The organism is Streptomyces sp. NPDC046557 (genome assembly GCF_040645975.1).
Classification (GTDB): domain Bacteria; phylum Actinomycetota; class Actinomycetes; order Streptomycetales; family Streptomycetaceae; genus Streptomyces.
The window spans coordinates 1-56,474 of the sequence record NZ_JBEYZH010000027.1; the positions used below are offsets into that span (position 1 = coordinate 1).

Sequence of the window (56,474 nt, forward strand, 5' to 3'; positions counted from 1 at the left end):
GCTGGGCGCGGTGCTCCGCGAACCGCTGCCGGTCGCCGGGATCGCACGGGTCATGGGCATCACCCGCCAGAGCGTCCAGCGCGTCGCCGACCTGCCGGCCGCGAACGGGCTCGCCGAGTACGTGCCGAACCCCGCCCACCGGCGCGCGAAGCTCCTGCGGCCCACGGATGAAGGGCGGGCGGCGATCGCCCGTATCGCGCCCGGGCACGCGGCGCTGGCCGGGCGGCTGGCCGAGGAACTCGGCGAGGACGCCCTCGCGGAGACGGTCCGCGCCTTGGAACGGCTGTCCGCCGCGCTCGACGTGCTCGACGCACTCGATGCGCGGGGCGCGCGGGGCGCGGGCGGCGCGGGCGGCGCGGGCGGCGCGGGCGGCGCGGGCGGCGGCGCGGAGTAGGTCGACGCCTATTGTGTCGAAGTCAATAAGCCTGCAGGCAAAGCTTGTTGCCTACCGTGACACCGTCGCAGACTGCCGCACATGGAGCCGTTGGACGTAGTGGCACGACTGTGGGAGCGGATCGAGGCACGCGACTGGGACGGCGTCGGCAACCTGGTCGCCGAGGACGCGGTGATCGAATGGCCGGTCAGCGGTGAGCGCATCGTGGGCCGGGCCAACTTCATCGCCGTCCTCGCCGAGGACGACGACGGGGTCGGGAACGGGGGTGGGTACGGGCACGGGGATGGGTACGGGCACGGGGATGGGTACGGGCACGGGGATGGGTACGGGCACGGGAACGGGGATGGCCCCGGGGACCGCGTGTCGGTGGAGGTCCTGCGCCTCCTCGCCGACGGGGACCTCGTCGTCACCGAGGTGGAGATACCTCAGGACCACGTGGTCTACCGGGCCGTCTCGCTGTGGACGGTGCGGGACGGGGAGGTCGTCGGGGCACGGGAGTACTGGACCAGCCCGGGCCAGGACCCGGCGCCCCGCTGGCGGGCGGGGTACGTCGAACCATTGGTAGCGGACTGAAACGCGGAGACTGCGCCACGGTCGGCGTGGCGGGCCGAGTCGAGGTGGGCTCCGCGGGGCGGCTCGCGGTCGAGGTCCGGGCCGAGTCGCGGCCGAGCCGGAGGTGCCAGACTGGGCCGCGTGTACACCCAACTCCTCACCGCTACCGGCGTCCTGGCCCTTTTGACCCTCGTTCCCGGACCCGATATGGCGATCGTGACCAAGCGGGCCGTCTCGCGCGGCCGCGCCGACGGGCTGCGCACGGTCGGCGGGATCGCCCTCGGCCTGTTGCTGTGGGGCGCCCTCACGGTCGCCGGGCTCGCGGCGCTGCTGGCCGCCTCCGCCGAGGTGTACCTGGTGGTCAAGCTCGCGGGTGCGGGCTACCTCTGCTTCCTCGGCGTCCAGTCGCTGCGCCAGGCGGGCGGCGGGCCGGCCGTACTGCCCGTACCGGACGAGGCGCCGGGCGGCGGGCGCACGGGTGGCGGGCGCGGGGGAAGCGCCTGGCGCACGGGCCTGATCAGCAACGCGCTCAACCCGAAGATCGCCGTTTTCTACACGGGCCTGCTGCCCACGCTCGCCCCGGCCGGTCTGCGCCCGGCGGCGGGCATGGCAGTGCTGGTGGGGGTCCACGTCCTACTGACCCTGCTCTGGCTGGGCACGTACGTCTACGTCCTCTCCCGCGCCCGGCACTTCTTCGCGCGCCCGCGTGTCCGCAGGACCCTGGACCGGGTGACGGGCGCGGTCCTGATCGCCTTCGGCGTCCGGGTGGCCACTGCGGCCTCCTGACCCGCCGCCGGACCGGCCGAACGGAGTCCCACGCTCCAACCGGCCGGGCCGGCCGCCGTGGCTCGTAAGTAGCCCGTCTCATACCTGAGAGCTACCTGGGAAGGCCGCTCCACAGCGGGACGCCGACGAGGGGGGTCGGTTCCTAACTTCGGTACCAGAGAAGAGCACCAGCTCTCCGGACTCCGAAGGACACCCTCATGAACACCACGGTCAGCCGCCTGCGCCGCACCCTACCGGCCGGCCTCATCGCGGCGGCCGTGGTGTTCCCCGTCTCCGCCGCCGCTTCCCCCGACGTACCGGCTCCGAAGCCCGTCCCCTTCAGCGCTACGGCCGCCCCGCACACCCGATACGCCGCGAACCTCGACAACATCGCCGAGGCGGCCCGGATGGCGCAGGACGCGGGGCGAACCGGCCGGGCCGCCAAATTACGGGCCATGGCGGCGGGTTCGGGCGGAGGCCGGTTCCTCGCCTTCGACGGTCGGGGCAAGGGCCGGGCCGTCGAGGTGCTCGGTGATCTGGAGAGCGCCGACCACGTCACGGTCCTGGTACCCGGGTCCGACACCACGCTGGACACCTACCAGAGATTCCGTGCCGGGGCGGTCGCCCTTGAGCAGCGCCTCCAGGCCGAGCACCCGAACTCCGCCGTGGTCGCCTGGCTCGGGTACGACACCCCCACGGTCAGCACCACGGTCCTGACGACCTCCCGCGCCGACGGGGCCGCCGCCGAACTGGGTCCCTTCCTGTCGGACGTGGAGGCCCTCAGCCGCCCCGACACCCGGATATCCCTGCTCTGTCACTCCTACGGTTCCGTGGTCTGCGCCCGCACGCGTACGGGTCCCAAGATCGCCGACCTGGTGCTCTACGGCAGTCCCGGTACCGGGGCCGATTCCGCCGCCGCGCTGCCCACCCGGGCCCAGGTGTGGAGCGGGCGGGGCAGCCGCGACTGGATCGGCCGTGTCCCACATGTGCGGCTCGGCGGCGTCGGGTTCGGCACCGATCCGGTCGATCGGGCCTTCGGCGCCCGTTCCTTCAACGCCGGGGACGCGGGACACAGCGACTACCTCAAGCCGGGCACCGCGTCCCTCGACAGCCTGGCCCGCATCGTCCTGGGACCGCCTCCCACGGCCACCCCGCCCCCCGCGCCCGCCTCCGTACCCGCGTCCCCGCCCACACCCACACCCGCACTCGCGTCCCCGCCCGCCACCATGCCGGAGGTCCGCCATGCGTAACGCCCACGCACGTTGGTCCCGGCTCGCGGACCGCGTTCATGCCGAGACCCCGGCTTCCCGCGACCGTTCCGTGGACGCGCTGCGCGCCCTGGCCATCCTCGGTGTGGTGCTGGGTCACTGGCTCGTCACCGCGCTGACCGCGGCCGACGGCGGCCTGAGCACCACGAGCCCGCTGACGCGCATGCCCTGGCTGGCCCCGGTCTCCTGGGTGTTCCAGACCCTCGCCGTGTTCTTCCTCGTCGGCGGCCATGTCGCCGCCCGGGGGTACGCGTCGGCCCGGGGACGTGGGATTCCGTACCGCACCTGGGCAGGGCAGCGGCTGGGCCGGCTGTTCCGGCCGGTGGCCGCGGTGCTCACACTGTGGGGCGTCGCCTCCGTCGGGATGCTGCTCGGCGGCGTGGCAGCGGACACCCTCCACACGCTGCTGAAGCTCGTCTTGTCCCCGCTGTGGTTCCTGCTGGTCTTCGCGGCGCTCACCGCCGTGACGCCGCTGGTGGCGCGGCTCAACCCGGTGTGGCCATTGGTCGTGGTCGCCGGGGTGGATGTCTGGCGGTTCGGCTTCGGGGGTCCCGAATGGATCGGCTGGGTCAATGTCGCCGCCGGCTGGCTGGTTCCCTTCACACTCGGCGCCGCCTGGTCCAGGGGCGCGTTCTCCCGCCGCGCCCCGGCCGTGGTCTTGCTCGCGGGGGGCGCCATAGCCACGGCCGCACTGATCCTGTGGGGTGGTTATCCCGCGTCGATGGTGGGGGTGCCGGGCGCCGCGATCTCCAATCTGAACCCGCCCACACTCGCCGCCGTGAGCTTCGGCCTGGCCCAGTGCGGACTGGCCCTGCTGCTCCGTGCGCCGCTCGCCCGGGCCATGCGACGGCCCCGGGCGTGGGCGAAGGTGGCGCTGCTGAACCTGTCCGCCATGACGGTCTTCCTCTGGCACCAGACCGCGATGATGACCGTCACAGCCCTCGGGCTCCTCGTCTCGGCGGACCTGCCCGGCCTGCACACCGTGCCCGGCTCTCCGGAGTGGATAGCGAACCGGCTGCTGTGGCTACCGCTGTTCGCCGCCGCGCTCGCCGTCTGCCGGCTGGCGTTCCACGGGTACGAACAGGGTGCGTGCCGGCGCCGCGCCCCCGTCGTCGGAGCCCCGCCGGTTTCCCTCGGTCTCCGAGAGGGTCCGATCAAGGAAGTCAGCCATGCCTAGGCTGGCCGGTGTGAATGCGCAGAGCGAATCTCCGGACCCGGCCCCCGCGACGGCCGGCCGCGTGCCGGACGGTCTGGCACGGGAGTTGTTCACCTTGCGGAAGGACCCGCTTCCACCGATGGCGCGGCCCCGTTGGCTGGCCCGGTTGCCCCACGTCCTCGTCGTGTACGTGGCGGTGCTCTTCGGCGCCCTCACCTCGGTACAGCTCCAGGACCACTACGACGTCCACGACCCGAGCATCGTCCTGCTGTCGCTGTTCACGGGCTTCGCCATCGTGATCGCCATGTTCCGACCCATCGCCGCCTGGTGGCTGGGCCTGATCAGCGCCGGCTTCATCGCCTGGACGATCCGCGACCACGTCGGACAGGGCCAGACCTGGCCCTGGACGGGCATCGGCCCGTTCGCCTCGGCACCGCTGATCCTGCTGGTGGCCCTGCGCGTACCGCCCCGCGTGACCATCGCGGTCACCGGTGTCTCCGTCGCCTACACCATCGTGGCCGAAGCCCTCTTCAAGCCGGAACACAGCCGGAGCAGCATCGTCATGGCGCTCCTCGTCTTCGGTTTCGCCGCGCTCCTCGGTTACGCGCTCCGGGCGACACGGCTGGCCCGTCGCCAACTCGTCGCACAGGAGAGCCTGACCGAGGAGGAGCGGGCGCGGCGCACCCTGCTGGAGGAGCGCAGCCGCATCGCCCGTGAGCTGCACGACGTGGTCGCCCATCACATGTCGGTGATCTCCATCCAGGCACAGGTCGCCCCGCACCTGGTGGAGAACCCGTCACAGGAGCTGAAGGAGAACCTGGCGGGCATCCGGCAGAACGCGCTGGAGGCCCTCACCGAACTGCGCCGCGTGCTCGGTGTGCTGCGCTCGGAGCACCCCGACGACCCGGCGAACCCTCACCATCCGCAACCCACTCTCGCCGAACTCGACGCCCTCGTGGACAACGTGCGCGCCGCCGGGCTGGAAATCACCACGGAGATAGCGGGCATACGCCGGCCGCTGACCCCGGGCGCCGAGCTCACCGCGTACCGGATCGTGCAGGAGGCGTTGAGCAACTGCCTGCGTCACGCCCAGGGTTCCCGGGTCGAAGTGGGGATCGCGTACGGCCCCCGCGAGTTGCACCTGTGCGTCGCCAACAGCGCACCGACGCGCGCGGCCGCGCCGTCCCCCGGGGCCGGGCACGGGCTGCTGGGAATGCGCGAGCGGGCGGGCATGCTGGGCGGTGAACTGGCCGCCGGCCCGCGTCCCGGCGGCGGGTACGAGGTGAGCGCCGTATTGCCCATGGATCTGCCCGGGAGCGCCGCGTCCGGGACCGACGAGACGGAGAGGGCCTCATGACCGCCCCGATCAAGGTGATGATCGCCGACGACCAGATGATGGTGCGTCAGGGTTTCACCGTGCTGTTGAACGCCCAGCCCGACATTGAGGTCGTCGGCCAGGCCGTGGACGGCGCCGAAGCGGTGGCGAAAGTCGCCGAGCTTCGCCCCGACGTGGTGCTGATGGACATCCGCATGCCCGGCATGGGCGGCATCGAGGCGACGTCCGTGATCACCGCCGACTCCGCGTCCGCCGTGAAAGTGCTCGTCCTGACCACCTTCGACCTGGACGAATACGTCTACGAGGCCCTGCGCGCCGGGGCCTCGGGATTTCTCCTCAAGGACGCCTCCGCGGACCAGCTCGCGGAGGCGGTGCGGGTGGTGGCGGCCGGTGAGGCACTGCTGTCGCCGAACATCACCAAGCGGCTAATCACCGAGTTCTCCCGACTGGGGGCACCCCGAGCGCCGTCCCGGGCGCGGATCGACGAGCTGACGGAGCGCGAGACGGAGGTGCTGTCCTTGATCGCGCAGGGCCTGTCCAACGCGGAGATCGCGCGGCACCTCGTCCTGGCCGAGCAGACCGTCAAGACGCATGTGAGCCGCGTCCTGGTGAAGCTGGGCCTGCGCGACCGGACACAGGCCGCGGTGTTCGCGTACGAGACGGGCCTGGTCCGTCCCGCGGGCTACCGATAGACCGCCGTAGTACTTGAGGGGGAGCTCCGGATATCCCCATCAGCGGCGACGCGGATGACGGGGGCGCGGACCTACGGTTCGTACATGACCGAGACGACCGCCGGGGGGACAGCCCGGACACCGGAACTGACAATGGCTTCGGGACTCCTGAAGATCCTGCGCCAAGACCTGATCAGTGGCGCGTTCGCCTACCGTCCCCTGCCGTCCATGCGCACGGACGGGCCGCTGCTGCGGCTGCTGCCGGCGGGCATGCGCGCGAAGGCCGGGTACCTTCCGCACGCCCTGGTCGGGCTCGCGGTGGCGGTCGTGCTGCTGACGAGCAGCGTCAATTCCTACGGTGTGCCACACGCCCTGCTCCTGTTCGTGGGCCTGATAGCGGCGGTGCCGGTCGTGATGACGCTGGTGCGACCCATGGGGGCGTTCTGGGTGGCCTTGGGCACGACGGCGGTTCTTTCGATCGTCCAGGACCGCAACGTCACCTGGCCGTGGTCGCCGGCGAGCTTCGCCGCCTACCTCGCGGTGGTGACGGTCGTGGCCATGCGGAGCCGGCCCCGGGTGGCCTGCTGGTTGTGGGTGATCACCGTCCTGTTCGGGACGGCGATGCCGGTGCTCACGAGCACCGACGAGTCGGTCAACGTGGGCCCCATGGCGTTCATATCCGCCCTCAGCCTGCTCACGGTCACCGTCCGCAACACCCGCCGCCAGGCGCAGCGGGAGGTCACCGCGCAGCAGCAGGTGACGGCCGTCGAGCGAGACCGGCGCACCCTGTTGGAGGAGCGGACGACCATCGCGCGCGAGCTGCACGACGTGGTCGCGCACCACATGTCGGTGGTGGCGATCCAGGCGGAGGCCGCGCCGTACCGGGTGAAGAATCCGCCGGCCGAGCTGGAGGCGGCGTTCGTGACCATCCGGGAGAACGCGGTGGCGGCGCTGACGGAACTGCGGCGGGTGCTGGGGGTCGTGCGTTCCTCGGATTACGAGGCGCCGGACGCGCCGCAGCCGACGCTGGCCTCGCTGGACGGGTTGCTGGCCAATGTGCGGGAGGCCGGGCTGAGCGTGGAGAAGACGGTCGCCGGAGCGGTACGGGAACTGCCGCAGGGGGTGGAACTGTCGGCGTACCGGATCATCCAGGAGGCGCTGAGCAACTCGTTGCGGCACGCTCCGGGCGCGGCGGCCGGGGTGGAGGTGTCGTACGTGCTCGGCGGCTTGGGGATACGGGTCGTCAACGGTCCGCCGACGGAGAAGGTCCTGCCGTCGCCGGGCGCGGGGCACGGGATCACGGGGATGCGAGAGCGGGTGGCCATGCTGGAAGGGGAGATGACGGCCGGGGAGACGGAGGCCGGCGGGTACGAGGTGGCGGTGTTCATACCGGTGCCCCGGACTCAGGAGCGGTCGGAATGACGATCAAGGTGCTGATCGTCGACGACCAGATGATGGTCCGCGAGGGTTTCTCCGTCCTGCTGAACGCGATGGAGGGCATCGAGGTGGTCGGCGAGGCGGTCGACGGCCTCCAGGCCGTCGCGCGGGTGGGCGCGCTGCGGCCGGACGTGGTGCTGATGGACATCCGGATGCCGGAGATGAACGGACTGGAGGCGACGCGCCGGATCGTGGCCGCCGATACGGGCGCGAAGGTACTGGTCCTGACGACCTTCGACCTCGACGAGTACGTGTACCAGGCCCTGCGGGCGGGGGCGTCGGGGTTCCTGCTGAAGGACGCGTCCGCGCGGCAGCTGGCCGAGGGGGTGCGGGTGGTGGCGGGCGGTGAGGCGTTGCTGGCGCCGTCGGTGACCAAGCGGCTGATCTCCGAGTTCTCGAAGCTCGCGGAATCACCGAAGCTCGCGGACCCGGCGGGGGTCGCCCAGCTGACGGAACGGGAGACGGAGGTACTGATCCTGATCGCCCAGGGGCTGGCGAACGCGGAGATAGCGGACCGGTTGGTCGTGGCGGAGTCGACGATCAAAACCCATGTCAGCCGGATCCTGGTCAAGTTGGGTCTGCGGGACCGTACTCAGGCGGCGGTGTTCGCGTACGAGACCCGGCTGGTGACACCGGGCTGAGCGGAGATCAGGCGGAAGGGAAGGGGGACCGGCGGATCACGGCGGACGGGGTGCGGGAAGGTGATCTCGATCTAGGCTGCGGGGATGCGCTTTGATCCGTGGGATGCCGCGTTCGTAGCCGACCCGTACCCCGCCTACCGGGAGTTGCGGGAGTCGGGACGTGCGGTGTGGTCGGAGGCGACCGGCCAGTGGTTGGTGCCGCACTACGACGATGTGAACGCGTTGCTGCGGGACCGCCGGCTGGGGCGCACGTACCTGCACCGTTTCACGCACGAGGAGTTCGGGCAGCAGGCTCCGCCGCCGGAGCACGAGCCGTTCCACGTCCTCAACGGCAACGGGCTGTTGGACTTGGAGGACCCGGCGCACGCGCGGGTGCGGCGGCTCGTGGCGAAGGCCTTCACGCCGCGAACCGTGGAGCGTCTCGCGCCCGCCGTCGAGCGGCTGGCCGGGGAACTGGCGGGCGCCCTGCTGGCCGACGGGGGCGGTGATCTGCTGACCGCCGTCGCGGAGCCGTTGCCGGTCGCGGTGATCGCGGAGCTGCTCGGGATCCCGGAGTCCGACCGCGCGCTGTTGCGGCCCTGGTCGGCGGACATCTGCGGGATGTTCGAGCTCCGGCCCGACGCGGAGACGGCGCGGCGGGCCGTCCGGGCGAGCGTCGAGTTCAGCGACTACCTGCGCGCCCTGATCACCGAGCGGCGAGGGCGTCCCGGGACCGATCTGATCTCCGGCCTGATCGCCGCGCATGACGAGGAGGGCCGGCTCAGCGAGCAGGAGATGATCTCCACCTGCGTCCTGCTGCTCAACGCGGGCCACGAGGCGACGGTCAACACCACCGCCAACGGCTGGTGGGCATTGTTCCGCAATCCGGGGCAATTCGACGACCTTCGGCGTCATCCCGAAAAGTTGTCCACAGCTGTGGATGAACTGATGCGATACGACACACCCCTACAAATGTTCGAACGCTGGGTACTTGATGAGATCCGGATCGGGGACTCCGTGATCCCACGCGGCGCGGAGGTGGCGTTGCTCTTCGGGTCAGCCAACCGGGACCCGGCGCGCTTCGAGGACCCGGACGCGCTGGACCTCGCACGCGTCGACAATCCGCACCTGACCTTCGGCGCGGGAATCCACTACTGCCTGGGGGCGCCGCTGGCCCGGCTGGAGCTCCGGGCTTCCTTCGGCGCCCTGCTGGCGCCCGGAGCCCCGCCGCTGAGGCTCGTGGAGGAGCCCCAGTGGCGGGACGGCTACGTCATCAGGGGCCTGCGGGAGCTGCTGGTCACCTTCTAGCGCCGGCCGACGGGCCGCCCCCGCCCGAGGTCAGCGCGGCACGGTGAGGGACCAGGCAGCCGGCCGCAGCGTCCAGGTGCGGCGGCGCAGCGGCCCCGTCACCGTCGCGTGATCGGCGCGGTAACGGAAGTCCGCGCCCGACACCGTGACCGTCACGGCCCGCCGGGTCAGCGCCGCGCATCCCGCCAGCCGGACCACCACCTCCGCCGGGCCGCCCGGCTCCCGGGTGACCAGCGCGACGTCCTGCACCGGGTGGTCCACATCCGCCAGTACCACCCCGTCCGCCTCCACCCTCAGCCGGTGCACCGGGCCCACGCCCGGCTGCCCGACCGCCGGTGCGCTCGGCAGCAGCATCCGGAGCAACGAGCGGTAGCTCCGTACGGGTGGAACGTACTTCCGCACGGGCGGCGGAATCCGCAGACCGCCCAGCACCACCCCGTCACTGTCGTCCACCAGCAGGTCACGCACCTGCACCACCCCGTCCAGCGCCGCCCGCGCCGCCATCACCGCCGACAGCGGCACGCCCAGCGAGCCCGCCAGCGCGAGCGAACCCACGGGCCCCACCGGGATCAGCGACAAGGGCTCCCCCGACAGGTCACGCGAGCGGTGCAGCAGGGTCACCGTCCGTAGCAGCGCCCGGTCGTCGCCCACGATCACCGGGCGTCGATGACCCCGGCGGGCGAGCGCCCGCGCAAACTCCTCCGGGGAGTCGGGAAAAGAAACTTTCGCCGTCGCGCCGGCGCACAACACATCTTTCGCGATCCGCACGGACTCGCCGTCAAGACGGCGGGCGACCGGGTCGACGAGCACGAGCAGAGCGCCTACCGGCGCGCCCGCATGGCTCATGGTGGGCTCTGGAGCCGACACCTCGGTCCTTCCTCGGGTAGCATCTTTGTGCAAGAGGCCCTTGCGCTATTGCGCCAGGGCCTTCGTCTATTCCGGGGTACCGGTCCGACGGCTCAGCCTGCGGTGTACATCGTCGTACGCCCCCTGACCTTGGACATGCCCCATCCGGAAGAGGTGTACGCCTGTGCCCGCTCTTGTGCTGCTCGGAGCTCAGTGGGGTGACGAGGGCAAGGGAAAGGCCACCGACCTGCTCGGTGGATCCGTTGACTATGTGGTGCGCTACCAGGGCGGCAACAACGCCGGCCACACGGTCGTCGTAGGCGACCAGAAGTACGCGCTGCACCTTCTCCCTTCCGGCATCCTCTCCCCCGGATGCACCCCGGTCATCGGCAACGGCGTCGTCGTCGACCCGGCCGTACTCCTCTCCGAGCTGCGCGGGCTCAACGAGCGCGGCATCGACACCTCGAAGCTGCTGATCAGCGGTAACGCGCACCTGATCACCCCGTACAACGTCACCCTCGACAAGGTGGGCGAGCGCTTCCTCGGCAAGCGCAAGATCGGCACGACCGGCCGCGGCATCGGCCCGACGTACGCCGACAAGATCAACCGCATCGGCATCCGCGTCCAGGACCTCTACGACGAGTCGATCCTCCAGCAGAAGGTCGAAGCGGCGCTGGAGGGCAAGAACCAGCTCCTCGCGAAGCTCTACAACCGCCGCGCGATCGACGCCGCCGCGATCGTGGAGGAGATGCTCCAGTACGCGGAGCAGATCAAGCCCTACGTCGCCGACACCACCCTGATCCTCAACAACGCGCTGGACGAGGACAAGGTCGTACTGTTCGAAGGCGGCCAGGGCACCCTGCTCGACGTCGACCACGGCACGTACCCCTTCGTGACCTCGTCGAACCCGACCGCGGGCGGCGCCTGCACCGGTACCGGTGTCGGCCCCACGAAGATCAGCCGCGTCATCGGCATCCTCAAGGCGTACACCACGCGCGTCGGCGCGGGCCCGTTCCCGACCGAGCTCTTCGACCAGGACGGCGAGGACCTGCGCCGCATCGGCGGCGAGCGCGGTGTGACCACCGGCCGTGACCGCCGCTGTGGCTGGTTCGACGCCCCGATCGCACGCTACGCCACGCGGGTGAACGGCCTGACGGACTTCTTCCTCACCAAGCTGGACGTGCTGACCGGCTGGGAGCAGATCCCGGTCTGCGTCGCGTACGAGATCGACGGCAAGCGCGTCGAGGAGCTCCCGTACTCGCAGTCGGACTTCCACCACGCGAAGCCGATCTACGAAAACCTCCCCGGCTGGTCCGAGGACATCACCAAGGCGAAGACCTTCGCGGACCTCCCGAAGAACGCCCAGGCGTACGTCAAGGCGCTGGAGGAGATGTCGGGCGCCCCGATCTCGGCGATCGGCGTCGGCCCGGGCCGGACCGAGACGATCGAGATCAACTCGTTCCTGTAGGTCCTGGTTCCTGTAGGTCCTGGTTCCCTTAGGCCCTACCGCAGGAGATCCGCCCGTCGGATGGGGCCGGGTGCCACCGCGCACCCGGCCCCTTCGCCGTATCAGGTGGAACGGTGGATCAGGAGGAGGGTGTAGGTGCCGGTGACCGTGTCGTGGACCGCGGTCAGCGCCGGGGTGTTGCGGCTGTCGTGCTCGTCGAGGTCGGTGCCCTCGTCCCAGGCCCTGCCGTCGAACACCGCGTGGCGCAGCCGGTCCTCGCGGGAGGACGGGTACACCGCGTGCAGCCTGCCGTCGTACGAGGCCACGGTCGCCCCGCGCCGGCTCGTGTGGCCCTCGCCCAGCGGGGCGGGCTTGTGCCAGGTGTCGCCGTCGTAGACCGCGTGCATCAGACGGGCGTCGTCCGTGCCGAAGCGGTAGACGAGGTGGATGCTGCCGTCGTGGACGGTGGCGGACAGGTTCGCCGGGTAGGGGCCGTTCTTGTTCCAGACGCGCAGCATGCCGTACGCGCTGTCACCCTCGGTCGGTTTCTCCCACGGTCCGCGTGCCGTCCGCGCGGTCCTGTGGATGATCTTGCCGTGTTGCGGTGCGACGGCGAACAGGTGCAGCGCGTCCCGGTACGAGACCAGCGCCGGGGCGATCCCGTCCTCCAGGGCGACGGCGGGCGCCTCCGACACCTCTCCGGCGAGCGGGGTGACGGCGATACATCGGCGGCCCGAGGGTTGGGCGAGGGTGTGTGCGAGATGGAGTCCGCCCCCGTGGGCGGTCAGGGCCGGCGTCTCGACCGCCTCGCCGAGCAGCCGTTCCTCCGTGATCTCGCCCCGCAGGACGTCCAGCAGTTCCGGCGCGTACGTGGTCACCCGCAGCGGCCGGTACCCCCCGTCCTGCCGGCGCGCGCCCCGGTGTGCGCAGTACAGCTTGCCCTCGTTGACCGCGATCGTGGGCGCGGCCGCGCACGTCCGGTCGGCGAAGACCTGGTCGGCCTGCCAGCCGCCCGCCGTGCTGTAGACGGAAAGCCAGAGCTTCCGCTCGTCCTCGGCCATGCATGCTCCTCTTCGCTCGACCGGACGGGAACCCGGGACCGTCCAGAGGGCAACGGCGGGATGTCCCACGCCACGATCGACCGTAGCCAGGCGGGCATCTCCAGCCAACCCACCTGCCGGATACCGGACACGCCGAAAGATCAACAAGGCCAGAACCAGCCCCTTGGGCCACTTTTGTCCCGCCGGGCACCGCTCCCGGCGCCCCTCCCGGCGCCCCTCCCCGCCTCGCTACCAGGCGAGTTGTGAGATCTCCTCGGCGACCACCGCGCAGGCGTCGGCGGCCGGGTCGATGAGCGGGAAGTGACCGACGCCGTCCAGGAGGGTCAGGCCGACCAACTCGCCCGCCTTGGCCGCCGCGGCGACGTACGCCTCCGCCACCTCCTCCGGGACCACGATGTCGTCCCGGCCCTGCACCACGGCCGTCGCGATGCCCGTCGGCAGCAGGGCGGCCGGGTCCGCGTACGGCAGCCGCTCGTCCCAGTACCGCCGGCCGCCCAGCAGTTGCGCCGAAGCGCCCCCACAGACGCCCAGCCGCTCCGCCACCGCGAAGTCCGCGATCGGCGCCAACGCCACCACACCGCGCAGCGGCGGTGGGGCCGGCAGCCGCCAAGGGCTGCCCTCCGGCAGGACGTGCCGGGCCGCGACCCACAGGGCGAGGTGACCACCGGCGGAGTGACCCGTCACCACGATCCGACGCACATCGGCCTGCGGGAGCGCCTCGGTCGCGAGCCCCGGCAGTGCGTCCATGGCGGCGGCGACATCGTCGAAGGTCTCCGGCCAGCGTCCGGCGAGCGGACCCTCGCCGCCCTGGTGCGGCAGCGAACTCCCGCGCCGGTACTCGACATTGGCGACGGCGAAGCCCCGTCGGGCCAGGAAGTCCGCCAGCGGGGTGACGTGCTGCCGGTCGTACGGAGCACGCCAGGCGCCACCGTGCAGGAGCACGACCAGGGGGGCCGCACCCCGACCATCACCGGTCGCGGTGTCACCGCGCGGGGCGTAGAAGTCGACCACCTGGTCGGGGTGGTCCCCGTAGGCGGCGCTCGCGTCGGGCTCGATCGGCGGATGGGAGAAGGCCGAAGCGGACTCGGCGGCGTCCCGTTCGACTGCGGGGTCCGTCATCGGCTCAACCTCTCGGTAACGCATGGGGCAAGGGTGATCAGGAGCAGCGGGAGTTACGTCGGGGACACGTGTTCCGGTGTTCCGGCAGAGCGGGACCGTATCAGGCTTGAACACGCCGTTACGTGGCACCCCGAGGCAATGGGGACGCGGGCGGAGCCGAAGCTCCGCCCGCGCCGTGTCATGCCCCGCGATGTGACGTTTCTCCGCTAGATCACCCGAAGATGTGACCCAGCGTCCGGGACGCGCGCTCCGCGTCGGTGAACGAGACGTAGAGCGGCGTGAAGCCGAAACGCAGGACGTCGGGTGCCCGGAAGTCCCCGATCACGCCCCGCACGATGAGTTCCGCCATGACCGCGCGGGCGTTCTCCGTCCGCAGCGAGACCTGGCTGCCGCGCCGGGCGTGCTCGTCGGGCGTCACCGACTCCACGGTGCCCGTCGGGACGTAGGCGGCCACGCACTCCAGGAAGAAGTCCGTCAGGGCGAGGGACTTGGCGCGCACCGCCTCGACGGACACCCCGTCCCAGGCGTCGAGGGCCGACTCCAGCGCCAGCATCGACAGGATGTCCGGGGTGCCCACCCGCGCCCGCGCCGCGCCCGCCGCCGGGAGGTACTCCGGCGTCATAGCGAACGGGTCCGCGTGCCCGTTCCAACCGGGGAGCGGGGAGTCGAAGGCGGCTTGGTGCCGTTCGGCGATGTATAGGTACGCGGGCGAACCGGGGCCGCCGTTGAGGTACTTGTACGTACAGCCCACCGCGAGGTCGACCGCGTTCTCGTCCAGACCCACGGGCAGCGCCCCGGCGGAGTGGCACAGGTCCCAGACGATGACCGCGCCGGCGGCGCGGGCCGCCGCGGTGAGGGCCGGCAGGTCGTGCAGCCGCCCCGTGCGGTAGTCGACGTGGTTGAGCAGGACCACGGCGGTGTCCGTCCCGATCTCCGCGGCGGCCCGCGCCGGCTCGACCGGAACGACCGTAAGGCCGGTCATCCGGGCGGCCGACGCGGCGATGTAGCCGTCGGTGGGGAAGGTGGAGGCGTCGACCAGCAGCCGGGTGCGTGCGGGGTCCGTGCCCGCCAGGCGGGCCGCGCCGACCAGAACCTTGAACAGGTTGACGCTGGTGGAGTCGCCGACGGTCACCTGGCCGGGCGCCGCCCCGATCAGGGGGGCGATCTTGTCCCCGATGCGCTCGGGGGCGGTCCACCACCCGGACTCGTCCCACGAGCGGATGAGCAGTTCACCCCACTGACGGTTGACCACGTCGGCCGTGGCGGCGGCGACACCGGCCGGGAGCGCGCCCAGGGAGTTGCCGTCGAGGTAGACGACGCCCTCGGGCAGGATGAAGCGCTCACGGAGCTTGCCGAGCTCGTCGGCGGCGTCCAGCGCCGCGGCACGGGCGGCGAGCTCCCCGGGGCCGCGCCGGCTCAAAGTCGGCATCGGCTGGGACGGCATCGGCCCGGACGGAATCGGCTCAGACATGGCTGCGCGCCGTCCACAGCTCGGGGAACACGTTCTTCTGCGCGCGCTTCTCCAGCCAGGTCACGCCCGCGGAGCCACCGGTACCGGTCTTCGCGCCCATCGCACGGCGCGTGGCCACCAGGTGGTCGTTGCGCCAGCGCCACACCAGTTCCGCCACGTCCGTCAGCACCTCACCGAGCCGGTGCAGGTCGACCTGCCCGTCCGGGTCGGCGTACAGCTCCGTCCACACGGCCTCGACCTGCGGCGACGGTTGGTAGCGCTGCGACAGGTCCCGGTCCAGCACCGACCCGGGCACCGGCAGGCCGCGGCGGGCGAGCAGCCGCAGCACCTCGTCGTAGAGGCTGGGCTCGTGGAGCGCCTTCTCCAGCTCCGCGTGGACGCGCGGGGCGCCCCGGTGCGGCACGAGCATCGACGCGGACTTGTCGCCCAGCAGGAACTCCATACGGCGGTACATCGCCGACTGGAAGCCGGAGCCCTCGCCGAGCGCGGAGCGGTACGAGTTGAACTGCGCGGGGGTCAGCTGCGCCAGCGGGCGCCAAGAGGCGTTCAGGGCCTCCAGCTCACGGAGGGAACGTTTCAGCGCATCCATCGCGGCCGGGATCCGGTCCTCGCGGAGGGCCTTCGCGGCCGTCTCCCACTCGTGGACGATCACCGTGAACCACAGCTCCATGACCTGGGTCGTCACCAGGAAGACCATCTCGCCGGGGTCGTCCGAGCGGAGGTGCTGGAGGTGGGTGAGGACGTCCGCCTGGACATAGTCCTCATAAGGGGTGGTGCCGGCGAAGTCGAGGTTCGGGGTGTCCGAACCGGCTCCGGAGGCATCAAGGGCGTGCGACATCTCTGTCTCCTCGACACGTGCTTCCGGGTAGCGGTCCGCTCCTTCCGGTGAGGTAAGTGGAGCCCCGGTCCCCTGCTCGCATCATAAACAGGAGTTCCGGGGCCCCTCTAGGCCGGCAGGCCAGGGCGTTACGCGAGCGTGTCCGCCGCCGTCTCGGAGGAGTCGCGCAGGAAGGTCGAGCAGCGCTCGTACTCCTCCTTCTCGCCGATGGCCCCCGCGGCGCGGGCCAAGGCGTGCAGGGCGCGCAGGAAACCGCGGTTCGGCTCGTGCTCCCACGGCACCGGGCCGTGGCCCTTCCAGCCGGCGCGGCGCAGGGCGTCCAGACCGCGGTGGTAGCCCGTCCGGGCGTACGCGTACGACTCGACGGTGCGGCCGGCCGCGAAGGCCTCGTCGGCCAGGGTGGCCCAGGCCAGCGAGGACGTCGGGTGGGCCGCGGCCACCTCGGCGGCCGGGGTGCCGGCGGCGAGGGCCTCGCGCGGGGCGGGCTCGTCGGGCAGATGGGTGGGGGCGGGGCCCCCGAGCAGGTTCTGGTGAATCGACATGCGCCCAGTCTGGGGTATGGGGCCCGGTCCGTGCCGCCCGGTGGTGGGCGCCCCACCGCGGCGGGCGGCAGGGGTGTGCCCGGCGCACCTCCCCGCGGGGCGGCCCGGGGACGGACCGTGGGAAGGTCGTCGACGGAGGGGGTAGCGCGTGAACACCGGCACCGGCATGGGGATCGGCCGGCCCGACCGCATGGAGGAGGTCGTCGAGGAGTTGTGCGCCTCGGTGTTCGCGCCGCTGCGCCGCCGGGACCAGCGCGACCGGGGACGCCAGTACGTACGGGGGCTGCTGGCCGCCGAGGGGCGCAAGTCGATCCGCAACATGGCGTTGCAGACGGGCTCCGGCGGGGCGGCCGAGGAGCAGGCGCTGCACCACTTCATCGCCGGTTCGACCTGGGACTGGGAGCCGATCCGTGCCGCGCTGGCGCGGTACCTGGCCCGGTCGGCGCCGCTCGGCGCGTGGGTGGTGCGGCCGATGGCGATCCCTCGCGGCGGGGAACACTCGGTGGGCGTCGGCAACCGCTTCGACCCGTACCAGGGGCAGATGTTCCGTGGCCAGCAGGCATTCGCCACGTGGTTCACCTCGGGCGGCGGGGCGACGCCGGTGGCGTGGCGGCTGTTCCTGGGCGGCGAGGGGCCGGTGGAGTTCCCGGACTCCTACGAGGCGTGCGCGGTCACGGGGGTGCCGGAGCTGGCGCGGCGGTCCGAGGCTGGTGTACGGCCGGTCGTGCTCGATGTCCCCGACATCGCGACCCGGGCCACGCTGAGCCGTTTCGCGGAGGCCAGGGTGCCGGTGGTGGCACGGATCGGCCCCGGCGCGCGGCTGGGGGTGGCGGACCAACGGATGCCCGGTTACGGGGCGTTGCCGATGGCGGCGCGGGACATCCTGCAGAACGTGCGGGGGATGCGGATGCCGGTGGAGTGGGCGGACCCGGACCGGCCCGGGGTGCGGCGCAGCTCGCTGGTCGCGGCGGTACGGGTATTGCTCGCGGGGCGGGAGATGCTGCTGTTCGGGGAGTGGTCCGATGCGCGGCGGCTGCCGGGGGCGATCTGGGTCACGGACCTGACCCGGGTGGCGCCGGGGGCGTTGGTGCGGCTGACGAAGGAGGCCGGGAAGGTGGCCCGGGCGGCCGGGGCGAGCATGGACCGGGTGGGGCTACGGGACTTCGCGGGGCGGTCCCTGTCCGGGTGGCACCGACACGTGACGCTGGCCTCGGTGGCGCACGCCGGGCTGTGGCTGGGCGGCGGGCTGCCGCCGGAGTCCCCGCACCCCGACCCGGGCGTACGGGTGCACCGGCCCCTCGGCGTCCTGGCGAACCGCTGACGCGGCGGGGCGGGACGGGACGGGCGGGTGTGGGCGGGGACGGGCGGGGACGCCGCCGGGTCCGCGGAGGGGCCGGGGGCGGGGCGACGCGTGCGACCGTGCGACGCGTCCGGCCGTGCGACCGGCGCGGTGTGGTGCCGCGAGAGGCGGGGGCGGCCTCAGTGCCTGTTCGGGTCGCGGGGGTCCGTCGAGCGGCGGGCGTGGAGGACCGCGCGGGTCTTGCGCAGCCGGAGCGCCATCTGGATCTCCAGGGCCCGTCCCGGCTTCTGCCAGCCCTCGCCCAGCAGTTCCGTGATCCGCTCCAGCCTCCGCGACACCGTGTTCGGGTGGACGTGCAATGCCTCCGCCGCGTGCGTGGGGCTGCCGCCCGAGGCGAAGTACGCGTCCAATGTCCGCGTCAGGTCCGTCACGCGGTCCGCGTCGTATTCCAGCACCGGGCCGATCGTGGACGCGATGTACGCCTCCACGTCGTGATCCGCCGACAACAGCAGCCCCACGAAACCCAGCTCGCGCAGCGACGCCGTGCCCCCCGCCCCATCGAGCGCGGTCAGCGCGTCCAGGCAGCGCACCGCCTCCGCGTACACCCGGGCCACCTCCCCCGGCCCCTCCGCCGGCCCGGCGGCGCCCGTCGACACCGCGTGGCCCAGCAGCGGCGACAGTTCCGCGGAGACCCGGTGCGCGGCGGCGGAGGCGTCCGTTCCGGGCAGCAGCAGCACGATGCAGCCCCGGCGGACGCCCTTGAGGCCGCCCATCCGGTACGCGTACGAGGACGCCCAGGCCACCGCGCGGCCCAGTTCGCCGCCCTCCGGCCGGGCCACGACCACCACGTGCGGCCGGTCGAGGTCGACGCCGAGCCGCCGGGTGCGTTCCGAGAGTCGCAGGTCGAACGAGTGGGGCCGCTCCAGCAGATCGGCCAGCAGTTCGTCGTGCACGGGTCCTTCCGCCGCCGCCGTACCCCGCTGGATCAGCATCAACGAGGCCACCGACTGCGCCGCCAGTCCGAGCAGCCGTACGTCCTCCTCCGCGAGCGGCGCGGACGCGCTCAGCAGCAGCACCCCGAGGTCTTCGGCGCCCGCCAGCACCGGCGCCAGCCACACCTCCCCGGCCAGTCGGACGGGTCTGCGCCCGGTCAGCGCCTGGAGGGACGCCTTGGTCACCGACTCCTCGTCCGGCTCGGGGAGTTCACCGGTAACGGCCAACACCCGGCCGCCGGGGTCGCGGACTTGGAGCACGCCGTCCAACGCGTCGGCGGTGGCGTGGGCCAAGGTCCCCAGCCCGGCGCCGTCCAGGACCAGACCGGCCAGCCGGGCGTGGCACTCCCACAGGTGACGGACGCGGGTGAGGGCGGTGTTGGTCCGTGTGCCGAAGGCCGCCAGCTCGGTGACCTCGTCGCGGGTCTGCTCCAGCAGGCGCGCCTTCTCCAGGGCGACGGCGGCCAGGTCGGCGAGGGAGAGCAGCAGGCCGATCTCATCGGGGGTGAACCGGCGCACGCGGCGGTCGGCCCCGTAGAGCGCGCCGAGCGTGGAGTCCCCACGCCGCAGCGGTACCGCGATGATCGCGTGCAGGCTCTCGGCCCGGACCACGGCGTCGATGCCGGGCGCGTGCGCGATCGTGTCGTCGTTCAGGTAGTCGGCGGTCCAGACGGGGGAGCGGCGTTCCTGGGCGATGCTGCCGAGCCCGCTTCCGGCGCGCAGTTCGAGCCCGATGTTGAGGGCGGTGGTCTCGCCCTCGGAGGTGCGTACGTACGCGGACCCGTCCGGGCGGCTCAGGGACAGCCACGCCATGTCGAAGTCGAGCAGGCGCCGGGCCCGGCGGGTGATCAGGCGCAGCAGGCCGTCGATGTCGTAGGGGGAGGTCAGGTCGTGCGCGGTGTCGACGAGCGCGGTCAGCGCGGCCTCGCGCTGCTCGCGGCGGCTCGCACTCGCGCGGACGGAACGGGCCAGCGCCACCGCGCGGGTGAGCCCGGCGATCCGGGCGGGGCCCGCCTGCGCGCGGCCGGCGTCCTCCAACAGGGCGTCGTAGGCGTTCTGCGGTGCCTCGTTCGCTAGCAGTTCCAGTACGGCGAGCGCAGCGTCATCGGCGTCCCCGTCCCGCGTCCCGATCTCCCCCATACGTCGCTCCCCCCGTCCGACCTGCCGTTTTCAGCCCGGATCGTGAACCTAGGTTCCGCGCGGCGGAGGGTCAAGCGCCGCAGGCCACGGGCGAACCGGACAGGAAGCGGGTGACGCAGTGTGCCTCGACGCGTTCCTCGGCGCGGCGCACACCGTCCAGGAAGGCGCCACCGAGCCGTTCCCCGCCGCCGGCGCCGCGCAAGCCGGCCAGTTCCAGCCGCAGCTCGCGGCCCCGGCCCAGCGCCAGTTCGGCCTCGACCCACTGTTCCAGCACCGAGCGCCGGTCGGCGTCGAGCAGCGTGACGCGGGCGCCGAGCCAGGGGCCGACCTTGATGCCGTCGAGGGCGGGTCCGGTCCACAGGGCGAGGGCGCGGCGCAACCGGCGGGCGGCCTGCTCGAAGTCGCCGCGGCTCATCGCGCGGTAGCCGGCGCCCGCCTCGCGCTCGAATTCCCGCACGTCGGACCGGCCGCCGCCGGTGTCGAGAACATACCCGCCGGACCTCGCGGACAGCACGCTCTCGGGAGTCCGTACCGAACGGGCCCCCAGCACCTCCGCCAGCCGTTCGCGCAGGCGGCGTACGGCGGTGTGCAGGACGGCGTGGTGGTAGGGGGAGGACGTTCGGTACGCCAGTTCGTCCGCGAGGACGGTCTCCGGCACGACGCGGTCGGGGGAGGCGGCGAGCGCCGCCAGGAGATGCCTGGCCTCGGCTGTGGGCGCTGTGATGAGAACGCCGTTCTCGGTGACGCGCGGCTCTCCGAGCAGCTGAATCTCCACAGTCTTCTCCCCCTGGCCCGGGGCTGCGCCCCCGAAAAATAATACCCGGAAGCACTTTTTTGGGAAGGGCAGAAGGCGAGGCGAAGTGGTCCGTGGGACGGGAGGGACCGTCAGGTGCCCAGCGCCGCCGCCGGGTTGACACCCGGTCCGGTCACCGCGCCGCCTGCGCCCGGGGCCGCGCCCACCGTGTCGTCCTCGCGCGGCGCCACGCCGGTGGCGCAGCCCTCCCGGCACTCGTGGGTGCCCCGGCCGCCGAACAGCGCCCGCGCGCCCCGCCCCGGGGCGGTGTCCAACCGGATCGCCACGGCGGGGACGACCACGCTGGGCATGACGTGCGCGTACAGCTCGGCGACCTGCCGGTCCATGTCCAGACCGAGCGTCTGGGACATCGCGTTGAGACCGGCGTACGCGCCCACGATCAGCTGCGAGGGAACCACGGGATCGACCCCCGGCAGCAGTTCACCGCGCCGCTTGGCCTCCGCGAGCACCTCGGTGTGCAGGGCGATCCACGCCTCGTAGGGGGCCGCCTTGTCGAGGGCCTGGCCGGCGCGGTCGAGGGTGAGCCGGGCGCTGGCGCGCATGAGCACGTCGTGCCGCAACTGGTGGCAGAAGACCATGCCCATGTCCAGGAACTCCTGCGCCTTGTACTCCTGCGGCAGGGCCCGGGGCTGCCCCTGGTTCTGGGCGTCGATGACGGCCTGCGCCAGGGCTTCCTTCGAGCCGAAGTGGAAGTACAGGGCGCCCTTGGTGACCTTGGCGATGTTGACGATGTCGGAGAGCTTGGCGGTGTCGTACCCGTACTCCTCGAACACCGTCGCGGCCGCCCGCAGTATGGCCTGCCGGGTGCGTACCGCCCGGTCCTGTTTCACCGGCGGGCGCTCTGTTCTCATGGGGGACCTCTCCTGACCCCCGGATTTACATCCCCGGGAGTACGTTCTTGTGAGGTGATTCCACACCATCGTGGAGCAGCAGTCCACCGCCGTATGTCACCTCCGGCCATCCCGCCAGGAAACGGACATGCGGCAGGGGCCCGCCCGTCCCTGGAGGGCGGACGGGCCCCTGTCGTGGACCCGGTCACGGACGCCGCCGTGACGGAGGGGCTACTTCAGCCGGGTGCCCGTGGAGCGCAGGTTCGCACACGCCTCGGTGACACGCGCGGCCATGCCCGCCTCGGCGGCCTTGCCCCAGGTGCGGGGGTCGTACTTGGACTTCGTGCCGACCTCGCCGTCGACCTTCAGGACGCCGTCGTAGTTGCGGAACATGTGGTCCACGACCGGGCGGGTGAAGGCGTACTGGGTGTCGGTGTCGAGGTTCATCTTCACGACGCCGTTCTCCAGCGCGGTGGCGATCTCCTCGGCCGTGGAGCCCGAGCCGCCGTGGAAGACGAAGTCGAACGGGGACGCCTTGCCGTACTTCTCACCGACACCGGCCTGGAGGTCCTTGAGGAGCTCCGGACGCAGGACGACGTTGCCCGGCTTGTAGACGCCGTGCACATTGCCGAAGGAGGCGGCCAGCAGGTAGCGGCCCTTCTCCCCGAGGCCGAGGGCCTCGGCGGTGCGGATCGCGTCCTCGACGGTGGTGTAGAGCTCGTCGTTGATCTCGTGGCTGACGCCGTCCTCCTCGCCGCCGGTCGGGGTGATCTCGACCTCAAGGATGATCTTGGCGGCGGCAGCCTTGGCGAGCAGCTCCTGGCCGATGGCCAGGTTGTCGGCCAGGGTCTCGGCGGAGCCGTCCCACATGTGCGACTGGAAGAGCGGGTCCAGGCCACGGCCCACACGCTCGGCCGAGATGTCCAGGAGCGGACGTACGTAGCCGTCCAGCTTGTCCTTCGGGCAGTGGTCCGTGTGCAGCGCGACCGTGATGTCGTACTTGGCGGCAACGATGTGCGCGAACTCCGCCAGGGCGACGGCGCCGGTGACCATGTCCTTGTTGTACTGGCCACCCAGGAACTCGGCACCACCGGTGGAGATCTGGATGATGCCGTCGCTCTCGGCCTCCGCGAAGCCGCGAAGCGCAGCGTGCAGGGTCTGGGACGAGGTCACGTTGATGGCCGGGTAGGCGAACTTGCCTGCCTTCGCCCGGTCCAGCATCTCGTTGTAGACCTCGGGGGTTGCGATGGGCATCTGTCCGCTCCTTGGATGTGCGGGGAGTGTGCGATTGCTGGCCCTGACCTGGGGGCGACGTTGCCGTCGCGCCTATCTTTCCAGACTCGGTACCCGCCTCTACCCGGGCCCGGTGGACGTTTCACGTGAAACATCCGGCCGAGCCCGGCGACGGACGGAAAACAGCAGGTCAACGGCCGCAGCCCCGGAAGGCCGGGTTCCGCCGGGCGTCTCGCCCCGTGGACGCCCGGCCTCCGCCTGCGCGTGACGACAGGGCCGGAGAGGGTCGGACAGGGTCGGACAGGACCTAGGACAGGCCCAGGTCCGAGAGCCGGTAGCCGGTCAGGTAGGGCAGGCCCGCCTCGGCGATCGCGTCGGCCGCGCCGCGGTCCACGATCGTCGCCACGGCCACGACCTCGCCGCCGGCCTCGCGGACCGCCTCGACGGCGGTCAACGGGGATCCACCGGTGGTCGAGGTGTCCTCGACGACCAGGCAGCGCTTGCCCTTCACGTCGGTGCCCTCGATCCGGCGCTGCATGCCGTGCGCCTTCTGCGCCTTGCGGACGACGAAGGCGTCCAGGCGCCCGCCGCGCGCGGCGGAGGCGTGCAGCATCGAGGTCGCCACCGGGTCGGCGCCCAGGGTCAGACCGCCGACACAGTCGTAGTCGAGGTCGGCGGTCAGGTCGAGCATGACCTGACCGACCAGCGGGGCGGCCTGACCGTCCAGGGTGATCCGGCGGAGGTCGATGTAGTAGTCGGCCTCCCGCCCGGAGGACAGGGTCACCTTGCCGTGCACGACGGCCTTGTCCTTGATCTGCTGCAGAAGCTCATCGCGTACGTCACTCATGGCTCTGAGCTTAAAGGGAGGCCGGCCCCCGCCTCGACGACGGCGCCTCGGGCACGCCCCCTACGCCAGGCGGCGCCAGGTCCAGGTGGTGGCGACCTCCAGCGGGTCCACGGGGGTGACCAGCCGCGGCAGGCTGTTCAAGCCGTTCGGTGGGCCCGTCTGGGGTTCGACGCAGATCGCCTCCGGCTCCTCGTCGTAGACGACCACCCACTCGGCCCGACTGGTGATCCTCAGTTCCAGCGCGCCGGGCCACGTCAGGGTGACGTCCACCCCGTCGGGCATCCCGAAGCAGTCGTCCCACGGCCCCGGCTTCGGGTCGATCCGCCGGCCGGTGGGGATGTGGTCGGGGCCGCGCTCCTCCTGCCAGGCCGGGGCGAAGTCGAGCTTCGCCTCCGCGCCGTCGGGCGTGAGGCTGCGGTGGAACCAGGGGTGCCAGCCGGCCTGGGCCGGGAAGGAGTCGCCGTACGTCTCCACGCCCATCGTGAGCGTCACCGCGTCCTCGTCCAGCCGGAAGACCTGGGTCACCCGGCCCGGGTACGGCCACGGGTCGGCGAGGTCGTACGTGAACACGGCCTCGGTGCCGGTGTTGTGGGCCGGGCGCCAGGCGGCCTCGCGGCCGAAGCCGTGGATGGCGTGCGGGGGATGGTTGAGCGGCAGCCGGTGGACGGCCGCCCCGTCGCGGAACCGCCCGTTCGCGGTGCGCCCGCACCACGGGACCATGGGGAACGCCCCGTACTTGGGGCCCTGCCGCAGCAGCTCGGTCCCGTCGACGCGCAGACTGCTGATCCGGCAGCCGTTCTCCTGGTCGATCGTCAGCTCGGCGCCGCCGGCGCTCAGTCGCGTACTCATACGGCCGACCCTAAACGGCCGGGGCCGTCCCCGTGGTCAAGGTCGTACCCGAGAAGTGGCGCCGACCAGCGGAGCCTTCAGCGCCGGCGGCGCAGGACGCGGCCGACCACGACGGCGGAGGCGACGGCCAGGGCGGCGGCCGGGGCGATCCAGCGCAGGCCGACTCCGGCGGCGGCCGAGGAGGGGGCCGGAACGGGGGCGTAGCGGCCGCGCGGGGGCGCGTGGTCGACCTCCTCTGCGCTGCGGCCGATCATCGTGCGGCGGGCGTGGGCGGCTTCGGCGGGGGGCCGCGCGGATCCGCCGAGCGCACCGGTTTCGTCGAGGCCCTCGAAGCCGCCTTCGAGGAAGGGGTCGAGGGACGGGGGCGGGACCTCGGCGTCGAACACCGACTCGGTGACCTCGGTGATGCCGTCCCCCTCACCGTCCCCGGCGGAGGCGGCCTCATCGACCCCGTCGGAGTCGGCACCGGCGGAGGTGGAGGCGGCGCCGAGTTCCGCCTCCTCGGCGTCCGCGACGGGATCGGCGACGGGCTCGGCGACGGGCTCGGCGACGGGCTCGGCGACGGGCTCGGCGACGGGCTCGGCCGGCGGCTCCGATCCGGATCCCGGCTCCGCCGGCGGCTCCGGGTCGGGCTCCGCCGTCCTGGCCGCCGCAGCGGCGAGGTTCGCGGCGGTGCGGTCCAGCAGCCGCTGCGCGGCCGCGGCGGTGGCTTCCGGCGCGAAGGCCGCGGCGCGCCCGTCGGCGGAGCCCTGGCCGGAGATCTCCAACCGGGTGCCGCCCTCGTGCGGGATGAGCCGCAGCATCAGCGCGAGCTTGACGGTCCCGCTGCCCCGCACCTCGGCGCCCGCACCCTCCACGGCGAAGCGCCCCGGGTCCCGCTCCGTGACGGCCAGCGCACCCCGGTAGGTCACGGTGTGTCCGCCCACCCGCACCTTGAGCCGGCCCGCCAGGGGCCCGGACGCCGTGTCGGCGTCCTGCTGGAGCCCGGGTACGCAACGGGCCACCCGGGCGGGGTCGCGCAGCACGGCGCGGAGGTCGTCTGCGGGTACCGGAACGAACACCTGATGCTCCATGCGGACGAGCCTACCGACGAGACCGGTTCCTGTACCCGGTCCTGCGCCGACCCGGGCCCTACGTGTACCTCGGGTGCGGGAGCGTCGACGGCGGCAGGCCCGGCACCCGGGTGCGTTCCGCCTCCCGGGCCGCGTCCTGGAGGGCCGGGGTGGACACCGAGCGCAGCCCCGGCGTGTCGCGGTCGACCCGCAGCCGCGGCGCGGCGTCCCGCGCGGCGAGCACGAAGCCCCAGTCCTGCGGTCGGGCGCCGGTGCCGCCCTGCGCGCGGTCGGGGCCGGCGGTGAAGCCGGAGAGACGGCCGCCCGCGCTGTACGGCGTGGTCCGCAGACCGGCCGCGCGCAAGGTGGCGTCGACCGTCCAGTAGGTGCGCGGCCGGGTGGCCAACGGCCCCGCGTGCACCGCGATCCGGCCGCCGGGGCGCAGGGCGCGGGCGGCCAGCCCGTAGAACTCCTGCGAGTACAGCTTCGTGCTGGGCGTGATGCCCGGATCGGGCAGGTCGGAGACGATGACGTCGAAGCGGTCCCGGGCGGCCGGGCCCCGCAGCCAGTTGAAGGCGTCCTGCGTGACGACGCCGAGGCGGGGGTCCTCGTACGCCGCGCCGTTCAGCTCGGACAGCATCGGGTCGGTACGGGCGAGCCGGACCACTCCCGGGTCGAGCTCGACGACGGTCACGGAGGCGACGTCGGGGTAGCGCAGCACCTCACGGGCGGCGAGCCCGTCCCCGCCGCCCAGGACCAGGACCCGGGCATGCGGGCCGGCCATGGCGGGGTGGACGAGGGCTTCGTGGTAGCGGTACTCGTCGTAGCCGCTGACCCGCAGCCGCCCGTCGAGGTACAGGTCGAGCGAGCGCGGTGACCCGGTGGCCGGTCCGGTCAGCACCAGCTCCTGCACGTCGGTCTGTACGGCGACCCGCACGTTGCCGCCGTAGACGGCGGCACGCGCGATCCGCTCGAAGTCGTCGGACAGGAGGGCCGCGGAGGCGAGGACGGCGAGGACGGTCACGTTCGTGGCGATCAGCAGCCACCGGCAGCGGCGGCTGAGGTCGCGGCGGAACAGCCACAGGACGAGCCCGCCGCCGACGGCGGCGTTGACGCTGCCGGTGAGCACCGCGCCGCTGAGCTGGCCGAGCACCGGCAGGAGCAGGAAGGGGAACGCGAGCCCGCCGACGAGGGCGCCCACGTAGTCGGCGGCGAACAGGTCCGCGACGGCGCCGCCCGCGTCCTGCCGGTGGATGCGCTGGATCAGCACCATCAGGAGCGGGATCTCGGCGCCGATGAGCACGCCGATGGAGAACGAGAAGGCGACGAGCGCGGGCCTCGACTCCCCCAGCCAGGCGAAACTCGCGTACAGGGCCATCGCCGAGAGCCCGCCGAGCAGGGCGAGGGCCGCTTCGACGGCGGCGAAGCCGAAGGCGGGCCGGCTGCGGAGCCGTTTGGCGAGCAGGGAGCCGACGCCCATGGCGAAGACCATGACGGACAGCACCACCGACGCCTGGGTGACGGAGTCCCCGATGAGGTAGGAGCCCAGCGCGAGCAGCTCCAGTTCGTAGACGAGACCGCAGGCGGCGCAGACGAAGACGGTGGCCAGCACGAGGAGTCGCCCGGTCCGGGGCCGTACGGGCAGGGCGGCCGGGACGGTCGCCACGCCCCGCGGCCCCGGAGCCGGCAGCACCCGGCGCGGTACGGAACGGTCGATCATGAGGCGAACCGTACGTCACCGACCGCTCGCAACCCGTCACTCACATGGGTGCAAGTGGAGCGCCGATCCAGCCGATCGGAGTAATCGCGAGCCGGCCCCGCACCCCCTCACAGCGACGCCACGGCCACCGCCTCGGGGGGCCCCGAGCCCGCGCCCATCCGTACCCCCACCCGTGTGCGGGTGGCGACCAACTGGCCCTCCTGCGGGTACGCGTGCCAGGTCCGCCACCGCACCTGACCCTCGTGGCGCTGCGCCAGCAGGGCGGTGAAGGCGTGCGGGCTGCCGGGAAAGGTTCCGGCGAGTCCGTTCGGGTGATCCGCGACCAGCGCGAGCAGTTCCTGGGCGCGCCCGGCGAACGAGCCGCGCGAGAGCGTCTCGACGCGCGCGGCGAATTCGTACTCCCAGTCGCCCACCCGCTCGGCCACTCCCAGCGGCAGCGGGGTGCTGCTGCCGGGCATGCAGGCGACCGTCTCCGAGCAGAGCACGTCGCCTTCCTCCATGAGCACCTGGTGGGAGGCGCCGAGCAGGCGCAACTCCACTTTCGCGCCCGCGAGCTGGAGGTTCAGTACGGCGAGGGCGGGCAGCCGGTCCCGTCCCAGGGCCCAGGCGAGATCGGCGGCACGCGTGTCGGTATAGGTGGTCTGGAGGGTCGTGAGCATGAGTCGGCTCCGCAAACGCGCGAGGGAGGTGGGCCGGGGACCGCCAGCGGTTGGTCAACGGGTGGGGGGACACCGGCACGGGTCCACAGGAAGTCCAGGGAGGTCCGAGGACTGGTCTACTCAACCGAGGGAATCATGAAAGGCACGGCACTCACAGCGTTTTTACCCAACTTGACGGGGTTTACATCCCCCCGGGGGCTACCCGGTTCACGTGTTCAACCACATGCCGCCCGTACGTCGTAACGCGAAGGCGGATGCGGTACCGGCAGGGTGTTGACGTGGCGCTGTCGAGGAGTTGACGAGGTGCTAACAAGGGGACGCCCAAAGGAAGTTGTCCCCGCTGGGCGTCCCGTTTACGCGGTACCGGCCGTACCGATCCTCAACTGGATCCGCATCCGCCGCCACCGCAGGAGGAACCGCCCGAGGAACCGCACGACGACGAGGACCCGCAGGACGAGCCGCCGGAGCACCCGCCCGAAGACCCGTCGGAGCCGCTCGCGGCCCACCAACTGCTGCCACTTCCACCGCCGCTGCCGCCGCTCCCCCCGCCCGCGGCCTTGACGGCCACCGCGACGACGATCCCGACGAAGACGACACCCAAGAGCACTACGGCAAGAACCATGTCCCGCCCCTCTCCGAACCCCCGGACACCCGGGGTACGGGACCCCCGTGTCCCGTGTGCGGGGGAGATGCCCGCGGGCCACTCGCGCCAAAGCACACTTGAGCAACTCCAGAGGTTCCCCGCAGGATGGCCGCCATGAGCGCACCCGCGGGCGGCAGCCGCCCCTTCCTGAACCGCCGGCTGGCGGACTTCGGCACGACGATCTTCGCGGAGATGTCGGCCCTGGCCACCGCCACCGGGTCGATCAACCTCGGCCAGGGTTTCCCCGACACCGACGGTCCGGCGGAGATCGCCGAGGCGGCCGTACGCGCGATCCGGGACGGCAGGGGCAACCAGTACCCGCCGGGCCCCGGCGTCCCGGAACTGCGGCTCGCGATCACCGAGCACCAGCGGCGCTTCTACGGGCTGACGTACGACCCCGATACGGAGGTCCTGGTCACGGCGGGCGCCACGGAGGCCATCGCGGCCGCCCTGCTGGCCCTGCTCGAACCGGGTGACGAGGTCATCGCCCTGGAGCCCTACTACGACTCCTACGCCGCCTGCATCGCCATGGCCGGCGCCGTCCGCGTCCCGCTGACACTGCGCGCCCCCGACTTCCGCCTGGACGCGGACGCCCTGCGCGCCGCCGTCACCCCCCGCACCCGGCTGCTCCTGCTGAACACCCCGCACAACCCCACGGGCACGGTCCTGACCCCGGCGGAGCTGGCGGCCGTCGCCGAACTGGCGATCGAGCGGGACCTGCTGGTCGTCACCGACGAGGTCTACGAGCACCTCGTCTTCGAGGGATCGCACACCCCGCTCGCCTCCCTGCCCGGCATGCGCGAGCGCACGGTCACCATCTCCTCGGCCGGCAAGACGTTCTCCTTCACCGGCTGGAAGGTCGGCTGGGTCACCGCACCGCCCGCGCTGGTCGCCGCCGTCCGCTCGACGAAGCAGTTCCTGACGTATGTCTCCTCGGGCCCCTTCCAGCATGCGATCGCCGAGGCCCTGGCCCTGCCGGACACGTTCTACGAGAACCTCCGCGCGGACCACCTCGCCAAGCGCGACCTCCTCGCCGACGGGCTCGCGGCGGCGGGCTTCGAGGTGTTCCGCCCCCAAGGCACGTACTTCATCACCACCGACATCACCCCCCTCGGCGAGAAGGACGGCCTCGCCTTCTGCCGCGCCCTGCCGACGCGCTGCGGCGTGGTCGCCATCCCCAACCAGGTCTTCTACGACGACCGGTCCGCCGGCGCCACCCAGGTCCGCTGGGCCTTCTGCAAGCGGGAGGGTGTGTTGGAAGAGGCGGTGACCCGCCTCAAGCGGTTGGTGGTCTGACGGGGCGCACGGAGGAACTGCCGCCGAACTGCGGGATCGGGGCTCCGGGAAGCCGTCGCCCGGCTCGGCCGGCTGTAGGGCGCCGGCGGGGGAGGCACCCGAACGGGCGCGGCGGGGTCCCCCGAAAGACTTCCGCGCGGGAGCCCCGCTCGGGGGCTTCACCTGGGGAAACGGCGGTTTCGGCGGGTGTCGGCCGGGAATCGGCGCGGGGGCCTGCCTCGTAGGGTTGGCCCGTCGTGGGGAGGCCGGCCGGGAGCCCCTTCCACCGCGGGCTCCGGGGTCATCGGCGCCGGAGCGAGGCTGACGCACGCGAACGCGCCGGAAGCGCCGGCGGGAAGACCGGGAGACATGGCTGCGGTTTCGACGGGTCCGACGCTGTCCCCGCACGCGCCCCGGACACGCACCGACGGCCCGTCGCCCGCCCTCCTCGCGCTCGGCGTGTTCGCCGCCGTGCGCGGGGCCGGGGTGCTGATCATCACCGCCGGCGCCTGGTGGGCCGGGCGGGACCCCGCCCGGGTCCTCGGCGGATCCTGGGACTCCGTCTGGTACCTCGGCATCGCCGCCCACGGGTACGGCCGGACCCAGATGTGGGCGGACGGCTCCATCCAGAGCGACTACGCGTTCTTCCCGCTCTACCCGGCCCTGGTGCGCCTCGCGGGCGGCGGCGCCCTGGCCGCGCTGGCGGTGGCGTGGACCGCCGCGGCCGGAGCCGCCCTCGGGGTGTACCGGGTCGGGGAGCGGCTGCTGGGGGCCCGGGGCGGGGTGCTGCTGGTCGCCCTGTGGGCCGTGCTGCCGCACGCCGTGGTGCTGAGCGCCGGCTACACCGAGGCACTGCTGGCCGCGCTGGCCGCCTGGGCCCTGTACGCGGTGTTGCGGGAGCGCTGGCTCTGGGCGACCGCGCTGGCGGTCCTCGCCGGGCTGACCCGGCCCACCGGGATCGCCGTCGCCGCCGCGGTGTCCCTCACGGCCCTGCACGCGCTGGCGGTACGCGGCCGGCGGGCGCCCGAGGTGTGGACGGCCGCGCTGCTGGCCCCGGCGGGCTGGGCGGCGTACGTCCTGGCGGTGGGGGCCCGCACGGGGCATCCCCTCGACGGGTACTTCACCGTCCAGCGGCGCTGGGGGTCCCGCTTCGACTTCGGCGTGGGCACACTGCGCGACGCCGAGAAGGTGCTGACCGGCGGCCCCGTACCGTTCGCGACCACCTTCACCGTGGCGGTGCTGGTCGTGGCGGCTCTGCTGGCGGTGCCGCTGCTGCTGGACCGGGCCCCGATGGCGCTGCTCGCGTACACCGGCGTGCTGATGCTGATCACCTACGGCGGGGGCGGCTTCTTCGAGTCGAAGCCGCGCTTCCTGCTGCCCGCGTTCCCGCTGCTGCTGGCGCCCGCGGCCGTGATGGCCAAAGCCCGGCCCCGCACCGCGGTCGTGGTGATCGCGGGGCTGGCCGGGCTCTCGTACGGCTATGGGGTGTACCTGCTCCTGGTGGCGCGGGTACCACTGTGACGGGTCAGTTCTCCTCGTCGCCCTTGTCGTCCCCGCCGTCGGCGGAGTCGGCGTCCTGCTCCAGGCCGAGCTGCTCGACGAGCCACTTGTCGAACTCGATCGAGGCCCGGACCCAGCTGACGGTGGAGGACACGAAGTGCTCCAGGTTGACGCCGGTACCCACCAGCATCTGCGCTTCGCCGATCAGGCGGACGGAGCCGTCGTCGTGCGTGTGGCTGTAGACCTTCGGCCACAGGGTGCGGCGGTTCCAGTCGTCGATCGTCTCCAGCAGCTGCGGCTTGTCTTCGATGCCGTGCGGACGGTCGTAGAAGGTCCGCACCGAGAAGACCTGCTGCTCGCCGTCGCCGCGGAACATGAAGTACGTGCGGAACTCCTCCCACGGCGCCGCGAGGTCACCCTCGTCGTCGACGACGTACTTGAGCTCCATCTGCTCCAGCAGCTGCTTGACCAGATCCTGGTCGGGGACGACGGGGCCCGCCGGTCCTGTGGCCTGCGGATCGGGCTGCTGCCCTCCGAAGTTCGGAATCGAGGCCGGGTCGATGCTCACCGTGTACTTCCCTTCGTGCGGATAGTGTCATCCTCCCCCATCGGTCCCACCCCGTGTCCAGCCCCGCACGCCCGATCCGCTCCGGGCGGACACGAGTAGGGCTCCGGTAAGGACGGGCAGGGACCGGGGCCCCTAGCCCGGGGCCCGTCCGGTGTCACAGCGCCTTGCCGACCAGCAGGTCCTCGCCCGCCACGTCCACGCGTACGGTGTCGCCCTCGCGGACCTCGCCCGCCAGGATCTCCTTGGCGAGGCGGTCGCCGACGGCCGTCTGGATCAGACGGCGCAGCGGTCGGGCGCCGTACGCCGGGTCGTTGCCCTTGTCCGCCAGCCAGGCCAGGGCCTCCGGGGTGACGTCCAGGGTCAGCCGGCGGTCCGCCAGCCGCTTGGCGAGGCGGCCGATCTGGAGCTCGGCGATGTGGGCCAGCTCGTCGCGGCTCAGCGCCGAGAAGACCACCAGGTCGTCCAGGCGGTTGAGGAACTCCGGCTTGAAGGAGGCCCGCACCATTTCGAGGACCTTGGCCTTCTTGTCCTCCGGCGAGGCCAGCGGGTCCATCAGGAATTGGGACCCCAGGTTCGAGGTCAGGATCAGGATGGTGTTGCGGAAGTCCACCGTGCGCCCCTGGCCGTCGGTGAGGCGGCCGTCGTCCAGGACCTGGAGCAGGATGTCGAAGACCTCGGGGTGGGCCTTCTCCACCTCGTCCAGCAGGACGACCGAGTAGGGGCGCCGGCGCACGGCCTCGGTGAGCTGGCCGCCCTCCTCGTAGCCGACGTAGCCGGGCGGCGCCCCGACCAGCCGGGCCACGGAGTGCTTCTCGCCGTACTCGGACATGTCGATGCGGACCATCGCCCGCTCGTCGTCGAACAGGAAGTCCGCGAGCGCCTTGGCCAGCTCCGTCTTGCCCACGCCCGTCGGCCCCAGGAAGAGGAACGAGCCCGTCGGTCGGTCCGGGTCGGCGATGCCCGCCCGGGTGCGCCGCACGGCGTCGGAGACGGCCCGTACGGCCTCCTCCTGGCCGATCAGCCGACGGCCCAGCCCGGCCTCCATGCGCAGCAGCTTCTGCGTCTCGCCTTCGAGCAGACGGCCCGAGGGGATGCCCGTCCAGGCGCCCACCACGTCCGCGATGTCGTCCGGGCCGACCTCGTCCTTGACCATGGCGTCCTTGGAGGGCCCGGCCTGGGACGCCTCGGCCTCGGCCTCCGTGGCCTCGGCCAGCTCGCGCTCCAGGGCGGGGATCTCCCCGTAGAGCAGCTTGGACGCCGCGTCGAAGTCGCCGTCGCGCTGGGCGCGCTCGGCCTGGCCGCGCAGGTCGTCCAGGCGTTCCTTCAGTTCGCCGACCCGGTTGAGGGACTGCTTCTCCTTCTCCCAGCGCGCGGTCAGGCCGCGCAGCTCCTCCTCCCGGTCCGCGAGGTCCTTGCGGATCTTCTCCAGGCGCTCGACGGAGGCGGGGTCGGACTCGTTCTTGAGCGCCAGCTCCTCCATGCGCAACCGGTCGACGGAGCGCTGGAGCTCGTCGATCTCGACGGGCGAGGAGTCGATCTCCATGCGGAGCCGGGATGCGGCCTCGTCCACCAGGTCGATGGCCTTGTCCGGGAGGAACCGGGAGGTGATGTAGCGGTCCGAGAGGGTGGCCGCGGCGACGAGGGCGCTGTCGTTGATGGCGACCTTGTGGTGGGCCTCGTAGCGGCCCTTGAGGCCGCGCAGGATGGCGATGGTGTCCTCGACGGTCGGCTCCGCCACCAGCACCTGCTGGAAGCGGCGCTCCAGCGCCGGGTCCTTCTCGATCCGCTCGCGGTACTCGTCGAGCGTGGTCGCGCCGACCATGCGCAGCTCGCCGCGGGCGAGCATGGGCTTGAGCATGTTGCCCGCGTCCATGGCCGAATCGCCGCCCGCGCCCGCGCCCACGACCGTGTGCAGCTCGTCGATGAAGGTGATGATCTGACCGTCACTGGACTTGATCTCGGCGAGGACGGTCTTGAGCCGTTCCTCGAACTCGCCGCGGTACTTCGCGCCCGCGACCATCGCGCCGAGGTCGAGGGCGACGAGCCGCTTGTTCTTCAGGGACTCGGGTACGTCGCCCTTGACGATGCGCTGGGCGAGGCCTTCGACCACGGCCGTCTTGCCGACGCCGGGTTCGCCGATGAGCACCGGGTTGTTCTTCGTGCGGCGGGAGAGCACCTGGACGACGCGGCGGATCTCCTGGTCGCGGCCGATGACGGGGTCGAGCTTGCCCTCGCGGGCGGCCGCCGTGAAATCGGTGCCGAACTTCTCCAGGGCCTTGTACTGGCCCTCGGGGTCGGGAGTGGTCACCCGGCGCCCCCCTCGTGCGTTCTCGAAGGCGTCCAGCAGCTTGCGCGCCGTCGCACCCTGGGCGGTCAGGACCTCGCCGGCCGCGCCGCCCCTGGCGGCGAGGGCGATGAGGAGGTGTTCGGTGGAGAGGTACTCGTCGCCGAGCTTGCCCGCCTCGGCGTCGGCCTCGGCGAGTACGGCGAGCAGCTCACGCGTGGGCTGCGGGGGCGCGACGGTGGAGCCCGTGACGCTGGGCAGGGCGGCCAGCAGCCGTTCGACTCCGGTGCGCACGGCGGCCTGGTCGGCCCCGGTCGCGGCGAGCAGGTCGATGAGGTTCTCGTTGTCCTCGCCTGCGAGCAGAGCCAGCAGCAGGTGCGCGGGGGTCAGGTCCGGGTGCCCGTCCTTCACGGCCCTGCTGGTGGCCGCGTTCAGCGCGTCCCGGCTCTTGTTCGTCAGCTCGGCGTCCACCGCCGCTCTCCTCTCCGTGGCAGGTTCGGATCGTCATGTCCCGCATGACGTCCGGCGTGACAGGTACAGCGTGCACAAAGTTGAGTCTATTCCACTCAAGATGGTTTTCAAGAGCCGACCGGCCGAGGTGCGGCCCGGCCCCGAACGTACGCTTCGCCCATGGCCCACGACGTACTCCACCCGACGCCCGAATACCTCGCCTTCTGGCAGGAACGGCACGTCTGCACGCTCACCACGCACCGCCCGGACGGCACCCCGCACGTGGTGCCGGTGGGCGTGACGTACGACCCCGAGGCAGGACTGGCCAGGGTGATCAGCAACAAGCACAGCAAGAAGGTCCGCAACGTCCTGGCGGCGCCCGACGGCGTCGCGCGGGTCGCGGTGTGCCAGATGGAGGGCCGACGCTGGGCCACCCTGGAGGGGCGCGCGACGATCCGCACGGACGAGGCGTCGGTGGCGGACGCGGTGGAGCGCTACGCGCGGCGGTACGGGCGGACGCCCTCGCCCAACCCGGACCGGGTCGTCCTGGAGATCACCCTGGACCGGGCGATGGGCCGCGCCTGACGCGCCACGGCGCACACGGGCCGGCGACGGCCGGGCCGGCGACGGCGGGGCCGCGCGCGCCCGGACATCACAACGGCGCCATCGTGGTCAGGTCCACGATGGCGCCGTTGTGTGGGGGTAGCACCTGAGCGATGTGCAACGAGGGGGAATCGCTTCAGGCACTTCGGGGGGTGGCGGCGGTGATCTCAGGCTCGAACAGCTGGTGGTCCCGCTGGTCGAGGTTGACGAAGACCATTCCGTACCGCACCTCACAGCGGACGGGCTGCGGTGCGCCCCGGGGGCGGCGCAGACAGCGGTAGGCCCGGACGTCTTCGTCCTCTTCTCGTACGACGACGATCGGCTGGCCGAACAGGGTGACCATCAGCGAATCGCCGGCGTGGGGGATGGCCGTGGCGAGATCGATGAACTGCCACCCCGACCGGTACGCCGAAGCCATCTCGCGTCGGAAGTCCCGGTCGTCGGGGGTCACTGGGAGACCTGCGCAGGCGCGCTGTTCCAGCCTAGGTCCAAGGGAGCCGTGTTCCAGCCCAGGTCCTGCGGAGCCGTGTTCCAGCCGAGATCGTGCTTGCCTACCGACTCGACGCGCGTACCGGCACTGGCCTGAACGCTTCCCGCGTCCCCGTTGACGGCGACGACTGCCCCGAAGACCGCAACGGCGGAGAAAACAACGGCAAGCGCCGAGCGAAGCATTCTCTTATACATGGTCGGCTTCGTCCTCACTTGATGGAATCCTCTCCCCCGCAGTGACAGACGATGGCTTATTCAGGCACGTCAGTGCCACAGGGACGATGCATCATGTTCTTACATGTTCAGGACCCTGGGGGGTGGAGATTTGGTAAGAAGCGAGACAAACCCGACACATCCCCACTCCGTCACGGAGATGTGCGCCGAAGGAGCACGGCTGTACGCGGCTGCCCTGAGCACCGGCCGCGTCGCCCGCGGCGAGGTGCGGAACGCCCCCTGCCTGCTCGAATTCGCTCTGCTGCGACCCGACCCGGATGACGCGAACCAGCTCCGCGCGGTTCCCCCGTCCGTCGCGCTCGCCCAACGACTGCACCCCATCGAACGCGAGATCCAGGACCGCAGACGCACTGCTGTAGATCTCACCGATGCATTCGAGCCGTTCCTCGCCATCAGCGCCCAAAGCCCCGCCAACACCCACGCCATCACCGTGTTGGAGGGAATCGACCAGATCAACGCCGCCCTCGACCTCGCCACCGCCGAGTGCCACACCGAGGCCCTGACCGTCCAGCCGGGCGGCGCCCGGCCCACCTTCATCCTCAGCGAGGCTTTGGAGCGCGCCGCGCCGCTCATCGACCGCGGGGTGAGCATCCGTACGCTCTACCAGCACACCGTGCGGCACAGCCAGGGCACGCTCGCCTACGTGGACCGCGTCTCCACGGGCAAGGTGGAGATCCGCACGCTGGAGGAACTCATCGAGCGGCTCATGATCTTCGACCGCACGGTGGCGTTCATCCCCGCGAGCGACGACCGCCGGGTGGCGCTGGAGCTGCGGCACCCCGGGCTCGTCGACTACCTCATCAAGGTCTTCGAACAGCTCTGGCGCCGGGCCGTCCCCTTGGGCGACGAGGTGCCCTACACGCACACGCCGGACGGCATCTCCGGCGTGCAGCGCTCCATCGCCCAACTGCTCATCGAGGGGCACGTGGACGAGGCGATCGCGCGCCGGCTGGGGATGAACGTACGCACCTGCCGCGCGCACATCGCGAAGCTGGCGACCGTGCTGGGCAGCGGCAGCCGGGCGCAACTCGGCTTCCTGATCGCGCAGTCGGGCATCCTGCACAGCGCGGCACCGCCGCTGCCGCCCGCGCGTCCGACGCCGTAACGCGCGGGACCCCGCCCGGTCTCCCCGGGCGGGGTCCACACGTCCTGCCGCGATCGGTTTCCCGGTCAGTCCTTCGCGCGCTTGGGGCGCCACACGACCAGCGCGTTGCCCGGCTGCGGCGGCTGGTACGGGACCAGGTCCCGCCGGTACGAGGCGTGCACCTGCGCCTCCCTCGCCCGCAGGGTGGCGGCGGCCCCGTCCACAGCCGTGGACAGTTCGGCCACGCGCTGCTGCAAGGCCGCGACCTGGTTCTCCAGCTCGATGATCCGCTTGATCCCCGCGAGGTTGATGCCCTCGTCCTGGGACAGCGCCTGCACCGTGCGGAGCAACTCGATGTCTCTGGCCGAATATCGACGCCCGCGCCCGGCCGTCCGGTCAGGTGAGACCAGGCCGAGACGGTCGTACTGGCGCAGGGTCTGCGGATGCAGACCCGAGAGCTGGGCGGCCACCGAGATCACGTAGACCGGTGTCTCATCGGTCAGTTGGTACGGGTTCTTGCGGCGGCCGTCCATCTCATGCTCCCTTCGCGGACTCGAACAGGGCGGCGCGCGGGTCCTCGGACCCGGTCGCGTCGCGGTACATCTCCAACGCCTCACGGGCCTTGTCGGACAGCTCCGCAGGGACGGCCACCTCGACCGTCACCAGCAGGTCGCCGCGGGTGCCGTCCTTGCGGACCGCGCCCTTGCCCCGGGCGCGCATCGTACGGCCGCCCGGCGTGCCCGGCGGCAGTTTCAGGGTGACCGAAGGACCGTTCAACGTCGGCACCTTGATCTCGGCGCCGAGGGCCGCCTCCGCGAACGTCACCGGGACGGTCACCGTCAGGTTGTCGTCCTTGCGACCGAACACGGGGTGGCTGCCGACGTGGACGACCACGTACAGGTCACCGGCGGGACCGCCGCGCTCGCCCGGAGCGCCCTTGCCGCGCAGCCGGATCCGCTGGCCGTCGGAGACGCCCGCCGGGATCCGGACCTGCATGGTGCGGGAACTACGGGCCCGGCCGCTGCCCTTGCAGACGTCACACGGGGTCTCGGCGATCAGGCCGCGACCTTTGCAGTCCGCACAGGGGTCGGTCAGCGAGAAGCCGCCGCCGCTGCCCCGCGAGACCTGGCCGGTACCGACGCAGGTCGGGCACACCCGGGGGGTGCCGTTCTTGTCGCCGGTGCCCGAACACGCCTTGCAGGGGGCCTGCGAGGACATCCTGAGCGGGACCGTGGCCCCGTCCACCGCCTCCGTGAAGGAGAGGGTGACCTCCGACTCGATGTCCTGGCCGCGGCGGGGCTGGGTGCGGGTGCCCGCACCGGGGCCCGCGCCGCCGCGGTTGAACAGGCCGCCGAAGACGTCCCCGAGGCCGCCGCCGAAGCCGCCGCCAGCGCCGCCGCCCGGCTGGGCGCCGCCGAAGAGGTCACCGAGGTCGAAGTTGAACGAGCCGCCGGCGCCGCCCGGACCGGGGCGGAAGCCCCCGTTGCCGAACAGGGCGCGGGCGTCGTCGTACTCCTTGCGCTTCTTGGCGTCCCCGAGGATGTCGTTCGCCTCGGAGATCTCCTTGAAGCGCTCCTCGGCCGAGGCGTCGCCCTTGTTGGCGTCCGGGTGGAACTCGCGGGCGAGCTTCCGGTACGCCTTCTTGATCTCGGCCTCGGTGGCGTCCTTGGGGACACCGAGGACCTTGTAGTAGTCCTTCTCGACGAAGTCCTTCGTGCTCATCCTCGGTGGCCCTCCTCTCGTGCACCTACATGTTCGACGTCAGCCCTTGTCCGGGGCATCCGTGTCCTTGTCAGACGGCGTGTCGCCGTCCGCGGACTCGGACTTCGCGGCGGGGGCCGCGCCCGGCTGGGGCTCGGCCACCGCGACCCGAGCGGGACGGATGGTGCGCTCGCCGATCCGGTAGCCCGGCTGCAGGATCGCGACGCAGGTCGTCTCGGTGACGTCCGGCGCGTACGAGTGCATCAGGGCCTCGTGGACCGTCGGGTCGAAGGGCTCGCCCTCCTTGCCGAACTGCTGCAACCCCATCTTGGCGGCGGCCGTCTCCAGCGATTCGGCCACCGACTTGAAGCCGCCGACCAGTTCGCCGTGCTCCCGGGCCCGGCCGATGTCGTCCAGCGTCGGGAGCAGTTCCGTCAGCAGCGACGCGACCGCGATCTCCTTGACGGCGATCCGGTCCCGCTCCACCCGACGGCGGTAGTTCTGGTACTCAGCCTGGAGCCGCTGGAGGTCCGCGGTGCGCTCGCCGAGCGCGGTACGGGCCTGGTCCAGCTGCGCCACGAGGGCCGTCTCCTTGCCGAGGGCCTCGGCTGCTGCGTCCCCGGCCGGGGCCGCCTCGTCCTCCTTGGAGGAGTCGGCGGCCTTCGGCTCGGCTGCCGCGTCGTCCGCGCCGGCGCCGGTGGGGACTTCAGGCTTCTCGTCGAAACCCGGCGTCTCCTCCGACATCAGGCAGCGCCACCCTTCGGCTTCTCGTCGTCCACGATCTCGGCGTCGACGACGTCGTCGTCGGCCTTGGCCTGGCCGGCGTCGGCCGCGCCGCCGGCGGCCTGGGCCGCCTGCGCGTCGGCGTAGATCGCCTGGCCGAGCTTCTGGCTGACCGCCGCGACCTTCTCCGTCGCCGTACGGATCTCAGCGGTGTCCTCGCCCTTGAGCTTCTCCTTCAGCTCGGCGACGGCCGCCTCGACCTCGGACTTGACGTCGCCCGGGACCTTGTCCTCGTTGTCCTTGACGAACTTCTCCGTCTGGTACACGAGCTGCTCGGCCTGGTTGCGCGTCTCCGCGGCCTCCTTGCGGCGCAGGTCCTCGTCCGCGTACTGCTCCGCCTCCTGGCGCATGCGGTCGACCTCGTCCTTGCCGAGCGAAGAGCCGCCGGTGACGGTCATCTTCTGCTCCTTGCCCGTGCCGAGGTCCTTCGCCGTGACGTGCATGATGCCGTTGGCGTCGATGTCGAAGGAGACCTCGATCTGCGGGACACCGCGCGGGGCCGGCGGCAGACCGGTCAGCTCGAACATGCCGAGCTTCTTGTTGTACGCCGCGATCTCGCGCTCGCCCTGGTAGACCTGGATCTGCACCGACGGCTGGTTGTCCTCGGCCGTCGTGAAGATCTCCGACCGCTTGGTCGGGATGGTCGTGTTGCGCTCGATGAGCTTGGTCATGATGCCGCCCTTGGTCTCGATGCCGAGGGACAGCGGGGTCACGTCGAGGAGCAGGACGTCCTTGACCTCACCCTTGAGCACACCGGCCTGGAGGGTGGCGCCGATGGCGACGACCTCGTCCGGGTTGACGCCCTTGTTGGCGTCCTGACCGCCGGTGAGCTCCTTGACGAGCTCGGCGACGGCCGGCATGCGGGTGGAGCCGCCGACCAGGACCACGTGGTCGATCTCGGACAGCTGGATGCCGGCGTCCTTGATGACGTTGTGGAACGGGGTCTTGCAGCGGTCGAGCAGGTCCGCGGTCAGCTGCTGGAACTGGGCGCGGGTGAGCTTCTCGTCCAGGTGTAGCGGGCCCTCGGCGGAAGCCGTGATGTAGGGCAGGTTGATCGAGGTCTCCGTGGAGGAGGACAGCTCGATCTTCGCCTTCTCGGCCGCCTCGCGCAGACGCTGGAGCGCCATCTTGTCCTTGGACAGGTCGACGCCGTGGCCGTTCTGGAACTGCTTCACGAGGTAGTCGACGACGCGCTGGTCCCAGTCGTCACCACCGAGGTGGTTGTCACCGTTGGTGGCCTTGACCTCGACGACGCCGTCGCCGATCTCAAGGAGGGACACGTCGAAGGTGCCGCCACCGAGGTCGAAGACGAGAATGGTCTGGTCGTCCTTGTCGAGGCCGTAGGCCAGGGCGGCGGCCGTCGGCTCGTTGACGATGCGCAGGACGTTGAGGCCCGCGATCTCACCGGCCTCCTTCGTCGCCTGACGCTCGGAGTCGTTGAAGTAGGCCGGGACGGTGATGACCGCGTCCGTGACCTTCTCGCCCAGGTACGCCTCGGCGTCGCGCTTCAGCTTCTGCAGGATGAAGGCGCTCATCTGCTGCGGGTTGAAGTCCTTGCCGTCCAGGTTGATCTTCCAGTCGGTGCCCATGTGGCGCTTGACCGAGCGGATCGTACGGTCCACGTTCGTGACCGCCTGGCGCTTGGCGACCTCGCCGACGAGGACCTCGCCGTTCTTGGCGAAGGCGACGACGGACGGCGTGGTCCTGGCGCCCTCGGCGTTGGTGATGACGGTGGGCTCGCCGCCTTCCAGAACGCTGACGACGGAGTTAGTGGTGCCCAGGTCGATGCCGACCGCACGTGCCATTTTGATTCCTCCAGCTGACTTGAGTGGAACAGACTCAAGGATGCAGGAACCCTCCGGCCGCGTCAACAGAGGTGAGCCGAGTCGACTCAACTCTTACGCCATCCTTACGCTCAACCAGCGGGTTCCGCCCCGCGCTGCGGGGCCGAGCGGGCGACGCCCGCCGCGCGCCGACCCGGGCCGGTGGGGGCCGTGCGGCACGGTGCCTGCATGCCGCTGCAGCCCTTCACACTCCCCGCGCTCCGGTGTCCCGCCTGGTCGCCGCCGCGGCCGGACCTCTCGGCGAAGCGGGTGCTCGACCTCCTCGGCGCGCTGCTGCTGGCCGTGGTGTTCGCCGTCCCGCTCCTGTCCGCCGTCGGACTGCTCTACGCGGCCGGGGTGGTGGCGGGGGCCGGGCGGCGCGGGACGCCGGGCGCGGGGGTCCTCGTACGGGAGCCGGCGGCCGGGCTGGGCGGGCGGCCGTTCCGGACCTGGCGGCTGCGGACGGAGAACGCCGGCCGGGCGGGCGAGTTCGTCGAACGGTGCGCGCTGGACGCGCTACCCCAGCTGCTCAACGTGCTGCGGGGCGAGATGTCGCTGGTCGGCCCGCGCCCCGAAGCGGGCGTGGACAGGGCCGATAGGCTGCACGTACGGCCCGGTATGACCGGATTGTGGCAAGTGAGCGCCCGCTCCGACCTGCCCTGGGAAGAGATGGCCCTGCTGGACCGGCACTATGTGGAGAGTCACTGGCTGGGAATGGATCTGGCGATCCTCGCGCGGACCCCCCGGGCCACCTACCGACACAGGCATGCCTGAGCGACACAGATCACCGCACGCCCACCTACATTGCGGCGCGGGAACTGGGTAACCTCAAGCCTTGACTCAATAAGTTACCGCTTAGTAAGTCCCGCCCGAGGAGCCGTCCCATGCAACTCGCCGCGATCATCGTGTCGCTGGTCCTGACCGTGATCGGCGTCGCGCTCATCGCCCGAGCCGTGGCGCAGATCTACCGCTTCGTGAAGCTGGGCCAGCCGGTTCCGGCGGGCAGCCGCACGGACGACCCGACGGCCCGCAGCCTCACGCTGGCCAAGGAGTTCGTCGGCCACACCCGGATGAACCGGTGGGGCGTCATCGGCGTCGCCCACTGGTTCGTCGCCGTCGGCTTCCTGACCCTCGGCCTGACGATCGTCACCGCCTACGGCCAACTGTTCAAGGCCGACTGGGTGCTGCCGGTCCTCGGCGGCTGGCTGCCCTACGAGCTCTACACCGAGTTCATCGCGCTGTTCACCACCCTCGGCATCCTGACCCTGATGGGCATCCGGCTGGCGAGCCTGCCCTCGCGGGCGGGCCGCAAGTCGCGCTTCGCGGGCTCGAAGGCGGGCCAGGCGTACTTCGTCGAGTACGTCATCCTCACCATCGGCCTCGCGATCATGACCCTGCGCGGCCTGGAAGGCGCGATCCACGGCGTCGGGCACTACGAGGCCGCGTACTGGGCCTCGTACCCGCTGGTGGCGGCCTTCAAGGGGCTGAGCTACGGCACCCTGCAGAACCTGGTCTACCTGACCGCCATGATCAAGCTCGGCGTCACCATGACGTGGGCCATCACGGTCGGCCTCAACACCAACATGGGTGTCGCCTGGCACCGCTTCCTCGCCTTCCCGAACATCTGGTTCAAGCGGAACGCGGACGGCGCGACCGCGCTGGGCGCGCTCCAGCCGATGACCAGCGGCGGCAAGGAGATCGACTTCGAGGAGCCCGGCGAGGACGACGTCTTCGGCGTCTCCCAGGTCGAGCAGTTCTCCTGGAAGGGCATCCTCGACTTCTCCACCTGCACCGAGTGCGGGCGTTGCCAGTCGCAGTGCCCCGCCTGGAACACGGGCAAGCCGCTCTCCCCGAAGCTCCTCATCATGTCGCTGCGCGACCACGCGCACGCCAAGGCGCCGTACCTGCTCGCGGGCGGCGGCAAGGACATGGAGGGCAACGAGAAGGCGACCGCCGAGCAGTTGAAGGACGTGCCCGCCTCCGCGCTGGCCGAGGCGGAGCGTCCGCTGATCGGCACGGTCGAGGAGAACGGTGTCATCGACCCCGACGTGCTGTGGTCCTGCACCACCTGCGGCGCGTGCGTCGAGCAGTGCCCGGTCGACATCGAGCACATCGACCACATCGTCGACATGCGGCGCTACCAGGTGATGATCGAGAGCGCGTTCCCGTCGGAGGCGGGCACGATGCTCAAGAACCTGGAGAAGAAGGGCAACCCCTGGGGCCTCGCCAAGAAGCAGCGGGTGGAGTGGACCAAGGAGGTCGACTTCGAGGTCCCGATCGTCGGCAAGGACGCGGAGGATCTCTCCGAGTTCGACTACCTCTACTGGGTCGGCTGCGCCGGCGCGCTGGAGGACCGGGCGAAGAAGACCACGAAGGCGTTCGCCGAGCTGCTGAACATCGCCGGCGTCAAGTTCGCGATCATGGGCGGGGACGAGAAGTGCACCGGTGACTCGCCGCGCCGCCTGGGCAACGAGCCGCTGTTCCAGCAGCTCGCGCAGGAGAACGTGGCCATGCTGAACATGGCCTTCGGCGAGGACGACGAGGACCCCGCGACGCGCAAGCCGAAGTCGGCGAAGCGGATCGTCTCGACCTGCCCGCACTGCTTCAACACCATCGCGAACGAGTACCCGCAGCTGGGCGGCGAGTACGAGGTCATCCACCACACGCAGCTGCTCCAGCACCTGATCGACGAGGGCCGGCTGACGCCGGTGACGCCGGTCGACGGGCTGATCACGTACCACGACCCCTGCTACCTGGGTCGGCACAACAAGGTCTACACGCCGCCGCGCGAGATCATGTCGGCCGTGCCGGGGCTGCGGCAGCAGGAGATGCACCGCCACAAGGAGCGGGGCTTCTGCTGTGGTGCGGGTGGCGCGCGGATGTGGATGGAGGAGCGGATCGGCAAGCGCATCAACAACGAGCGCGTCGACGAGGCCCTGTCCCTGAACCCGGACATCGTGTCGACGGCGTGCCCGTTCTGCCTGGTGATGCTGACCGACTCGGTGAACGGCAAGAAGAACGAGGGCCAGGCCAAGGAGTCCGTCCAGGTGGTGGACGTGGCGCAGCTGCTGCTGGAGTCGGTGAAGACCCCGGGCCCCGACGCGGAGGCGCTGGCCCTGGCCGAGGCGGAGGAAGCGGCCGCGGCTGCCGCGGCGGAGGCCGCCGAGGCTGCCGCCAAGATGAAGGCGGAGGCCGAAACGAAGGCGAAGGCGGAGGCTGCCGCGAAGGCTGAAGCCGAAGCCAAGGCTGCTGCGGAGGCGGAGGCGGAGGCCGAAGCCAAGGCGGAGGCTGCTGCGGAGGCGGAGGCTGAGGCCGCCGCCGAGCCGAAGGCCGAAGCCGGGGCTGCCGCCGAGGTGAAGGCCCAGCCGAAGGCCGGGGCGAAGGTCGAGCCGACCGACGCCGAGACCGAGGCCGGTGCCGAGCCGAAGGCGGACACCGAGGCAGCGGCGAACAAGGTGGAGCCGGCCGCCGAGCCGAAGGCGGAGGTGCCCGCCCCCAAGGCCGACGCCGACGCGGACGCCGAACCGGAATCTCCCGCTCCCGCCGCCGAGGCCAAGGCCGACGCCCCCGAGGGCGCCAAGTAGGCCCGTGTAAGCCCACGTAGACCCACGCCGCGACAACGGCATCGGAACGGCCGGTCCCCGACCAGGGGGCCGGCCGTTCCGGCTTCCGCCGGGCCCCCGTGAGGCCCCCGTGAGGCCCCGGGGCTTCCCCTAGGGGATGTCACAGCTCAGCCGCAAAGGACGCCGGTTCCGGCCGCCCGCGCACCCCCGCCCGCCGGACCAGGTACTTTCGATCACGTGGCTGGATTCAGGATCGGACGCGGCCGGGACAACAACCGCACCCCGCAACAACCCCCGCAAGCCCCGCGGCAGCAGCCGTACGGTCAGCAGCAGGCGCCTGGCGCGCCGCAGGCACCGTACGGCCGTCAGCCCTACCCTCCCGCCGGCCCCCCTCCGCAGCAGCAGTGGCCCCAGCAGGCCACCGGCGGCGCCCGGGACCACGGCGAGCCCGAGTACTTCGACCCGTACGGTCAACCGCACCCGCACGGGCAGGCGTACCCGCAGCAGCCGCCCGGGCACGGGGCCTCGTACGCCGACAACCCGGGCTACACCCAGGCGTTCTCGATCGGTGAGGACCCGTACGGCCAGGCCGCGCCCTACCAGGGCGCGACGTACCAGGCCGGTTCGGCCCCGGCCGCCCCGGCCGGTCCGCGGCTGCCCTGGAAGGAGCTCCTGCGCGGCATCGTGATGCGGCCGGGCCCGACGTTCTTCCGCATGCGCGACTACCCCGTCTGGGGTCCGGCGCTGATCGTGACCTTCCTCTACGGCATGCTCGCGGTCTTCGGCTTCGACAAGGCCCGCGAGGACGCCATCAAGGCCACCCTCTCCCAGGCCGTCCCGATCGTCCTCAGCACCGGCGTCGCCTTCGTCATCTGCGGCCTGATCCTGGGCGGCGTCACCCACACCCTGGCCCGTCAGCTGGGCGGCGACGGCGCGTGGCAGCCGACCGTGGGCCTGTCGATGCTGGTCATGTCGATCACCGACGCGCCCCGCCTGCTGTTCGCGGTCTTCCTCGGCGGCGACAACATGGTCGTCCAGGTCCTCGGCTGGGCCACCTGGCTGGCCGCCGGCGCGCTGTTCACCTCGCTGATGAGCAAGTCGCACGACCTGCCCTGGCCGAAGGCGCTGGGCGCGTCCGCGATCCAGCTGGTCGCCCTGCTGTCGATCATCAAGCTCGGCACGATCTGAGCCCTACGGACGAACCGAAGGGGACCGGCGCCACATCCGCGCCGGTCCCCTTCGGTTCGTCCGTCATCCTGGACCTCAGGCGTCGAGGACCTGACCCTCGCGCTTGACGACGGGCGGCTCGACCGACCAGGGGAAGTTGATCCACTCGTCGGTCTTCTTCCACACGTACTCGCACTTCACGAGCGAGTGCGACTTCTCGTAGACGACGGCCGAGCGGACCTCCGCCACCGTGCCCAGGCAGAAGTCGTGCACCAGCTTGAGCGTCTTGCCGGTGTCGGCGACGTCGTCGGCGATCAGCACCTTCTTGTCGGTGAAGTCGATCGCCTCGGGGACCGGCGCCAGCATGACCGGCATCTCCAGGGTCGTGCCGACACCCGTGTAGAACTCCACGTTCACGAGGTGGATGTTCTTGCAGTCCAGCGCGTACGCCAGTCCGCCGGCGACGAAGACGCCACCGCGGGCGATGCTCAGGATGATGTCGGGCTCGTAGCCGTCCTCGGCGATGGTCTGCGCCAGCTCGCGCACGGCGCGACCGAACCCGTCGTAGGTCAGGTTCTCCCGTACTTCGCTCATGCCTCGTGCCTCACCTGGGTGCGGTGGAAGTTCTGGAAGGAGCGCGACGCCGTCGGGCCGCGCTGGCCCTGGTAGCGCGATCCGTAGCGCTCGCTGCCGTACGGGAACTCGGCGGGCGAGCTGAGCCGGAACAGGCACAGTTGGCCGATCTTCATCCCCGGCCACAGCTTGATCGGGAGCGTGGCGAGGTTCGACAGCTCCAGGGTCACGTGGCCCGAGAAGCCCGGGTCGATGAAGCCGGCGGTCGAATGCGTGACCAGGCCCAAGCGGCCGAGGCTGGATTTGCCCTCCAGCCGGGAGGCGATGTCCTCGGGCAGCGAGATGACCTCGTAGGTCGAGGCGAGGACGAACTCGCCCGGGTGGAGGATGAACGCCTCGTCGCCCTCCGGCTCGACCATCCGGGTCAGATCCGGCTGCTCGGTGGCGGGGTCGATGTGGGCGTAACGGTGGTTCTCGAAGACCCGGAAGAACCGGTCGAGACGCACATCGATGCTGGAGGGCTGCACCATCGACTCGTCGAACGGGTCGATGCGAACCCGTCCGCTGTCGATCTCGGCCCGGATGTCTTTGTCAGAGAGAAGCACGTCCCGAGGATACGCAGAGCGCGCGGGCCACCCCCAATCGAGAGCGGCGCCCGCGCGCCCTGATCACTGCGCTCCGACGGCTACCGCTTCGCGCCGCCCACGGGCACGGCGTGCCTCAGCCGCGCGCACCGCGGGCACCGCAACAACCGCCCCGGACCGATCCGGGCGGCACCGAGCTGCCGCAACGGGAAGGAAGCGGTGCTGAAAACGTGCCCTTCGGCACAACGGACGACGGTGTGCTCCATCGAGTCCCTTTCCCCAACGAGCCGTACTGCGACGAATCGCCACATTAGGGGATGACCCAGGCCCACGCCGGCCGCCGCTCCGAACCATAAGCTACGCCCCAACTCCCGCCCCCAGCACCCCTCCTGCAGCCCTTCGACGACAACGACCCTGCGGCTGATTCACCGGGGGTCGATCATGAGGTAGAGTGGGCCACGATGAGGTTCCAGGCAACTGGAAACCTATGCGGATGTAGTTTAATGGTAGAACATGAGCTTCCCAAGCTCAGAGCGCGGGTTCGATTCCCGTCATCCGCTCCATAGCAAAGCCCTAGGTCAGAGACCTGGGGCTTCGTCGTTGTCTAGACCTATCCAGCCTTGCCGTGCCCTCCGCGTGCCCCAACTCGCAGAAACGCCCTGCTCGAAGGGCCTTCCTTGCACCACTTGCACCACTCGGACGCGGAGTCGTCTCGGATCACGAGACGCATTTCATGTGACCTGCGCCACGTGGGCGCCCAGATTCGCCTGTTCGCAACCCTGAAGCAAGCCCTCAACCACACCGCTTGCGCGGCCAAGTTGGCGATGACGCGACACTCTCCCCTGCACCTCCGAATGCCGCCGGAGGCGCTCCTCACCAAAGCGCAGGCAGGCCGGCCCCGGCTCAGCAGATGATCACGACTGGTGACAAGTAGGTGACGCGTTGTCAGTGGTGGGTGCTTTCATGGATCCGGTGCGCAGGGAGGCGCATCACGACTGGTGGGGGGATACAGCTGTGCCCTGGATCAATGAGTACTTCCGGGCAGACGGCACTCGGGTCAAAGGCCATGGCCGGCTCCCTGCCGGGGCCCGGCGGGAGACCGCGCTGCTCGGCCTGATCGTCGCCGGAGTGGTCGTCTTCGGGAATGGAACAACATCAGCGGGGGCCGGAGCAGGCTCAGGTCAGGAGTTACCCAGGCCGCAGTCGACGGTGGTCTACCCGATCAAGTGGCCGGCATGGGAAAACCGCCCAGCGCCCCAACCCATACCGACGGTCTCCTATCCGATCGTCTTCCCGAGCACGGGGAACAGCAGGTGAGCCCCCGCCCACCCGCCAAGAGGCGCAAGCGCACCAGCACAGCGCGGCGCCGGAAGGCCACCGGCTCGGAGGAGCTGTGGCTCATCGGCCTGGTCGGCCTCGTGGCCCTCAGCCTCATCGTGGCGGTGATGTCGTGGCTCGCCGCCCACCCCTGGGTCCTGGTGCTCGGCCTCCTCGCAGCCGGTGCCGCGGGCGCGCTGTGGATGCGCCGACGCCAGGAGGCCGCCCGATGGGACCAGGTCCGGGCCCAGGGCCTGCGCTACGCCGTCGAACACTTCGACAGCCTCCACCACAACGACTTCGAGTTCGCCGTACGGGACCTCATGCACCGCGACGGCTGCGCCGACGCCCAGAAGGTCGGCGGACGCGGCGACAACGGCGCGGACGTCAAAGCCACCGACCCCTACGGCCGCCGCTGGGTCATCCAGTGCAAGCACCGCAAGGCCGGCTGGCAGGGGTCAGCGGTCGGCACCCCCGACCTCCAGGTCCTCAACGGCACCGGCCGCCAGATACACGGCGGGGACGTCCTCGTCATGCTCACCAACGGCCGCTTCTCCCGGCCCGCCCTCGACTTCGCCAAGTCTCAGCGCCTCCACCTCGTCGACCGCCACCTCCTCGCCCAGTGGGCCAGCGGCCCGCGCCCCCTGTGGGAGCTCCTCCGCGCCGTCCCACCTCCCCGCAAACCCACCGCACTGTCCTGATCGGCTGGGGTTGCTGGACCTGGCCACTCAAACAGCCCGATTCCCGCGAGCTCTCACGCCGGAGAAGAGCAGAGCCGGCGCGATGACCACCACGCAGTCAGGTAGATGTTGGGGAAGCAGCTGACAGCGGGGTTGAAGAGAGTCCGGGTAAGGAGGGCTCCTGTTCGAGCTGGCCGATGCGGCAATCGGGAAACCGGACATGCAGACGGGGCCCCGAGCTCAGTCGGGGTTCGAGGTCACTCGGGCGGGAGCTCGGCGGTGGCGTCCATGGCCCCCGTCAGCCAGTCGTCCAGACCGTCGTCGCCGAGTGTCTTGTTCTAGCCCCGGATCACCAGGGTCGCGTGGCACCGGGGCGCGCAAGGGCCTCTTCATCGGCCGATCGGGTGTGGGCTTGGTATCGGTGCGACCTCGCCCGATCACGAGACCGGCCACTCACCCTGCGGCTACCGTTTCTACGAGTGGTGCACGGGACGACCACTGATTGAAAGCAGTGTTGCCCGGCAGCTGGTTGGCTAGGGAGGGTTCGTGGCAGGCATGTCGGGGGCAGCACGTGGGGCTGTGTGGACGGCGGCTGTTTCAGCTGGGCTCATTGCGGTAGGGCTGGCGGTGATCGTCGCGGTGGTCGATCTGGATACTGGTGATCGGACGGCCAGCATCATCGGTGCGGTCCTGGCCGCTGTGGGCCTCGTCGTTTCCGTGCTGGCGCTTGCCCGCCAGAGCCGGGGGGATTCGTCGAGTGGTCGACGGGTGCAGGCCGAACGCGGTGTCGCTGCTGGTGGGAACGTCGCCAATAACGCCATCGGAAGAAACTCGCGCGTGGACGGATCAGCATCGCCGGCGGCATCACCAGGGGCAGCCACCGGCGATTCTGGAGCGGTAGATGTGCAGGCGGGGCCTGGCGGCGTCGCGGCTGGCGGGGACATTGCTGGCAACGCCATTGGCGATGACAGCCAGGTCCGATGAGCGCCCTGTGGCCCCGCCGGTCACGCAAGTCCTCCACCTCGCCCGAACGTGGCAACCGCGGGACTGAAGAAGATCGCGTCCTCGACACCTCAGGCAGTAGGCAGGTGACGGTTCTGGCAGCCCAGGGAGCGGTCGCCGCTGGCCGGGATCTGTCCGGAAACGCCATCGGCCCGAACAGCACCGCCACCACGAACATCTACCTACCGCCGCCCCGTAAGAAGCCATCCTGGCCTATGCGAGTCGGGGCCCCGCCATTGCCTGCGTCGGCATTCCAGCCACGGCCGGTATTGCGTAGCGCGATCGATCGTGCTCGCTCGGCCAATGACACGTCGGTGTTGGCGCAGGTCCTGTCCGGTGGGGGTGGGGTGGGCAAGACCCAGCTCGCCGCCGCCTACGCTCACGAAGCCACTCTCGGAGGCACCGATCTGGTCCTATGGGTGCCAGCTGGCGAGGTCCAACAGGTCATCACCCTCTACGCCCGAGCTGCCCTCCTGGTGCAGGCACCGGGTGCCGACGGCGCTGACCCAGAACGTGATGCACAGGTGTTGTTGGACTGGCTGGCGACCACAGAGCGTTCGTGGCTCGTCGTCCTGGACGACATCACTGACCCCGCGACGATCGCCCGCTGGTGGCCGCCGGGCCGACCAAGGTCAGGCTGGGTTCTGGCCACTACCCGACTGAAGGACGCCCGCTTAACCGGGCAAGGCCGGGCCCGAGTTGACGTCGACGTCTACACCCCTGCTGAGGCCTTCTCCTATCTGCAAACTCGGCTCACCGCTGACGACGCCGCCCATCTCCTCGACGGACGCGAACACGAGCTGGCTGACGCCCTCGGAAGGCTACCCCTCGCCCTTGGCCACGCTGCTGCTTACATCCTTAATCAGCAGCTTCCCTGCGGCAGCTACCTCCAGCGACTCCAAGACAGCACGCGAAGCCTTGAAGACCTCCTCCCACTATCAGCAGACGCTGAGGGATACGGTCGGCAGGTAGCTGCCGCACTGCTGCTCTCCGTAGCCGCCGCGGAAGCAGCCACGCCGAATGGGCTCGCCCGGCCCGTCCTCCTCTTGGCCGCGCTTCTCGACCCCGCCGGCCACCCGGCGGACATTTGGGCTGCCGCCCCCCTCCTCGAAGAACTTCCCCGATACTGCTCCCCTGCCATTGGGGGAAAGGAATCCACAGGTGCCGTCACCGCGGAGGAAACATACGAGGCCCTGCTCGTTCTGCACCGCTACGGCCTGGTCACTTACGATCCCCGCAGTCAACATCAGGAAGTCCGCATCCACGCGCTTACGGCCCGGGCCGCACGTGAAACCACGCCCGGCAACCAGCAGTCGGCCCTCGCCATTAGTGCGGCCTACGCGCTGCTGAACATCTGGCCGGACCTCGACCAGATCCAACACGATCTCGGCGCCGTCCTCCGCGCTAACAGCGACACCCTCAGGCAATACGCCGGGTCGCACCTCTGGCAAAGCGAAGCCCGCTCGCTTCTCTTCCGCGCCGGGAGCAGCCTGAACGACAACGGCCTCGTCGGTCCCGCACTCACTCACTGGCAGACTGTGACGGACCAGACCGAGGGGATTCTGGGGCCTGATCACCCCCATACCCTGCTTGCCTGGTCCAATCTTGCCGTCGCTTACAGCCGCCTGAGCCGCTACGAAACCTCCGTGGAACTAGGGAAGCGGGCGCTGGCCGGCTTCGAACGGGTTCTCGGGTCTGACCATCCCAATACCCTGAGTGCCCGAGCCAACCTCGCCGCCACCTACCGAAACCTGGGCCGCTACGAGGAGGCCCTCGTCCTGAACAAGGGGGTGTTGGCCGATCGGGAACGTGTACTTGGGCCGGACCACCCCGACACCCTGAGCGCCCGAGCCAACCTCGCCGTCACCTTCGGAAATCTTGATCGTTACGAGGAGGCCCTCCTCCTGAAGAAGCGGGTGTTGGCCGATCGGGAACGTGTACTTGGGCCGGACCACCCCGACACCCTGACTACCCGATCCAACCTCGCCGTCACGTACAACGACGTCGGCCGCTACGACGACGCTCTCCGCCTGAAGAAGCAGGTGCTGGCCGACTATGAGCGTCTCCTCGGGCCCGACCACCCCGACACATTGCGCGCCAAGATCAACCTGGCAGTCACCTACAGCGATCTCGGCCGTTACGACGAGGCCCACCGCTTAGGACAGCCGGCGCTGGTCGACTGTGAACGCCTTCTAGGGTCTGACCACTCCGAGACCCTGCGCGCGCGGGCCCACCTTGCCGCCACGTACGACGCTCTTGAACGTCATTCTGACGCTCTGCAGTTGGGGGAGCAGGCACTGGCCGACCACGAGCGTGTCCTCGGGCAAGACCATCCCGAGACCCTCCGGGTGCGAGCCCAGCTTGCCCTCACTTACGGCCTCCTGGGCCACCACGACAAGGCGCTGCAGTTGAGGACGGAGGTACTGGCAGGCTTCGACCACTGTCTTGGCGCTGACCACTCCGAGACTCTGCGTGCTAAAGCCAACCTCGCAGCGACGTATTACGTCCTTGAACGTCATGATGAGGCTCTGCAGTCAGGAGAGGAGGCGCTGGCTGGCCTCGAGTCTCTTCTTGGGCCTGACCATCCCGACAACCTGCGCACAAGGGCCAACCTTGCTGCCACATGTAACGCACTGGGCGACCACCTGAAGGCTCTGCAGTCATGGGGGCCAGTCTTGGGTGGCTTTGAGCGCAATCTCGGGTCTAGCCATCCTGAAACCCTGCGGGTGCGGACCCACGTCGCCGCGACCTTGTACCTCCTTGGGCGCCATGATGAGGCTCTGCAGTCGGGGGAGGAGGCGCTCGTCGACCATGAGCGTGCCCTCGGTCCGGACCATCCCGCGACCCTGCAGGCCAGGGCCCTCCTTGCCGTCATCTGCCGCGAGCTCGGCCACCACGCCAAAGCTGCCAAGCTCGAAGGGGATCCTTCAGAGCCGAACTGAAAATACGGCGAGGCCTGGACGTCGGTCGCCGATCGGGCCGGTAAACCACTGTGTGACCTCGCAGGCGCGGGCGATATCCGGGCAGGCCATGCACTTCACCGAGCCGGGCACCATCGGGGGCGGTGCTGGACGAGCCGGTTCGGCTCTTTGCGTCATGCGGTAGGGCGACAGAGCAGGTTCCAGCGGAGCAGCGGGGGCAGCTGCTAGCTGCCCCCGCTCGACGATCGTCACGCTTCCCGTATGAGCTTCGGCTTCGCCGACGCCTTCCCACGGGCCGCGCGGACCCTGGCGTCGATGCCGCCGGCGACCTCCTGCTGACGTTCGTCGTCGGAGTGCTGGTAGATCATCGCAGCCTTCTCCGAGGACTGGCCGGCGCGGACCATCGTGTCCTTGAGGGTCGCGCCGGACTGCGTCGACAGGGTGTGGCCCGTGTGGCGCAGGTCGTAGAAGCGGAAGTCCTTGGGCAGGCCGACCTTCGTGCGGGCCTTGGCCCACTTGCGGCCGAAGGTCGTGCGCCGGAACGGCGCCCCCTTCTCCCCTACGAACAGCAGCCCGTCGGGCTCCTTCTCCGCGAACCAGTCCAGGTGCCGCTTGACCTCCATGTAGAGGAAGGCCGGGAGGTGGATGGTGCGGACGCCCGCTGCGGACTTGGCGTCGCCCTCGACGCGGCGGCCGGTGTTCAGCTCCGGGGCCGCCTCCGTGATCCGCACCGCGAGGGGGTCCAGCGTGACCGAGGTCCGGCGCAGCGCTGCCTGTTCCTCCGGGCGCATCGGGCCGTAGGCGCAGAAGTAGACCATCAGCCGCCAGCGCGGGCCCATGGCCTCGGCGAGGGCGTCGACCTGGGCGACGGTCGCGGTCGGGCGCTCCTTGGTCTGCTCGCTTCCCGCGCCCCTGATGCGGCACGGGTTGCGGCGGATCAGCTCGTCGTCGGCCGCCGTCTCCATGATGGCCTTCAGCAGCCGGTAGCACTTGGCGACCGTCGTGGCACCGGTGGCGGTCAGGCGCTCGGCCCGCCAGGTGCGTACGGCCTGCGGGGTGATGTCGTCCAGGTCGAGGTCGCCGAAGCCGGGGAGGACGTGCAGGCGCAGGAGCCGGCGGTATAGCTCGTCCGTGGTGGCGGCGAGGCCCCGCTCATCCACCCACTTGAGGGCGTACGCCTCGAAGTTGACCTTGCCCACGTCGGGGTCGGTCCAGTGATTGCGCTGGATGTCCGCCTTGGTGAGGGTGAGCCAGTCCTGCGCGTCGGTCTTCGTCGCGAAGGTCTCCGGGGCCGTGCGCCGACTGCCGTCGGGCGCCCAGTAGCGCGCCTGCCAACGGCCGGACGGGAGCTGTCGGGTGGTGCCGAATTCACGCCGCCGCTGCGGCTTCCGGGCCGCCATCAGGCCGCCTTCCCGAAGCGGGAGCGCGCTTCGGGGAGGGTGGGGACGGTACTCGCGTCGATGTACGCGGCCAGCACGCTCGCGGCGATGCGGACGTGCTTGCCGAGCTTGACGTAACGGATCCGGCGTTCTTGGATCAGCCGCCGGATGAAGCGGACGCCAGTGCCGAGGCGTTCTGCCGCTTCGTCTACCGTGAGCAGGCGATCGCCGGAATTCACCTCCTTTGCGGTGCGAGGCTTCCCTGCGATTTCCTTTCCACCCTTCTCTCCTACCCGACCGGCGGGCACGGTTTTCCGGGCAGGGGTTATCAGCGAACGGTGCAAGAGTTTCCTCTCAGGAAATGGACAGACGTGGGGCAGGGAACGGACCGGGCAGGTGCACCGGGAACACCAATGGTCTGGAGAATCCCCGGTTTGGGAAACCGGGGATCGTCGGCTATATTTCGCCCGCTCCGGCCGCCGACGGGTTCCCGAGGAGGGTCTGGGGCGGCGTTCCGAGGGCGGCGGCGATGGCGACGAGGTCATCAACATCGCAGCGGCAGACGGTGCGCTCTAGACGCGAGAGCGCGGTGAAGGTCATGGGCCGGCCCAGGGCGCGGACGCGAGCGGCGAGCTGGCGCTGGGAGTAGCCGCGGGCGACACGAGTGCGCTCTATGGCCTGGGCGGCGGCGCGGCCTGCGGGTCCGATTTCAAGAGATCGCGGTGGCATTGGTGTGTTGTAGCTTCTGCTACGGACCCTTGGGAACCTTTTCCCTGTCTGCCGTGAGCGATGCACCGACCGTAGGCGGTAATTTCGCCGACCGGGTTTCCGGGTCTACGGTCATGGGGTCGAAAAAGTTTTCAGGAGTGTTAGAGCTATCCCTGGACTTCTGGCCCTGGGGTGTGGCTGTCTTGTCCACGCACTCCGGTCTCACCGGATTTTCCGCCCCATTCTCGAGAGGTGGCCGCCAACCCGGCCGCCGGCAAAGGAGCCGCCCCCTTGATGCCGAACACGCCCGACCCTGCCGCCGCGCCCACGAAGGCGCTCTGGCCGCCGGTGGCGGTCCCCGGCCAGCCTGATGCCGACCGCACCGCACCGACGGACGCAGTAGTCGAGCCGCAGACCTCACCCTCGCAGCCCGGCTCCGCCCCGATCGGTCCCCGTTCGCAAGGCGACCAGGCGCTGGTCGACCTGGCCGCGCAGATCGAGCGGTACGTGGTGCTGCCGAGCCCCGAGGCGCTCACGGCGGTGACCTTGTGGGTGGCGGCCACGCACCTGCAGAGGGTGTGGCAGCACGCGCCTCGCCTGGCGGTGGTGGGACCTGCGAAGCGGTGCGGAAAGTCCCGCCTCCTGGACGTGATCACCGAGACGGTCCACGACCCGCTGATCACCGTGAACGCGTCAGCAGCGGCGATCTTCCGGTCGATCGGCGAATCGGATCCGCCGACCCTGCTGGTGGACGAAGTCGACACCATCTTCGGCTCGGCGAAGGTCGCGGAGAAGAACGAGGAGCTCCGGGGCCTACTCAACGCAGGCTTCCAGAAGAGCCGTTACACACTGCGCGTCGCAGGACCGAACCACGAG

At 71.0% G+C, this 56,474-nt stretch carries 49 protein-coding genes, 1 tRNA gene and 2 pseudogenes (1 of these 52 running past the window's edge); 24 read left to right on the forward strand and 28 right to left on the reverse strand.

Annotated features, from left to right (window positions below; all coding sequences use genetic code 11):
* The 10 genes from ABZ934_RS29055 to ABZ934_RS29100 all read left to right on the forward strand — a co-directional run.
* Positions 1–394 (forward strand): MarR family transcriptional regulator (locus ABZ934_RS29055; RefSeq protein WP_361318766.1); only part of this gene is annotated, 394 nt, incomplete at its 5' end.
* 81 nt (positions 395–475) lie between these two features.
* Positions 476–967 (forward strand): nuclear transport factor 2 family protein, encoded by a 492-nt coding sequence (locus ABZ934_RS29060; RefSeq protein ID WP_361318768.1) that lies wholly within the window; start codon positions 476–478, stop codon positions 965–967.
* 120 nt (positions 968–1,087) lie between these two features.
* Entirely contained in the window at positions 1,088–1,732 is a 645-nt protein-coding gene (locus ABZ934_RS29065) for a LysE family translocator (protein WP_361318770.1), read from the forward strand.
* 197 nt (positions 1,733–1,929) lie between these two features.
* Positions 1,930–2,961 carry an alpha/beta hydrolase gene (locus ABZ934_RS29070; protein WP_361318772.1) on the forward strand — a complete coding sequence of 344 codons (1,032 nt, stop codon included), beginning with the start codon at positions 1,930–1,932 and terminating at the stop codon, positions 2,959–2,961.
* Positions 2,954–4,156, forward strand: a complete 1,203-nt coding sequence (locus ABZ934_RS29075) for an acyltransferase (RefSeq protein ID WP_361318774.1) — start codon at positions 2,954–2,956, stop codon at positions 4,154–4,156. The genes ABZ934_RS29070 and ABZ934_RS29075 overlap by 8 nt, the downstream gene beginning before the upstream one ends.
* Before the next feature lie 118 nt (positions 4,157–4,274).
* Complete coding sequence (locus tag ABZ934_RS29080) at positions 4,275–5,492, forward strand: sensor histidine kinase (RefSeq protein WP_361318776.1); 1,218 nt, start codon at positions 4,275–4,277, stop codon at positions 5,490–5,492.
* Positions 5,489–6,163 (forward strand): response regulator transcription factor, encoded by a 675-nt coding sequence (locus tag ABZ934_RS29085; protein ID WP_361318778.1) that lies wholly within the window; start codon positions 5,489–5,491, stop codon positions 6,161–6,163. The genes ABZ934_RS29080 and ABZ934_RS29085 overlap by 4 nt, the downstream gene beginning before the upstream one ends.
* Before the next feature lie 84 nt (positions 6,164–6,247).
* A complete protein-coding gene (locus tag ABZ934_RS29090) occupies positions 6,248–7,564 on the forward strand; it encodes a histidine kinase (protein ID WP_361318780.1) in 1,317 nt (438 codons plus the stop codon).
* On the forward strand, positions 7,561–8,220 hold the full coding sequence (locus ABZ934_RS29095; protein ID WP_361318782.1) for a response regulator transcription factor: 660 nt from the start codon (positions 7,561–7,563) through the stop codon (positions 8,218–8,220). Before ABZ934_RS29090 ends, ABZ934_RS29095 begins: the two co-directional genes overlap by 4 nt.
* A gap of 84 nt (positions 8,221–8,304) precedes the next feature.
* Complete coding sequence (locus tag ABZ934_RS29100) at positions 8,305–9,507, forward strand: cytochrome P450 (protein WP_361318784.1); 1,203 nt, start codon at positions 8,305–8,307, stop codon at positions 9,505–9,507.
* A gap of 30 nt (positions 9,508–9,537) precedes the next feature.
* Here the strand turns inward: ABZ934_RS29100 and ABZ934_RS29105 are convergent, their stop codons facing one another.
* Positions 9,538–10,353: a diacylglycerol kinase gene (locus ABZ934_RS29105; RefSeq protein WP_361318884.1), complete on the reverse strand. Its 816-nt coding sequence runs from the start codon at positions 10,351–10,353 to the stop codon at positions 9,538–9,540.
* 184 nt (positions 10,354–10,537) lie between these two features.
* Between ABZ934_RS29105 and ABZ934_RS29110 the strand changes: the two genes are divergently transcribed.
* On the forward strand, positions 10,538–11,821 hold the full coding sequence (locus ABZ934_RS29110; protein ID WP_190186053.1) for an adenylosuccinate synthase: 1,284 nt from the start codon (positions 10,538–10,540) through the stop codon (positions 11,819–11,821).
* 101 nt (positions 11,822–11,922) lie between these two features.
* Here ABZ934_RS29110 and ABZ934_RS29115 read toward each other — a convergent pair whose 3' ends face one another.
* From ABZ934_RS29115 to ABZ934_RS29135, 5 genes are all read right to left on the reverse strand, one after another.
* Positions 11,923–12,861: a hypothetical protein gene (locus ABZ934_RS29115; protein ID WP_361318786.1), complete on the reverse strand. Its 939-nt coding sequence runs from the start codon at positions 12,859–12,861 to the stop codon at positions 11,923–11,925.
* Positions 12,862–13,089: 228 nt separating this feature from the next.
* Entirely contained in the window at positions 13,090–13,980 is an 891-nt protein-coding gene (locus tag ABZ934_RS29120; RefSeq protein ID WP_361318788.1) for an alpha/beta hydrolase, read from the reverse strand.
* A gap of 211 nt (positions 13,981–14,191) precedes the next feature.
* Positions 14,192–15,409, reverse strand: a complete 1,218-nt coding sequence (gene kynU / locus ABZ934_RS29125; protein WP_361318790.1) for a kynureninase — start codon at positions 15,407–15,409, stop codon at positions 14,192–14,194.
* A gap of 34 nt (positions 15,410–15,443) precedes the next feature.
* Positions 15,444–16,289 carry a tryptophan 2,3-dioxygenase gene (locus tag ABZ934_RS29130; protein WP_361318792.1) on the reverse strand — a complete coding sequence of 282 codons (846 nt, stop codon included), beginning with the start codon at positions 16,287–16,289 and terminating at the stop codon, positions 15,444–15,446.
* A gap of 128 nt (positions 16,290–16,417) precedes the next feature.
* On the reverse strand, positions 16,418–16,831 hold the full coding sequence (locus ABZ934_RS29135) for a DUF3151 domain-containing protein (RefSeq protein WP_361318794.1): 414 nt from the start codon (positions 16,829–16,831) through the stop codon (positions 16,418–16,420).
* Positions 16,832–16,979: 148 nt separating this feature from the next.
* Between ABZ934_RS29135 and ABZ934_RS29140 the strand changes: the two genes are divergently transcribed.
* Positions 16,980–18,152 carry a transposase gene (locus ABZ934_RS29140; RefSeq protein ID WP_361318796.1) on the forward strand — a complete coding sequence of 391 codons (1,173 nt, stop codon included), beginning with the start codon at positions 16,980–16,982 and terminating at the stop codon, positions 18,150–18,152.
* Between the two features lie 158 nt (positions 18,153–18,310).
* On the opposite strand, the gene ABZ934_RS29145 is transcribed toward ABZ934_RS29140, so the two are convergent.
* The 10 genes from ABZ934_RS29145 to ABZ934_RS29190 all read right to left on the reverse strand — a co-directional run bounded on the left by ABZ934_RS29145 (position 18,311) and on the right by ABZ934_RS29190 (position 28,776).
* Complete coding sequence (locus ABZ934_RS29145) at positions 18,311–20,263, reverse strand: helix-turn-helix domain-containing protein (RefSeq protein WP_361318798.1); 1,953 nt, start codon at positions 20,261–20,263, stop codon at positions 18,311–18,313.
* A 70-nt stretch (positions 20,264–20,333) separates the two neighbouring features.
* The gene (locus ABZ934_RS29150; protein WP_361318800.1) at positions 20,334–21,038 is read right to left on the reverse strand and encodes a BTAD domain-containing putative transcriptional regulator; all 705 of its coding nucleotides are present in this window, start codon (positions 21,036–21,038) and stop codon (positions 20,334–20,336) included.
* A gap of 110 nt (positions 21,039–21,148) precedes the next feature.
* Positions 21,149–21,928: a ScbR family autoregulator-binding transcription factor gene (locus ABZ934_RS29155; protein ID WP_361318802.1), complete on the reverse strand. Its 780-nt coding sequence runs from the start codon at positions 21,926–21,928 to the stop codon at positions 21,149–21,151.
* A 210-nt stretch (positions 21,929–22,138) separates the two neighbouring features.
* Positions 22,139–23,161, reverse strand: coding sequence for a class II fructose-bisphosphate aldolase (gene fbaA, locus ABZ934_RS29160; RefSeq protein WP_361318804.1), 1,023 nt, complete (start codon positions 23,159–23,161; stop codon positions 22,139–22,141).
* Positions 23,162–23,447: 286 nt separating this feature from the next.
* Positions 23,448–23,987, reverse strand: a complete 540-nt coding sequence (gene pyrE, locus ABZ934_RS29165) for an orotate phosphoribosyltransferase (RefSeq protein ID WP_361318806.1) — start codon at positions 23,985–23,987, stop codon at positions 23,448–23,450.
* A gap of 60 nt (positions 23,988–24,047) precedes the next feature.
* Entirely contained in the window at positions 24,048–24,836 is a 789-nt protein-coding gene (locus ABZ934_RS29170; RefSeq protein ID WP_361318808.1) for an aldose 1-epimerase, read from the reverse strand.
* Between the two features lie 77 nt (positions 24,837–24,913).
* Positions 24,914–25,909, reverse strand: coding sequence for an SRPBCC domain-containing protein (locus ABZ934_RS29175; protein ID WP_361318810.1), 996 nt, complete (start codon positions 25,907–25,909; stop codon positions 24,914–24,916).
* A 58-nt stretch (positions 25,910–25,967) separates the two neighbouring features.
* Complete coding sequence (locus ABZ934_RS29180; protein ID WP_361318812.1) at positions 25,968–27,608, reverse strand: polyamine aminopropyltransferase; 1,641 nt, start codon at positions 27,606–27,608, stop codon at positions 25,968–25,970.
* A gap of 107 nt (positions 27,609–27,715) precedes the next feature.
* Complete coding sequence (locus ABZ934_RS29185) at positions 27,716–28,267, reverse strand: DUF2617 family protein (RefSeq protein ID WP_361318814.1); 552 nt, start codon at positions 28,265–28,267, stop codon at positions 27,716–27,718.
* A gap of 353 nt (positions 28,268–28,620) precedes the next feature.
* Positions 28,621–28,776 carry a hypothetical protein gene (locus ABZ934_RS29190; protein ID WP_361318816.1) on the reverse strand — a complete coding sequence of 52 codons (156 nt, stop codon included), beginning with the start codon at positions 28,774–28,776 and terminating at the stop codon, positions 28,621–28,623.
* A gap of 239 nt (positions 28,777–29,015) precedes the next feature.
* Here ABZ934_RS29190 and ABZ934_RS29195 point away from each other — a divergent pair, with 239 nt between their 5' ends.
* Entirely contained in the window at positions 29,016–30,206 is a 1,191-nt protein-coding gene (locus ABZ934_RS29195; RefSeq protein WP_361318818.1) for a pyridoxal phosphate-dependent aminotransferase, read from the forward strand.
* Positions 30,207–30,554: 348 nt separating this feature from the next.
* Positions 30,555–31,706: a hypothetical protein gene (locus ABZ934_RS29200; protein WP_361318820.1), complete on the forward strand. Its 1,152-nt coding sequence runs from the start codon at positions 30,555–30,557 to the stop codon at positions 31,704–31,706.
* 4 nt (positions 31,707–31,710) lie between these two features.
* Here the strand turns inward: ABZ934_RS29200 and ABZ934_RS29205 are convergent, their stop codons facing one another.
* On the reverse strand, positions 31,711–32,253 hold the full coding sequence (locus ABZ934_RS29205) for a YbjN domain-containing protein (RefSeq protein WP_136210059.1): 543 nt from the start codon (positions 32,251–32,253) through the stop codon (positions 31,711–31,713).
* Positions 32,254–32,407: 154 nt separating this feature from the next.
* Entirely contained in the window at positions 32,408–35,008 is a 2,601-nt protein-coding gene (gene clpB / locus ABZ934_RS29210; protein WP_361318822.1) for an ATP-dependent chaperone ClpB, read from the reverse strand.
* A gap of 159 nt (positions 35,009–35,167) precedes the next feature.
* Between clpB and ABZ934_RS29215 the strand changes: the two genes are divergently transcribed.
* The gene (locus ABZ934_RS29215) at positions 35,168–35,572 is read left to right on the forward strand and encodes a TIGR03618 family F420-dependent PPOX class oxidoreductase (RefSeq protein ID WP_361318824.1); all 405 of its coding nucleotides are present in this window, start codon (positions 35,168–35,170) and stop codon (positions 35,570–35,572) included.
* Positions 35,573–35,726: 154 nt separating this feature from the next.
* Here ABZ934_RS29215 and ABZ934_RS29220 read toward each other — a convergent pair whose 3' ends face one another.
* A complete protein-coding gene (locus ABZ934_RS29220; RefSeq protein ID WP_361318886.1) occupies positions 35,727–36,008 on the reverse strand; it encodes a (2Fe-2S)-binding protein in 282 nt (93 codons plus the stop codon).
* Positions 36,009–36,377: 369 nt separating this feature from the next.
* Between ABZ934_RS29220 and ABZ934_RS29225 the strand changes: the two genes are divergently transcribed.
* Positions 36,378–37,418, forward strand: a complete 1,041-nt coding sequence (locus ABZ934_RS29225) for a helix-turn-helix transcriptional regulator (protein WP_361318826.1) — start codon at positions 36,378–36,380, stop codon at positions 37,416–37,418.
* A gap of 65 nt (positions 37,419–37,483) precedes the next feature.
* Here ABZ934_RS29225 and ABZ934_RS29230 read toward each other — a convergent pair whose 3' ends face one another.
* From ABZ934_RS29230 to dnaK, 4 genes are read right to left on the reverse strand one after another with little or no spacing between them, the layout of a single operon-like run.
* Positions 37,484–37,930 carry a helix-turn-helix domain-containing protein gene (locus ABZ934_RS29230; protein ID WP_361318828.1) on the reverse strand — a complete coding sequence of 149 codons (447 nt, stop codon included), beginning with the start codon at positions 37,928–37,930 and terminating at the stop codon, positions 37,484–37,486.
* Between the two features lies 1 nt (position 37,931).
* Positions 37,932–39,119, reverse strand: coding sequence for a molecular chaperone DnaJ (gene dnaJ, locus ABZ934_RS29235; protein WP_361318830.1), 1,188 nt, complete (start codon positions 39,117–39,119; stop codon positions 37,932–37,934).
* 39 nt (positions 39,120–39,158) lie between these two features.
* Positions 39,159–39,842: a nucleotide exchange factor GrpE gene (gene grpE / locus ABZ934_RS29240; RefSeq protein ID WP_361318832.1), complete on the reverse strand. Its 684-nt coding sequence runs from the start codon at positions 39,840–39,842 to the stop codon at positions 39,159–39,161.
* The gene (gene dnaK / locus ABZ934_RS29245; RefSeq protein ID WP_361318834.1) at positions 39,842–41,686 is read right to left on the reverse strand and encodes a molecular chaperone DnaK; all 1,845 of its coding nucleotides are present in this window, start codon (positions 41,684–41,686) and stop codon (positions 39,842–39,844) included. Before dnaK ends, grpE begins: the two co-directional genes overlap by 1 nt.
* A gap of 207 nt (positions 41,687–41,893) precedes the next feature.
* Here dnaK and ABZ934_RS29250 point away from each other — a divergent pair, with 207 nt between their 5' ends.
* The 3 genes and pseudogenes from ABZ934_RS29250 (at position 41,894) to ABZ934_RS29260 (ending at position 46,455) form a co-directional block, all read left to right on the forward strand.
* Positions 41,894–42,478 (forward strand): sugar transferase, encoded by a 585-nt coding sequence (locus ABZ934_RS29250; protein ID WP_361318836.1) that lies wholly within the window; start codon positions 41,894–41,896, stop codon positions 42,476–42,478.
* A gap of 110 nt (positions 42,479–42,588) precedes the next feature.
* Positions 42,589–44,796: pseudogene (locus ABZ934_RS29255) on the forward strand ((Fe-S)-binding protein); the annotation flags it as partial.
* A gap of 708 nt (positions 44,797–45,504) precedes the next feature.
* Positions 45,505–46,455, forward strand: a complete 951-nt coding sequence (locus ABZ934_RS29260; RefSeq protein ID WP_361318838.1) for a Yip1 family protein — start codon at positions 45,505–45,507, stop codon at positions 46,453–46,455.
* A gap of 75 nt (positions 46,456–46,530) precedes the next feature.
* Here the strand turns inward: ABZ934_RS29260 and ABZ934_RS29265 are convergent, their stop codons facing one another.
* Positions 46,531–47,028 (reverse strand): phosphoribosyltransferase, encoded by a 498-nt coding sequence (locus ABZ934_RS29265; RefSeq protein WP_361318840.1) that lies wholly within the window; start codon positions 47,026–47,028, stop codon positions 46,531–46,533.
* A complete protein-coding gene (dcd, locus tag ABZ934_RS29270; protein ID WP_136210083.1) occupies positions 47,025–47,612 on the reverse strand; it encodes a dCTP deaminase in 588 nt (195 codons plus the stop codon). The genes ABZ934_RS29265 and dcd overlap by 4 nt, the downstream gene beginning before the upstream one ends.
* A 468-nt stretch (positions 47,613–48,080) precedes the next feature.
* Between dcd and ABZ934_RS29275 the strand changes: the two genes are divergently transcribed.
* The 4 genes from ABZ934_RS29275 (at position 48,081) to fxsT (ending at position 53,532) form a co-directional block, all read left to right on the forward strand.
* Positions 48,081–48,154 (forward strand) — tRNA-Gly (locus ABZ934_RS29275).
* Positions 48,155–48,904: 750 nt separating this feature from the next.
* On the forward strand, positions 48,905–49,609 hold the full coding sequence (locus ABZ934_RS29280; RefSeq protein ID WP_361318842.1) for a restriction endonuclease: 705 nt from the start codon (positions 48,905–48,907) through the stop codon (positions 49,607–49,609).
* Between the two features lie 606 nt (positions 49,610–50,215).
* Positions 50,216–50,572: a hypothetical protein gene (locus tag ABZ934_RS29285; protein ID WP_361318844.1), complete on the forward strand. Its 357-nt coding sequence runs from the start codon at positions 50,216–50,218 to the stop codon at positions 50,570–50,572.
* 233 nt (positions 50,573–50,805) lie between these two features.
* Complete coding sequence (fxsT, locus tag ABZ934_RS29290) at positions 50,806–53,532, forward strand: FxSxx-COOH system tetratricopeptide repeat protein (protein WP_361318888.1); 2,727 nt, start codon at positions 50,806–50,808, stop codon at positions 53,530–53,532.
* Positions 53,533–53,759: 227 nt separating this feature from the next.
* On the opposite strand, the gene ABZ934_RS29295 is transcribed toward fxsT, so the two are convergent.
* The 3 genes from ABZ934_RS29295 to ABZ934_RS29305 all read right to left on the reverse strand — a co-directional run bounded on the left by ABZ934_RS29295 (position 53,760) and on the right by ABZ934_RS29305 (position 55,619).
* Positions 53,760–54,911: a tyrosine-type recombinase/integrase gene (locus ABZ934_RS29295; protein WP_361318846.1), complete on the reverse strand. Its 1,152-nt coding sequence runs from the start codon at positions 54,909–54,911 to the stop codon at positions 53,760–53,762.
* The gene (locus ABZ934_RS29300; RefSeq protein WP_361318848.1) at positions 54,911–55,129 is read right to left on the reverse strand and encodes an excisionase family DNA-binding protein; all 219 of its coding nucleotides are present in this window, start codon (positions 55,127–55,129) and stop codon (positions 54,911–54,913) included. The genes ABZ934_RS29295 and ABZ934_RS29300 overlap by 1 nt, the downstream gene beginning before the upstream one ends.
* A gap of 217 nt (positions 55,130–55,346) precedes the next feature.
* Positions 55,347–55,619, reverse strand: a complete 273-nt coding sequence (locus ABZ934_RS29305; protein ID WP_361318850.1) for a helix-turn-helix transcriptional regulator — start codon at positions 55,617–55,619, stop codon at positions 55,347–55,349.
* A 270-nt stretch (positions 55,620–55,889) separates the two neighbouring features.
* Between ABZ934_RS29305 and ABZ934_RS29310 the strand changes: the two are divergent.
* Positions 55,890–56,474, forward strand: a pseudogene (locus ABZ934_RS29310) (DUF3631 domain-containing protein); its annotated part runs 605 nt beyond the window's last position; the annotation flags it as partial.

Bases quoted from the DNA above. Each gene is read 5' to 3' on its own strand.
- ABZ934_RS29085 (WP_361318778.1), top strand. From the start codon at position 5,489: ATGACCGCCCCGATCAAGGTGATGATCGCCGACGACCAGATGATGGTG.
- grpE (WP_361318832.1), bottom strand. From the start codon at position 39,842: ATGTCGGAGGAGACGCCGGGTTTCGACGAGAAGCCTGAAGTCCCCACC.
- dnaK (WP_361318834.1), bottom strand. From the start codon at position 41,686: ATGGCACGTGCGGTCGGCATCGACCTGGGCACCACTAACTCCGTCGTC.
- ABZ934_RS29220 (WP_361318886.1), bottom strand. From the start codon at position 36,008: ATGGCTTCGGCGTACCGGTCGGGGTGGCAGTTCATCGATCTCGCCACG.
- ABZ934_RS29295 (WP_361318846.1), bottom strand. From the start codon at position 54,911: ATGGCGGCCCGGAAGCCGCAGCGGCGGCGTGAATTCGGCACCACCCGA.
- ABZ934_RS29175 (WP_361318810.1), bottom strand. From the start codon at position 25,909: ATGGAGCATCAGGTGTTCGTTCCGGTACCCGCAGACGACCTCCGCGCC.
- ABZ934_RS29250 (WP_361318836.1), top strand. From the start codon at position 41,894: ATGCCGCTGCAGCCCTTCACACTCCCCGCGCTCCGGTGTCCCGCCTGG.
- ABZ934_RS29100 (WP_361318784.1), top strand. From the start codon at position 8,305: ATGCGCTTTGATCCGTGGGATGCCGCGTTCGTAGCCGACCCGTACCCC.
- pyrE (WP_361318806.1), bottom strand. From the start codon at position 23,987: ATGAGTGACGTACGCGATGAGCTTCTGCAGCAGATCAAGGACAAGGCC.
- fxsT (WP_361318888.1), top strand. From the start codon at position 50,806: ATGCGAGTCGGGGCCCCGCCATTGCCTGCGTCGGCATTCCAGCCACGG.
- ABZ934_RS29155 (WP_361318802.1), bottom strand. From the start codon at position 21,928: ATGAGAACAGAGCGCCCGCCGGTGAAACAGGACCGGGCGGTACGCACC.
- fbaA (WP_361318804.1), bottom strand. From the start codon at position 23,161: ATGCCCATCGCAACCCCCGAGGTCTACAACGAGATGCTGGACCGGGCG.
- dnaJ (WP_361318830.1), bottom strand. From the start codon at position 39,119: ATGAGCACGAAGGACTTCGTCGAGAAGGACTACTACAAGGTCCTCGGT.
- ABZ934_RS29225 (WP_361318826.1), top strand. From the start codon at position 36,378: ATGTTCAGGACCCTGGGGGGTGGAGATTTGGTAAGAAGCGAGACAAAC.
- kynU (WP_361318790.1), bottom strand. From the start codon at position 15,409: ATGCCGACTTTGAGCCGGCGCGGCCCCGGGGAGCTCGCCGCCCGTGCC.
- ABZ934_RS29265 (WP_361318840.1), bottom strand. From the start codon at position 47,028: ATGAGCGAAGTACGGGAGAACCTGACCTACGACGGGTTCGGTCGCGCC.
- ABZ934_RS29095 (WP_361318782.1), top strand. From the start codon at position 7,561: ATGACGATCAAGGTGCTGATCGTCGACGACCAGATGATGGTCCGCGAG.
- ABZ934_RS29145 (WP_361318798.1), bottom strand. From the start codon at position 20,263: ATGGGGGAGATCGGGACGCGGGACGGGGACGCCGATGACGCTGCGCTC.
- ABZ934_RS29135 (WP_361318794.1), bottom strand. From the start codon at position 16,831: ATGTCGATTCACCAGAACCTGCTCGGGGGCCCCGCCCCCACCCATCTG.
- ABZ934_RS29200 (WP_361318820.1), top strand. From the start codon at position 30,555: ATGGCTGCGGTTTCGACGGGTCCGACGCTGTCCCCGCACGCGCCCCGG.
- ABZ934_RS29115 (WP_361318786.1), bottom strand. From the start codon at position 12,861: ATGGCCGAGGACGAGCGGAAGCTCTGGCTTTCCGTCTACAGCACGGCG.
- ABZ934_RS29185 (WP_361318814.1), bottom strand. From the start codon at position 28,267: ATGCTCACGACCCTCCAGACCACCTATACCGACACGCGTGCCGCCGAT.
- ABZ934_RS29120 (WP_361318788.1), bottom strand. From the start codon at position 13,980: ATGACGGACCCCGCAGTCGAACGGGACGCCGCCGAGTCCGCTTCGGCC.
- ABZ934_RS29180 (WP_361318812.1), bottom strand. From the start codon at position 27,608: ATGATCGACCGTTCCGTACCGCGCCGGGTGCTGCCGGCTCCGGGGCCG.
- ABZ934_RS29080 (WP_361318776.1), top strand. From the start codon at position 4,275: ATGGCGCGGCCCCGTTGGCTGGCCCGGTTGCCCCACGTCCTCGTCGTG.
- ABZ934_RS29305 (WP_361318850.1), bottom strand. From the start codon at position 55,619: ATGCCACCGCGATCTCTTGAAATCGGACCCGCAGGCCGCGCCGCCGCC.
- ABZ934_RS29230 (WP_361318828.1), bottom strand. From the start codon at position 37,930: ATGGACGGCCGCCGCAAGAACCCGTACCAACTGACCGATGAGACACCG.
- ABZ934_RS29130 (WP_361318792.1), bottom strand. From the start codon at position 16,289: ATGTCGCACGCCCTTGATGCCTCCGGAGCCGGTTCGGACACCCCGAAC.
- ABZ934_RS29090 (WP_361318780.1), top strand. From the start codon at position 6,248: ATGACCGAGACGACCGCCGGGGGGACAGCCCGGACACCGGAACTGACA.
- ABZ934_RS29105 (WP_361318884.1), bottom strand. From the start codon at position 10,353: ATGAGCCATGCGGGCGCGCCGGTAGGCGCTCTGCTCGTGCTCGTCGAC.
- ABZ934_RS29215 (WP_361318824.1), top strand. From the start codon at position 35,168: ATGGCCCACGACGTACTCCACCCGACGCCCGAATACCTCGCCTTCTGG.
- ABZ934_RS29170 (WP_361318808.1), bottom strand. From the start codon at position 24,836: ATGAGTACGCGACTGAGCGCCGGCGGCGCCGAGCTGACGATCGACCAG.
- ABZ934_RS29195 (WP_361318818.1), top strand. From the start codon at position 29,016: ATGGCCGCCATGAGCGCACCCGCGGGCGGCAGCCGCCCCTTCCTGAAC.
- ABZ934_RS29075 (WP_361318774.1), top strand. From the start codon at position 2,954: ATGCGTAACGCCCACGCACGTTGGTCCCGGCTCGCGGACCGCGTTCAT.
- ABZ934_RS29070 (WP_361318772.1), top strand. From the start codon at position 1,930: ATGAACACCACGGTCAGCCGCCTGCGCCGCACCCTACCGGCCGGCCTC.
- ABZ934_RS29060 (WP_361318768.1), top strand. From the start codon at position 476: ATGGAGCCGTTGGACGTAGTGGCACGACTGTGGGAGCGGATCGAGGCA.